Source organism: Caulobacter sp. CCUG 60055 (genome assembly GCF_022750545.1).
GTDB lineage: Bacteria > Pseudomonadota > Alphaproteobacteria > Caulobacterales > Caulobacteraceae > PUIC01.
In genome coordinates this window covers 109,572-164,938 of sequence record NZ_PUIC01000009.1, presented here as the reverse complement: position 1 = coordinate 164,938, position 55,367 = coordinate 109,572, and the positions used below count along the sequence as shown (strand labels likewise).

The 55,367-nt window shown below is 71.6% G+C and carries 56 protein-coding genes, 1 tRNA gene, 1 pseudogene and 1 riboswitch (2 of these 59 cut by a window edge); of the genes and pseudogenes, 34 read left to right on the top strand and 24 right to left on the bottom strand.

Annotated elements, in window-relative coordinates:
• Both C5708_RS14230 and C5708_RS19565 read right to left on the bottom strand, forming a co-directional pair.
• On the bottom strand, positions 1-968 hold the 5' portion of the coding sequence (locus tag C5708_RS14230; protein ID WP_242922148.1) for an endo-1,4-beta-xylanase. It extends 115 nt beyond the left edge of the window; only the first 968 of its 1,083 coding nucleotides appear in the window; it begins with the start codon at positions 966-968; its stop codon lies beyond the left edge, outside the window.
• Positions 965-1,639, bottom strand: a complete 675-nt coding sequence (locus tag C5708_RS19565) for a methyltransferase domain-containing protein (RefSeq protein WP_242922147.1) — start codon at positions 1,637-1,639, stop codon at positions 965-967. Before C5708_RS19565 ends, C5708_RS14230 begins: the two co-directional genes overlap by 4 nt.
• A gap of 263 nt (positions 1,640-1,902) precedes the next feature.
• Here C5708_RS19565 and C5708_RS14220 point away from each other — a divergent pair, with 263 nt between their 5' ends.
• From C5708_RS14220 to sugE, 7 genes are all read left to right on the top strand, one after another.
• Positions 1,903-2,457: a F0F1 ATP synthase subunit delta gene (locus C5708_RS14220; RefSeq protein WP_242922146.1), complete on the top strand. Its 555-nt coding sequence runs from the start codon at positions 1,903-1,905 to the stop codon at positions 2,455-2,457.
• Positions 2,458-2,466: 9 nt separating this feature from the next.
• Positions 2,467-3,999, top strand: a complete 1,533-nt coding sequence (gene atpA / locus C5708_RS14215; protein ID WP_242922145.1) for a F0F1 ATP synthase subunit alpha — start codon at positions 2,467-2,469, stop codon at positions 3,997-3,999.
• A 35-nt stretch (positions 4,000-4,034) separates the two neighbouring features.
• Positions 4,035-4,916, top strand: coding sequence for a F0F1 ATP synthase subunit gamma (locus C5708_RS14210; protein ID WP_242922143.1), 882 nt, complete (start codon positions 4,035-4,037; stop codon positions 4,914-4,916).
• A gap of 41 nt (positions 4,917-4,957) precedes the next feature.
• Positions 4,958-6,574 (top strand): F0F1 ATP synthase subunit beta, encoded by a 1,617-nt coding sequence (gene atpD, locus C5708_RS14205; protein ID WP_242922141.1) that lies wholly within the window; start codon positions 4,958-4,960, stop codon positions 6,572-6,574.
• 6 nt (positions 6,575-6,580) lie between these two features.
• Positions 6,581-6,841 (top strand): ATP synthase F1 subunit epsilon, encoded by a 261-nt coding sequence (locus C5708_RS14200; RefSeq protein ID WP_242922140.1) that lies wholly within the window; start codon positions 6,581-6,583, stop codon positions 6,839-6,841.
• A 173-nt stretch (positions 6,842-7,014) separates the two neighbouring features.
• Entirely contained in the window at positions 7,015-7,701 is a 687-nt protein-coding gene (locus tag C5708_RS14195) for a hypothetical protein (RefSeq protein WP_242922138.1), read from the top strand.
• Positions 7,702-7,842: 141 nt separating this feature from the next.
• Complete coding sequence (gene sugE / locus C5708_RS14190; RefSeq protein ID WP_242922136.1) at positions 7,843-8,169, top strand: quaternary ammonium compound efflux SMR transporter SugE; 327 nt, start codon at positions 7,843-7,845, stop codon at positions 8,167-8,169.
• On the opposite strand, the gene C5708_RS14185 is transcribed toward sugE, so the two are convergent.
• The 8 genes from C5708_RS14185 to C5708_RS14150 all read right to left on the bottom strand — a co-directional run bounded on the left by C5708_RS14185 (position 8,071) and on the right by C5708_RS14150 (position 13,884).
• Positions 8,071-8,577: a hypothetical protein gene (locus tag C5708_RS14185; protein ID WP_242922134.1), complete on the bottom strand. Its 507-nt coding sequence runs from the start codon at positions 8,575-8,577 to the stop codon at positions 8,071-8,073. The genes sugE and C5708_RS14185 overlap by 99 nt on opposite strands.
• A 114-nt stretch (positions 8,578-8,691) precedes the next feature.
• On the bottom strand, positions 8,692-9,447 hold the full coding sequence (locus C5708_RS14180) for an alpha/beta hydrolase (RefSeq protein ID WP_242922132.1): 756 nt from the start codon (positions 9,445-9,447) through the stop codon (positions 8,692-8,694).
• Positions 9,448-9,560: 113 nt separating this feature from the next.
• Entirely contained in the window at positions 9,561-10,349 is a 789-nt protein-coding gene (locus C5708_RS14175) for an alpha/beta hydrolase (RefSeq protein WP_242922130.1), read from the bottom strand.
• 40 nt (positions 10,350-10,389) lie between these two features.
• On the bottom strand, positions 10,390-10,866 hold the full coding sequence (locus tag C5708_RS14170) for an RNA pyrophosphohydrolase (protein ID WP_242922128.1): 477 nt from the start codon (positions 10,864-10,866) through the stop codon (positions 10,390-10,392).
• A gap of 28 nt (positions 10,867-10,894) precedes the next feature.
• On the bottom strand, positions 10,895-12,064 hold the full coding sequence (locus C5708_RS14165; RefSeq protein WP_242922126.1) for a divergent polysaccharide deacetylase family protein: 1,170 nt from the start codon (positions 12,062-12,064) through the stop codon (positions 10,895-10,897).
• Between the two features lie 100 nt (positions 12,065-12,164).
• Positions 12,165-12,722 carry a demethoxyubiquinone hydroxylase family protein gene (locus C5708_RS14160; RefSeq protein WP_242922124.1) on the bottom strand — a complete coding sequence of 186 codons (558 nt, stop codon included), beginning with the start codon at positions 12,720-12,722 and terminating at the stop codon, positions 12,165-12,167.
• Positions 12,715-13,242: a disulfide bond formation protein B gene (locus C5708_RS14155; protein ID WP_242922122.1), complete on the bottom strand. Its 528-nt coding sequence runs from the start codon at positions 13,240-13,242 to the stop codon at positions 12,715-12,717. The genes C5708_RS14160 and C5708_RS14155 overlap by 8 nt, the downstream gene beginning before the upstream one ends.
• Positions 13,243-13,305: 63 nt before the next feature.
• A complete protein-coding gene (locus C5708_RS14150; protein WP_242922210.1) occupies positions 13,306-13,884 on the bottom strand; it encodes a YqaA family protein in 579 nt (192 codons plus the stop codon).
• A gap of 187 nt (positions 13,885-14,071) precedes the next feature.
• Here C5708_RS14150 and hppD point away from each other — a divergent pair, with 187 nt between their 5' ends.
• The 6 genes from hppD to C5708_RS14120 all read left to right on the top strand — a co-directional run bounded on the left by hppD (position 14,072) and on the right by C5708_RS14120 (position 19,480).
• Complete coding sequence (gene hppD / locus C5708_RS14145; protein WP_242922120.1) at positions 14,072-15,178, top strand: 4-hydroxyphenylpyruvate dioxygenase; 1,107 nt, start codon at positions 14,072-14,074, stop codon at positions 15,176-15,178.
• Positions 15,179-15,307: 129 nt separating this feature from the next.
• A complete protein-coding gene (locus C5708_RS14140) occupies positions 15,308-16,375 on the top strand; it encodes an isoaspartyl peptidase/L-asparaginase (RefSeq protein ID WP_242922118.1) in 1,068 nt (355 codons plus the stop codon).
• A 124-nt stretch (positions 16,376-16,499) separates the two neighbouring features.
• Positions 16,500-17,636: a homogentisate 1,2-dioxygenase gene (locus C5708_RS14135; RefSeq protein WP_242922116.1), complete on the top strand. Its 1,137-nt coding sequence runs from the start codon at positions 16,500-16,502 to the stop codon at positions 17,634-17,636.
• 7 nt (positions 17,637-17,643) lie between these two features.
• Complete coding sequence (locus C5708_RS14130; protein WP_242922114.1) at positions 17,644-17,922, top strand: hypothetical protein; 279 nt, start codon at positions 17,644-17,646, stop codon at positions 17,920-17,922.
• Complete coding sequence (locus tag C5708_RS14125) at positions 17,919-18,929, top strand: fumarylacetoacetate hydrolase family protein (RefSeq protein WP_242922112.1); 1,011 nt, start codon at positions 17,919-17,921, stop codon at positions 18,927-18,929. Before C5708_RS14130 ends, C5708_RS14125 begins: the two co-directional genes overlap by 4 nt.
• A gap of 20 nt (positions 18,930-18,949) precedes the next feature.
• The gene (locus C5708_RS14120) at positions 18,950-19,480 is read left to right on the top strand and encodes a MarR family winged helix-turn-helix transcriptional regulator (protein WP_242922110.1); all 531 of its coding nucleotides are present in this window, start codon (positions 18,950-18,952) and stop codon (positions 19,478-19,480) included.
• Between the two features lie 55 nt (positions 19,481-19,535).
• Here the strand turns inward: C5708_RS14120 and C5708_RS14115 are convergent.
• Positions 19,536-19,618: transfer RNA gene (locus C5708_RS14115), tRNA-Leu, on the bottom strand.
• Between the two features lie 369 nt (positions 19,619-19,987).
• On the opposite strand from C5708_RS14115, the gene C5708_RS14110 reads away from it, so the two are divergent.
• The 4 genes from C5708_RS14110 to C5708_RS14095 all read left to right on the top strand — a co-directional run bounded on the left by C5708_RS14110 (position 19,988) and on the right by C5708_RS14095 (position 23,941).
• Entirely contained in the window at positions 19,988-21,031 is a 1,044-nt protein-coding gene (locus tag C5708_RS14110) for a pyridoxal-phosphate dependent enzyme (RefSeq protein WP_242922108.1), read from the top strand.
• Positions 21,028-21,558, top strand: coding sequence for an RNA polymerase sigma factor (locus tag C5708_RS14105; protein ID WP_242922106.1), 531 nt, complete (start codon positions 21,028-21,030; stop codon positions 21,556-21,558). The genes C5708_RS14110 and C5708_RS14105 overlap by 4 nt, the downstream gene beginning before the upstream one ends.
• 117 nt (positions 21,559-21,675) lie before the next feature.
• Positions 21,676-22,632, top strand: coding sequence for a FecR domain-containing protein (locus C5708_RS14100; RefSeq protein ID WP_242922104.1), 957 nt, complete (start codon positions 21,676-21,678; stop codon positions 22,630-22,632).
• A gap of 271 nt (positions 22,633-22,903) precedes the next feature.
• Positions 22,904-23,941, top strand: a complete 1,038-nt coding sequence (locus C5708_RS14095) for a dipeptide epimerase (RefSeq protein WP_242922101.1) — start codon at positions 22,904-22,906, stop codon at positions 23,939-23,941.
• A gap of 6 nt (positions 23,942-23,947) precedes the next feature.
• Here the strand turns inward: C5708_RS14095 and C5708_RS14090 are convergent, their stop codons facing one another.
• The 5 genes from C5708_RS14090 to C5708_RS14070 form a co-directional block, all read right to left on the bottom strand.
• Positions 23,948-25,330 carry a leucyl aminopeptidase family protein gene (locus C5708_RS14090; protein ID WP_242922099.1) on the bottom strand — a complete coding sequence of 461 codons (1,383 nt, stop codon included), beginning with the start codon at positions 25,328-25,330 and terminating at the stop codon, positions 23,948-23,950.
• Between the two features lie 11 nt (positions 25,331-25,341).
• Complete coding sequence (locus C5708_RS14085; RefSeq protein WP_242922097.1) at positions 25,342-26,430, bottom strand: PepSY-associated TM helix domain-containing protein; 1,089 nt, start codon at positions 26,428-26,430, stop codon at positions 25,342-25,344.
• Positions 26,431-26,564: 134 nt separating this feature from the next.
• Positions 26,565-26,828: a hypothetical protein gene (locus tag C5708_RS14080; protein ID WP_242922096.1), complete on the bottom strand. Its 264-nt coding sequence runs from the start codon at positions 26,826-26,828 to the stop codon at positions 26,565-26,567.
• 99 nt (positions 26,829-26,927) lie between these two features.
• The gene (locus tag C5708_RS14075) at positions 26,928-28,160 is read right to left on the bottom strand and encodes a hypothetical protein (RefSeq protein WP_242922095.1); all 1,233 of its coding nucleotides are present in this window, start codon (positions 28,158-28,160) and stop codon (positions 26,928-26,930) included.
• An 83-nt stretch (positions 28,161-28,243) separates the two neighbouring features.
• Positions 28,244-29,233 carry a WYL domain-containing protein gene (locus C5708_RS14070; protein WP_242922094.1) on the bottom strand — a complete coding sequence of 330 codons (990 nt, stop codon included), beginning with the start codon at positions 29,231-29,233 and terminating at the stop codon, positions 28,244-28,246.
• Between the two features lie 86 nt (positions 29,234-29,319).
• On the opposite strand from C5708_RS14070, the gene C5708_RS14065 reads away from it, so the two are divergent.
• On the top strand, positions 29,320-29,892 hold the full coding sequence (locus tag C5708_RS14065; RefSeq protein ID WP_242922093.1) for a DUF1579 domain-containing protein: 573 nt from the start codon (positions 29,320-29,322) through the stop codon (positions 29,890-29,892).
• 41 nt (positions 29,893-29,933) lie between these two features.
• Complete coding sequence (locus tag C5708_RS14060) at positions 29,934-30,377, top strand: nuclear transport factor 2 family protein (RefSeq protein WP_242922092.1); 444 nt, start codon at positions 29,934-29,936, stop codon at positions 30,375-30,377.
• Here the strand turns inward: C5708_RS14060 and C5708_RS14055 are convergent.
• Entirely contained in the window at positions 30,361-31,011 is a 651-nt protein-coding gene (locus C5708_RS14055; protein WP_242922091.1) for a TetR/AcrR family transcriptional regulator, read from the bottom strand. The genes C5708_RS14060 and C5708_RS14055 overlap by 17 nt on opposite strands.
• Before the next feature lie 111 nt (positions 31,012-31,122).
• Here C5708_RS14055 and C5708_RS14050 point away from each other — a divergent pair, with 111 nt between their 5' ends.
• The 4 genes from C5708_RS14050 (at position 31,123) to C5708_RS14035 (ending at position 35,487) form a co-directional block, all read left to right on the top strand.
• Complete coding sequence (locus C5708_RS14050; RefSeq protein ID WP_242922089.1) at positions 31,123-32,586, top strand: efflux transporter outer membrane subunit; 1,464 nt, start codon at positions 31,123-31,125, stop codon at positions 32,584-32,586.
• A gap of 64 nt (positions 32,587-32,650) precedes the next feature.
• A complete protein-coding gene (locus C5708_RS19560) occupies positions 32,651-33,223 on the top strand; it encodes a biotin/lipoyl-binding protein (RefSeq protein WP_242922087.1) in 573 nt (190 codons plus the stop codon).
• 74 nt (positions 33,224-33,297) lie between these two features.
• Positions 33,298-33,798: an HlyD family efflux transporter periplasmic adaptor subunit gene (locus tag C5708_RS19555; protein ID WP_347567021.1), complete on the top strand. Its 501-nt coding sequence runs from the start codon at positions 33,298-33,300 to the stop codon at positions 33,796-33,798.
• A gap of 111 nt (positions 33,799-33,909) precedes the next feature.
• Entirely contained in the window at positions 33,910-35,487 is a 1,578-nt protein-coding gene (locus C5708_RS14035) for a DHA2 family efflux MFS transporter permease subunit (protein WP_242922085.1), read from the top strand.
• A gap of 60 nt (positions 35,488-35,547) precedes the next feature.
• Here the strand turns inward: C5708_RS14035 and C5708_RS14030 are convergent, their stop codons facing one another.
• The 4 genes from C5708_RS14030 to C5708_RS14015 all read right to left on the bottom strand — a co-directional run bounded on the left by C5708_RS14030 (position 35,548) and on the right by C5708_RS14015 (position 39,309).
• Positions 35,548-35,970: an MAPEG family protein gene (locus C5708_RS14030; RefSeq protein ID WP_242922083.1), complete on the bottom strand. Its 423-nt coding sequence runs from the start codon at positions 35,968-35,970 to the stop codon at positions 35,548-35,550.
• A 34-nt stretch (positions 35,971-36,004) separates the two neighbouring features.
• On the bottom strand, positions 36,005-37,462 hold the full coding sequence (locus C5708_RS14025) for an NAD(P)/FAD-dependent oxidoreductase (protein ID WP_242922081.1): 1,458 nt from the start codon (positions 37,460-37,462) through the stop codon (positions 36,005-36,007).
• 128 nt (positions 37,463-37,590) lie between these two features.
• Complete coding sequence (locus C5708_RS14020; RefSeq protein ID WP_242922079.1) at positions 37,591-38,751, bottom strand: phosphatidylinositol-specific phospholipase C1-like protein; 1,161 nt, start codon at positions 38,749-38,751, stop codon at positions 37,591-37,593.
• A gap of 66 nt (positions 38,752-38,817) precedes the next feature.
• Positions 38,818-39,309 carry a molybdopterin-dependent oxidoreductase gene (locus C5708_RS14015; protein WP_242922077.1) on the bottom strand — a complete coding sequence of 164 codons (492 nt, stop codon included), beginning with the start codon at positions 39,307-39,309 and terminating at the stop codon, positions 38,818-38,820.
• Between the two features lie 107 nt (positions 39,310-39,416).
• Between C5708_RS14015 and C5708_RS14010 the strand changes: the two genes are divergently transcribed.
• Genes C5708_RS14010 through C5708_RS14000 form a run of 3 tightly spaced genes read left to right on the top strand, consistent with a single transcriptional unit; the run spans position 39,417 to position 42,168 of the window.
• Complete coding sequence (locus C5708_RS14010) at positions 39,417-40,358, top strand: nucleoside hydrolase (RefSeq protein WP_242922076.1); 942 nt, start codon at positions 39,417-39,419, stop codon at positions 40,356-40,358.
• Positions 40,355-41,242, top strand: coding sequence for a PfkB family carbohydrate kinase (locus tag C5708_RS14005; protein ID WP_242922074.1), 888 nt, complete (start codon positions 40,355-40,357; stop codon positions 41,240-41,242). Before C5708_RS14010 ends, C5708_RS14005 begins: the two co-directional genes overlap by 4 nt.
• Positions 41,239-42,168, top strand: coding sequence for a 2OG-Fe(II) oxygenase family protein (locus tag C5708_RS14000; RefSeq protein WP_242922072.1), 930 nt, complete (start codon positions 41,239-41,241; stop codon positions 42,166-42,168). The genes C5708_RS14005 and C5708_RS14000 overlap by 4 nt, the downstream gene beginning before the upstream one ends.
• 33 nt (positions 42,169-42,201) lie before the next feature.
• On the opposite strand, the gene C5708_RS13995 is transcribed toward C5708_RS14000, so the two are convergent.
• Together C5708_RS13995 and tauD are read right to left on the bottom strand one after the other, a co-directional pair.
• Positions 42,202-42,768, bottom strand: a complete 567-nt coding sequence (locus tag C5708_RS13995) for a hypothetical protein (protein ID WP_242922070.1) — start codon at positions 42,766-42,768, stop codon at positions 42,202-42,204.
• Between the two features lie 94 nt (positions 42,769-42,862).
• Positions 42,863-43,723, bottom strand: coding sequence for a taurine dioxygenase (tauD, locus tag C5708_RS13990; protein ID WP_242922068.1), 861 nt, complete (start codon positions 43,721-43,723; stop codon positions 42,863-42,865).
• Between the two features lie 127 nt (positions 43,724-43,850).
• On the opposite strand from tauD, the gene C5708_RS13985 reads away from it, so the two are divergent.
• From C5708_RS13985 to thiC, 8 genes and pseudogenes are all read left to right on the top strand, one after another.
• Positions 43,851-44,528 (top strand): hypothetical protein, encoded by a 678-nt coding sequence (locus tag C5708_RS13985; protein ID WP_242922066.1) that lies wholly within the window; start codon positions 43,851-43,853, stop codon positions 44,526-44,528.
• Positions 44,446-46,035 carry a DNA polymerase Y family protein gene (locus C5708_RS13980; RefSeq protein ID WP_242922064.1) on the top strand — a complete coding sequence of 530 codons (1,590 nt, stop codon included), beginning with the start codon at positions 44,446-44,448 and terminating at the stop codon, positions 46,033-46,035. Before C5708_RS13985 ends, C5708_RS13980 begins: the two co-directional genes overlap by 83 nt.
• Positions 46,032-49,571: an error-prone DNA polymerase gene (locus tag C5708_RS13975; RefSeq protein WP_242922062.1), complete on the top strand. Its 3,540-nt coding sequence runs from the start codon at positions 46,032-46,034 to the stop codon at positions 49,569-49,571. Before C5708_RS13980 ends, C5708_RS13975 begins: the two co-directional genes overlap by 4 nt.
• 68 nt (positions 49,572-49,639) lie before the next feature.
• The gene (locus C5708_RS13970) at positions 49,640-50,038 is read left to right on the top strand and encodes a hypothetical protein (protein WP_242922060.1); all 399 of its coding nucleotides are present in this window, start codon (positions 49,640-49,642) and stop codon (positions 50,036-50,038) included.
• Positions 50,039-50,115: 77 nt separating this feature from the next.
• Positions 50,116-50,988 (top strand): neutral zinc metallopeptidase, encoded by an 873-nt coding sequence (locus tag C5708_RS13965; protein ID WP_242922059.1) that lies wholly within the window; start codon positions 50,116-50,118, stop codon positions 50,986-50,988.
• Between the two features lie 134 nt (positions 50,989-51,122).
• Positions 51,123-52,001: pseudogene (fusA, locus tag C5708_RS13960) on the top strand (elongation factor G); the annotation flags it as partial.
• 143 nt (positions 52,002-52,144) lie between these two features.
• A riboswitch (TPP riboswitch) is annotated at positions 52,145-52,272 on the top strand.
• Positions 52,264-52,674 carry a hypothetical protein gene (locus C5708_RS13955; protein WP_242922057.1) on the top strand — a complete coding sequence of 137 codons (411 nt, stop codon included), beginning with the start codon at positions 52,264-52,266 and terminating at the stop codon, positions 52,672-52,674. Its footprint overlaps the riboswitch before it by 9 nt.
• An 11-nt stretch (positions 52,675-52,685) precedes the next feature.
• Positions 52,686-54,524, top strand: coding sequence for a phosphomethylpyrimidine synthase ThiC (thiC, locus tag C5708_RS13950; protein WP_242922055.1), 1,839 nt, complete (start codon positions 52,686-52,688; stop codon positions 54,522-54,524).
• A gap of 262 nt (positions 54,525-54,786) precedes the next feature.
• On the opposite strand, the gene C5708_RS13945 is transcribed toward thiC, so the two are convergent.
• On the bottom strand, positions 54,787-55,367 hold the 3' portion of the coding sequence (locus C5708_RS13945) for an endonuclease/exonuclease/phosphatase family protein (RefSeq protein WP_242922208.1). It continues 211 nt past the right edge of the window; the window shows 581 of its 792 coding nt (coding positions 212-792); its start codon lies off the right edge, out of view; the stop codon is at positions 54,787-54,789.

Genomic DNA, 55,367 nt, shown 5'->3' with positions numbered 1-55,367 from the left:
CAGGAATCCTCGTCGCGGACGCCCCAGACCGTGAAGGCGTAGCGCTGGGCGGGCGGCAGGTCCATGAACGCCTCGACCACCTCGCCGACCACCCGGGCCTGGCTGTCCAGCGCGGCCGGGCCGGACATTGGTTCGAGCGAGAACCGCGTCGGCCGGGTGGAGACGTCCAGCTCGGAGACGTGGATCGGCAGGCCGAAGCTGGCCAGGGCGCGGATGGCGCGGGCGGCGTAGCCGCGGGGCAGGTCGGCGGACAGGTGGCTCTGTATCCCGACGCCGTTCACTGGCGCGCCCCGCTTGAGCAGCCGCTCCAGCAGCCGCTGGAACGCGTCGAGCTTGGCCGGCATGGTCTCCAGATTGTAGTCGTTGAGAAAGCGGATCGCGCCGGGGTCGGCCTCCTTGGCGTGCTCGAAGGCGAGGGCGGCGTAGTCCTCGCCCAGCGCCTGGCCCCAGACGCCGGAGCGATAGCCGTCGCCGTCCTCGGCCACCGCCTCGTTGACCACGTCCCAGCCCGAGGCCAGCCCGCGATAGCGTCCGGCCACCGCCAGGATGTAGTTGCGATAGGCGTTCTCGAAGGCGCGGCGGTCGCCGGCGACGCGGCGGAAGGCGGCCGGGTCCTGGGCGTACCAGACCAGGGTGGTGCCGTGCAGCCGCCAGCCGTTGGCCCGCGCGAAATCGGCGATGCGGTCGGCGGCGTCGAACCGGAAGGTTCCGTCGTCGGCCAGCACCCGCTCCATCTTCATCTCCCACTCGGGGGTGATCTGGTTGAAGTGGGCGCGGATCAGGGCCACGAAGGCCGGGTCGGAGAGCTGCGGCGTCATCACGCACGAGCCGACCGGGCAGGGGGCCAGCGACTTCAGCGGCGGGACCGGCCCGCCGGCCATGTCGGCGCCGCGGGCGCGCGGGCCGTCGCAGGCGGACAGGGCCAGGGCGGCTGCGGCGGCGTGCAGGGCGGCGCGGCGGGTGGTCATCCGCGGACGGCCATCAGCGACTTGGTCAGGCCCAGCACCTTCTCGTCCTGGTGGCGGGCGTCGGGGAACAGGTGGCGCATCATCGCCTTGTCGAGCAGCCGGGCGTGCTGGACCGCCCGCATCGCCTCGCCCATGTCGTCGGTGCGCGCCATGAAGCCGTGGTCCTTCCGCATCAGCCGCCGCGCCCGCACGGCCTCCGGCGCCCAGTGGAAGAACGGCGACGAGAAATGCGGCTCCACCGGGAACCAGAAATAGGGCGTCTGCACATAATAGCGCGGGGCGACGCGCCGCGTCTCGGCCGCGAAACGCTCCATCTGGTCCCAGTCGCCGACATGCTCGATCACCGAGTTGGAATGGCAGAGGTCGAAGGCCCCGTCGGCGAAGTCGAGCCGGCAGGCGTCGCCGCGCACCTGTTCGAACAGCGGGTCGTCGACCGCCTCCTGGGGCTCCAGGTTGACGGTGACGATGCCGACCTTGCGGCTTTCGAGGAAATCGCGCTCGATCAGCCGCCAATAGTCGGGCCGGCCGCCCAGGTCGAGGATCCGGCAGCGGCCCAGCTCGGCGAAGGCCTCATCGATCAGCGCCTTGATCCAGCGCGCCCGCGCGCGGCGGAAGCGCGAGGCGAGCGAGTTCGGATTGTCGTAATCCTGCTGGCTACGGATGAAATTCACGCGCTCGGCTCCCCCGGGGGGCGGCCGTCGCCGCGCGCCCCTCGGGCAGCGATTTAGCCCAGGGTTTCTTTCGGGTTGGTTGAAGGCGGGCGCGCCCTCGGTTGCGACTGCGAAAAGCCCGTGCTATCAGGCGCGCGGCTTCGAGCCAGGGGGGCTTTTACGCCCCCGCTGACTCGCGTGCTTTCTCAAGCGCATTCAAGCCTTTGAGTCGCGGCGGAAGTTTCCGCAGCGGCATAGCGAAAACGCACCGGGCGGATTTTTAAGTGGCGGACGATTCCAAGGCTACGGATGTGGGCGCGCGGTACGCGCAGGCCCTGTTCGATCTGGCGAAAGACCAAGGCGCGATCGCGGCCGTCGAGGCCGATCTCAAGGCGCTGAAGGCCATGCGCGCCGACAGCGCCGACCTGCGCGCCCTGCTGGCCTCGCCGGCCTTTTCGGCCGAGGACAAGGCCAAGGGCCTGGCGGCCATCGCCGACAAGGCCAGGTTCAACGCCACCACCAAGAAGTTCCTCGGCCTGATCTCGGCCAACCGCCGGGCCGACGCCCTGCCGGCCATGATCGCGGCCTTCGAGGCGCTGTCGGCCGATCACCGCGGCGTGGTCTCGGCCGAGGTGGTCTCGGCCCTGCCGCTGACCGCCGCCCAGACCCAAGGCGTCGCCGCCGCCCTGCGCACGGCGCTTGGCAAGGACCCCGAAATCGAGACGCGCGTCGATCCCAGCCTGCTTGGCGGGATCAAGGTGCGCGTCGGCTCCCGTCTGTTCGACGCTTCGCTCCGCTCGAAGCTCGACTCCCTCAAGTTCGCCCTTAAGAGAGCGTAAGATACCGCCATGGACATTCGCGCCGCCGAGATTTCGGCCATCCTCAAGTCGCAGATCGCCAACTTCGGCCAGGACGCCGACGTCTCGGACGTCGGTCAGGTCCTGTCGGTCGGCGACGGCATCGCCCGCATCTTCGGCCTCGACAACGTCCAGGCCGGCGAAATGGTCGAGTTCCCCAAGGCCGGCGTGAAGGGCATGGCCCTGAACCTCGAGCGCGACAACGTCGGCGTCGTGATCTTCGGCGAAGACCGTGAAATCCGCGAAGGCGACGAAGTCCGCCGCCTCGGCGAAATCGTCGACGTGCCGGTCGGCCGGGGCCTGCTGGGCCGCGTCGTCAACCCGCTGGGCGAGCCGATCGACGGCAAGGGCCCGATCGTCTCGGACGAGCGCCGCCGCGTCGACGTCAAGGCGCCGGGCATCATCCCGCGCAAGTCGGTGCACGAGCCCGTGCAGACCGGCCTGAAGGCGATCGACACCCTGATCCCCGTCGGCCGCGGCCAGCGCGAGCTGATCATCGGCGACCGTCAGACCGGCAAGACCGCCGTCGCCATCGACACCATCCTGAACCAGAAGGCCGTGAACGCGGGCAAGGACGAGAAGGCCAAGCTCTACTGCGTCTACGTCGCCATCGGCCAGAAGCGCTCGACCGTCGCCCAGATCGTCAAGACGCTCGAAGAGAACGGCGCGCTCGACTACACCATCGTCGTCTCGGCCACCGCCTCCGAGCCGGCCCCGCTGCAGTACCTGGCCCCGTTCGCCGGCTGCGCCATGGGCGAATGGTTCCGCGACAACGGCCTGCACGCCCTGATCATCTATGACGACCTGTCCAAGCAGGCCGTCGCCTATCGCCAGATGTCGCTGCTGCTGCGCCGTCCGCCGGGCCGCGAAGCCTATCCGGGCGACGTCTTCTACCTGCACAGCCGCCTGCTCGAGCGCGCCGCCAAGCTCAACGAAGACAACGGCGCCGGCTCGCTGACCGCCCTGCCGGTCATCGAAACCCAGGCCAACGACGTCTCGGCCTACATCCCGACCAACGTCATCTCGATCACCGACGGCCAGATCTTCCTGGAGACCGACCTGTTCTACCAGGGCATCCGCCCGGCGGTGAACGTCGGCATCTCGGTGTCGCGCGTCGGCTCGTCGGCCCAGATCAAGGCCATGAAGCAGGTCGCCGGCCCCATCAAGTCGGAGCTGGCCCAGTATCGTGAAATGGCCGCCTTCGCGAAGTTCGGCTCGGACCTCGACGCGGCGACCCAGCGCCAGCTGGCCCGCGGCGAGCGCCTGACCGAGCTGCTCAAGCAGCCGCAATACTCGCCGCTGGCGGTCGAGGAGCAGGTCTGCGTGATCTACGCCGGCACCCGCGGCTATCTCGACCGGATCCCGACCTCGGCGGTCGGCCGCTTCGAGGCGGAGTTCCTGGCGCGCCTGCACAGCCAGCACAAGGACCTGCTGGACGGCATCCGCACCAAGAAGTCGCTGGACGATGAGCTGGAAGGCAAGCTGAAGAGCGCGCTGGAAAGCTTCTCGGCCACCTTCGCCTAAGACCCCAGACGACCGCTCGGAGAGAGTAGCGCCGGATGGCCAGTCTCAAGGAAATGCGCAATCGGATCGCCAGCGTGAAAGCCACGCAGAAGATCACGAAAGCGATGCAGATGGTGGCGGCGGCCAAGCTGCGCCGGAGCCAGGAGGCCGCGGAAAGCGCGCGCCCCTACGCCCAGCGCATGGCCGCGGTCATCGCCAACCTGGCCGCCGGCGTCTCGGGCGACGGCGCGCCGAAACTGCTGGCCGGCACCGGCCGCGACGATCGCCACCTGATCGTGGTGGCCGCCGCCGACCGCGGCCTGGCGGGCGGGTTCAACTCGTCCATCGTCCGGGCGGCGCGCGAGCGGATCGCTTCGCTCCAGGCCGCCGGCAAGGACGTGAAGATCATCTGCGTCGGCAAGAAGTCGCGCGATCAGCTGCGCCGCCTCTACGCGGACAAGATCGTCGAGACCTTCGACCTGTCGGCCGAGCGTCACCTGACGCTGGCCGTGGCCCAGCCGATCGCCGACCTGATCACCTCGCTGTACGAGGGCGGCGAGGTCGACGTGGTCACGCTGTTCTACAGCCGCTACAAGTCGGTGATCAGCCAGATCCCCACCGCCAAGCAACTGATCCCGGCCCAGGTCGACGACGCCTCCGGGCCGAAGATCGACCTGAAGGGCGCGGTCTACGAATATGAGCCGTCCGAGGAAGCGATCCTCGAGACGCTGCTGCCGCGCAACATCACGGTGCAGATCCTGTCCGCCCTGCTCGAGAACATGGCCGGCTTCTACGCCAGCCAGATGAGCGCGATGGACAACGCCACGCGCAACGCCGGCGACATGATCAACCGCTACACCCTCGAATACAACCGCTCCCGCCAGGCGCAGATCACCAAGGAGCTGATCGAGATCATCTCCGGCGCCGAAGCCATCTGACGCCCTGAAGCCGCAAGACCGTACGAAAGACAAGAACAGCCATGGCCAAGACCCCCGCTAAGGCTCCCGCCGAAAAGGCCGCCCCGAAGGCGGCCGCCGCCAAGAAGCCCGCCGCCCCCAAGGCCGCCGCTGCTGCTGCTGCGCCCGCCGCGGCCGCCGCCGCGCCGAAGAAGGCCGCTGCGCCCAAGGCTCCCGCCGCCGCCAAGGCCGCCGCGACCAAGCCCGCCGATCTCGGCGCCGCCACCGGCCGCGTCGCCCAGGTCATCGGCGCCGTCGTCGACGTCGAGTTCACCGGCGCCCTGCCGGCGATCATGAACGCGCTGGAGACGGTCAACACCGCCTCGGGCGCGCGTCTGGTCCTGGAAGTCGCCCAGCACCTCGGCGAAAACACCGTCCGCACCATCGCCATGGACGCCACCGAAGGTCTGGTCCGCGGCCAGCCGGTGCGTGACAGCGGCGGCCCGATCACCGTTCCGGTCGGCCCGGCCACCCTCGGCCGCATCATGAACGTCATCGGCGAGCCGATCGACGAAGCCGGCCCGATCGCCGACACCTTCACCAGCAGCATCCACCGCGAAGCGCCCTCGTTCGCCGAGCAGTCGAACAGCGCCGAAGTGCTGGTCACCGGCATCAAGGTCATCGACCTGCTCTGCCCCTACACCAAGGGCGGCAAGACCGGCCTGTTCGGCGGCGCCGGCGTCGGCAAGACCGTGACGATGCAGGAGCTGATCAACAACATCGCCAAGGCCTACGGCGGCTACTCGGTGCTGGCCGGCGTCGGCGAGCGCACCCGCGAAGGCAACGACCTCTATCACGAGATGATCGAGTCGGGCGTGAACAAGGCCGGCGGCGGCGGCGACAGCCGTTGCGCCCTGGTCTACGGCCAGATGAACGAGCCGCCGGGCGCCCGCGCCCGCGTCGCCCTGACCGGCCTGTCCATCGCGGAATACTTCCGCGACCAGGAAGGCAAGGACGTGCTGCTGTTCGTCGACAACATCTTCCGCTTCACCCAGGCGGGCGCCGAAGTGTCGGCCCTGCTGGGCCGCATCCCCTCGGCGGTGGGTTACCAACCGACCCTCGCCACCGAGATGGGCAATCTGCAAGAGCGCATCACCTCGACCAACAAGGGCTCGATCACCTCGGTCCAGGCCATCTACGTCCCGGCCGATGACTTGACCGACCCGGCCCCGGCCGCCTCGTTCGCCCACTTGGACGCCACCACCGTTCTGAGCCGCGACATCGCCGCCCAGGGCATCTTCCCGGCCGTGGACCCGCTCGACTCGACCTCGCGCATCCTCGATCCGCTGGTGATCGGCGAGGTGCACTACAACGTCGCCCGTCGCGTCCAGGAAATCCTGCAGGCCTACAAGGCCCTGAAGGACATCATCGCCATCCTGGGCATGGACGAGCTGTCGGAAGAGGACAAGCTGACGGTCGCCCGCGCCCGTAAGATCCAGCGCTTCCTGTCGCAGCCGTTCCACGTGGCCGAGCAGTTCACCAACACCCCCGGCATCTTCGTCTCGCTCGAAGATACCATCCGCTCGTTCAAGGCGGTGTGCGACGGCGAGTACGACCACCTGCCGGAACAGGCCTTCTACAACGTCGGCACCATCGAAGACGCTGTGGCCAAGGCCGAGAAGATCGCTGCGGAAGCCTAAGGACCGATGGCCAAGCTCCACTTCTCCCTGGTCGCGCCCGAGCGCGAACTGTTCTCCGGCGAGGTCGACCAGGTCGACGCGCCGGGGACCGAAGGCGACTTCGGCGTCCTGGCCGGCCACGCGCCGTTCATGACCACGCTGAAGGAAGGACAGGTCACCGTCTATGACGGCCAGGCCCGCCGCACGTTCTCGATCCACGGCGGCTTCGCCGACGTCACGCCGGAAGGCCTGACCATCCTGGCCGAGCACGCCGTCGAGGCGGTCTGACGCCGCCTATCGATATCGTCGATCGCTGAAAGGCCGGCTTCACGCCGGCCTTTTTGCGTTTGCGCGCCCACATTCCGGCTTCGCGAACGCCAAACACTTGCAGCAGGCGGGTGTTTGCGTAGAACACGGGGGATGCGGCCTCTCCGCGCCGCCCAGCATCTCGGGGAACCTTCATGCGTCTCGCCCTGGCCGTCGCCGCCGTTTCCGCCATCGCCACGACCTCGGCGTTCGCCCAGGCGCCGGCTTCCGCCCCGGCGCCGACCGCCCAGCCGAGCCCGGCGCCGGCTCCGGCTCCCGTCCCGGCCGCCCCGGCGGCGGCCTCCGCCGCGCAACCCGCCGCTCCGGCCCAGCCGGCCGCCGCGCCGGCCCCGGCCCCGGTCGAGCTGCCGCCGCTGCCGACCTCGGGCGACGGCCAGCAGATCAACGGCCTGCTCGATCAGGTCTGCACGCCGCTCGCCGGCGGCAAGAAGCTCGACGACCTCGCCAAGGGCCTCGGCCTCAAGAAGACCAAGGGCAAGTACACGGTGCTGCTGGGGGCCAAGCCCTACACTGTGGTCATCGAGGAGCCGAACCCCGGCGTCTGCCAGCTGACCATCGACTACGCCATCGGCCAGACCCAGCCGATCGTCGACGGCCTCAACGCCTGGGCGGCCCACCGCACGCCGCTGATGACGCTGTATCGCAACGACGAATATCCGGGCGCGGACGGCATCAAGCGCCGCACCTTCTCGTGGGAGAGCAATCTCGACGGCGCCCGCGCCGGCTTGGTGTTCGTCAGCCTGCACAAGACCGACGGTTCGTCGATCCGCCGCGACGCCGACGAAGCCACGCTGCTCTACAGCGTCGTCAAGACCCAGTAGGCGCCGCGGGGCGAAGGGGGCTGCCGTTTCCTCGGCGGCTCCCTATATAGGCCCTGGCGCTTGACGCCTCCGCCGGGACGACCCGGCCGGTTCTCCTGAATTGAGGCGGGGACGACCCTGCCGCAGCCCATGAGGAAAATCATGGCTTGGGTCGTCCTGTTCGTCGCTGGCCTGTTCGAGGTCGGTTGGGCCGTGGGCCTCAAATACACCGAAGGCTTCACCCGCATCGGGCCGACGGTGTTCACCGGCGTCAGCCTGCTGCTGTCGATGGCCCTGCTCGGCTGGTCGATCAAGACCCTGCCGCTCGGCACCGCCTATGCGGTCTGGACCGGCATCGGCGCCGTCGGCACCGTGGCGCTGGGGATCTTCCTATTCCGCGAGCCGGCGACCGTCGCGCGGCTGGTCTGCGTGGGCCTGATCGTCACCGGCATCCTCGGCCTCAAGCTGTTCACGCCGCCGCACGCCTGACAGGGCCGCCCGCCAGCCGAAACCCTCGCCGGGGCCCGCCTCCGCCGGCGCGATAATCCAGTTGGGCTGGGCCGCCGCCGGCGCCGGTCGTCCACGCCGCCGCCGCGCCCGCACGCGCTCGCCGAGGGCCGCACACAGCACCGGCGCCATCCCGGCCAGCACCGCCGTCGCCGGGATGGTCCAGGCGCCCAACGCGACAAGGCGGGAGGCGGCGCGACCGGCCCAGTCCAGGGCGGCCTGCATCCCCGCGTTCAGACCGGCGACGGCGGGCGAGGCGGTCCACAGGGTCTCGGCCGCCTCCAGGGCGACGGCGGCGATCAGCAGGCCGGCGGCGACCGCCAGCGCGGCCTGACGCGGATGCGGCTCCGACCGGCCGGCGCCGGGCGGGCGGATGTCCTGGGCCGCCATCGGTTCCCCTCGTGCAGCGGCGTTTCGCGTGATGCGGTGGTTATGCGCCCCCTTGGCGAGTCGTCCAAGGGCGCGGTCCGGGGCGCGGGCGATACATTCCGCCGCAGCCGGCGGTCAGGCGGCGGCCCTGGCCTCGGCCGGCAGCCAGGCCAGGCAGGCCGCCGCCACGGCGTCCCAACCCGGTTCGCCCGGCAGCCAGTGCGACATCTCGGCGAACACCTGGCAGTCGCCGTCCAGCCGGGCGGCGGTCTGGCGCACGGTGGCGGGCGGGTGCACGGCGTCGCGTCCGCCGGCCAGCGCCAGGGCGGGGGCGGCGACCTTGTGGGCCGGAACCAGGGTGGTCATGAACGGGTCCAGCCACCAGTTCAGCGTCTCCCACAGCGCCCGGCCGCTCTCGGCGGTCATGCGCGAGAAGATCCGCCGCCGCTCGGGGCTGGCGATGCGGTCGAGGCTGTAGAGCTTGGCGAGGGCGTAGTCGGGTTCGACGGCCTGGGCCCAGAACGGCCCCAGCGCATAGAGGCTGAAGGCCGAGGCGGCCTCCTCGACCGTCGAGCCGGCCACGCCCCAGGGGGCCGAAGGCGCCAGCAGCACCAGGCCGGCGACCGGGCGCCGGGCGGCGGCCATCTGGGCCACCAGTCCGCCCATCGAATGGCCGACCAGGATCGGCGGCGCGGCGCAGGCGTCGACGGCGTCGGCGATCTGGGCGGCGTAGTCGCCCATCGACACCCCCGCCACCGGCCGGCCGTCGCCGTGGCCGCGCAGGTCGGGAGCGAGCACGGCGTGTCCCGCCGCCTCGAATGGCCGCCTGAAACGGTCGAACACCCAGCCGCCGCAGAACGCGCCATGCACCATGATGATCGGCGCCGGCATGACCCCTCGCTTGCTCGATGACGTCGCGGGTCTTACGCCCGTTTGATTCCAGTCTAGGGCGCCCGCCGGCCCGCGAAAGCGAAATCTGCCGGCCGGGCCGGGTCAGGCCGCCGCTACAGGCCCTTCCGCGCCAGCCAGGCGTCGATGTCGGCGATCACCGCCTCGGCGTTCGGTTCGTCGACGATCCAATGGGCGTTGTCGGGATATTCGCGATAGTCGCCGCCGATACGGCGGTACTTGTCGCCGACGCGGCGAAGGTCGCCGATCGGCGTGGTGCGGTCGTGCGCCCCGGCGCAGACCAGCACCGGGACGGAGATGCGGCTCTCGTCGACATAGGCCGTGCGGTTGGGATCGCGGGCGGGATAGGCGAGGTCGGACAGCACCCGCCCCGAATCGTGGACGGCCTCGGCGTAGAGGGCCGCGTGCCGGGCCGGCGGGACGCGGTTGAGCACGCCCCAGCCGAAGCCGGTCCGCCAGATCTTGAACGACTTGGTCTCCGGCCGGGCCGCGACCAGGACGTTGAGGAAGGTGAGGGCCGGGGCCAGGGCGGGTTTGCCGCGGGCGTCGGCCGGCGAGGCGGGCGCCATCAGCACGGCCGCCTTGCCCAGGCCCCGCTCGACCAGCTTCTGGCAGATCAGGCCGCCCATCGAATGGCCGAACAGGATCGGCTGTTCGCCGTTGGCGGCGGCCAGGGTCTCGACCTCGGCGGCCATGTCCTCGACATAGTCCTGCAGCGTCCGCGTCGCCAGCGAGGCGGGCGGGGGGCCGGCCAGGCGCTCCAGCGGGCGGATGGTCGGGGTCTCCACCGCGCGGCCGCGCGCGCGAAAGCCCTCGGCGAACCGGCTCCAGGCCGCGCCGGTGCAGCCGTAGCCGTGGATCATGAAGATGGCCGTGCTGGTCATGGTCTCCCCCCGGGGCGCCGGCGTCGCCGCAGGGGCGCGGCTAGCCTTGGCCCGCGAACCGCCGGAAGGCTCTGACGACCTCCTGATAGGCGGGCTTCTTGAAGGGTATGACCAGATCGGGGCCCTCGTCGAGGTCCCCCCAGCGCCAGGCGTCGAACTCGATCTGGGGGTGGGCGTCCAGGCGCACCTCGTCGTCGTCGCCGACGAAGCGCAGGGCGAACCAGACCTGGCGCTGGCCCCGCCAACCCCGCGCGGCCTTGCTGCCGCGATAGTCGGCGGGGAAATCGTAGGTGATCCAGCCGTCGGTGCGGCCCAGGAGCCGGACGGAGGTCACGCCGGTCTCTTCGGCCAGCTCGCGCAGGGCCGCGTGCTCCAGGTCCTCGCCGTCGTCGACGCCGCCCTGCGGGAACTGCCAGTTGAACGGGCCGGGCGTGGCGGCGCGGCGGCCGTACCACACCCGGCCCGCGGCGTTGAACAGCACCACGCCGACATTGGGGCGGTAGGATGAAAGGTCCATGCGGCGTCGCCCGGCGTCTCTGCTTCGGCTATCGCTTTATCATCAGGGCCGAGGCCGGGGCGAGCTGGTATCCGCGCTGTTGCAGGCCGGCCGCCCAGGCCGAGACCTGGGACAGGGTCAGCGGCCAGGCGAAGGCCGAGCCCATCGCCTGGCCGTGCTGCAGGGCGGCGGCCTCCAGGCCGAGCAGCCGCTTGTCGATGGCCGCGGCGTCCAGCTGGTCGTCGATGATGGCGTCGGCCGAGGCGCGGGGCACGCCGCCGCCCCGGCGGACCGCCGAGCCGTCGTCGACGAAGGCCAGGCCGCGCTGGCGCAGGCCCGTCGAGAAGGCGGCCATGCCCTGGTCGGAGGCGACGAACCGCGAGCCGAGATAGTTGGTCACGCCGAAATAGCCGGTGGCGCGGGTCAGCAGCCATTCCAGCTTCTTGATGGTCTCCTGCGGCGCGGCGTTGGCCATCAGGGTGTAGGGGCCCGGGTCGCTCTCGGGATAGTCCAGCGGCTCCATCGGCGCCTCGAGCAGGACCTCGTGGCCGTTGGCCCGCGCCAGGTCGATCCAGCCCTGCAGGCCGTCGGCCGAGGGCACGAACGACAGGGTGATCTCGGGCGGCAGCTGCTCGATGGCCTGGCGGGTGGTGGCGGCCTTGAGGCCCAGGCCGCCGACGACGATGGCCACCTTGGGCTTGCCGTTCGAGCGGAACGGCCGGGCGTAGACCTGCGCCGCCGTGCGGCCGTCGGAAGCGATGATCGGCAGCGGGCCGCCGGGGCCGGGCTCGGTCAGGCCGGCGGCGGGGGCCGGGGGCAGGGCCTGCGGATTGGCGGCGGCGCCCATGCCGGCGGCCGGCGCGGCGCCCGGCAGGGTGATGATCGCCTCGCCCGGCGGCGCGCCGGCGTCGAGCGGCGTGTTGAACAGCTCCAGCGTGTCGGTGGTCACCGGGGCGTCGCCCGGCTTGTCGGGCGTCAGCGCCTCGCGCCAGCCGGGCGGGGCGGTCGGGGCGTCCTGGCCGCTGAGGGCGATGCGCACCGAGGGCACGCCCGCGCGGGGGTCGCCGGCCACGGCGATCAGGCTGACCGCGGCGCCGAGGAACAACACCGCCGCGGCGCTGGCGCCGACATAGGGATTGATGGGCAGGGCCGCCGCCGCGGCGTCGGACGGGGGGGCGGAGGCGCGAACGGCGCTGGCTGCTGTCTTCTTGCCGAACATGACGATCCGTCGGCGCCGGGATTCGTGCGTCGGCGCCTGAGCGGAAGGTCGGCGGTTATGGTTAACAAAGCGCAACCGGCCGGCGGGTCCCCGCGGGCGCTCAGACCTTTTCGGAGATCTTGATCGCCGCGCGGCAGCCGGCGCGGATCACCGCCGACAGCAGGGGATAGGCCGGGGCCTGGCGGGCGCCTTCCTCGACGGCCTGGTCGCGGTGGGCCAGTTCGTCGTCGCGGAACTTGGTCAGCTTGGCGGCCAGGTCGGGCTCGGTCTCCTCCAGCTCGGCGATCTGGCCGGCGTAGTGCTGCTCGATCACCGATTCGACCGCCTCGGTGCAGGCGTGGGCGGCCTTCTCGCCGAGCAGGGCGGTGCCGGCGCCGAGGGCGAAGCCGGCGGCGCGCCATAGCGGCGTCATCAGGGTCGGCCGGACGCGGCGCGCGGTCAGCAGGTCGTCGAAGGCGGCCAGGTGCTCGGCCTCGTGCGCCTCCATCTCCTGCAGCTGGAAGGCGATGCGGTCCTTGCCCGGCGCGCGGTTCAGCACCGCCCGCTGGCCGCGATAGATGTGCACGGCGCCCAGTTCGCCGGCGTGGTCGACGCGCAGGATCTCGGCGAGGCGGGCCTCGGGGGCGCCGAGGCCGGGGCGGGGCGGCGGGTTAGACACGTTTCGGCTCCCATCCCAGGCCGGCCAGGACGCTCCAGACCGCCATCTTCAGCGAGATCAGCACGTTCCATCCGGCCATGGACAGGCCGAGGAACCGCCAGGCGGCCTCGTCGCAGCGCGGGGCGGCCAGCCTGGCGCCGTTGAGCAGGTCCTGCATCGCCGCGGCGGTGACCTTGCCGCCGCCGCCCGAACAGGTGGCCGGGCCGGGCCAGAACTTCCATTCGGCCCCGGCGTGCCAGACGGCGACGCCCATGCCGAACAGGAAGACCGCCGCCAGCGCCCAGCCGGCGGCCCGGTCGCCCAGGGGCCGCCAGCGGGTGTAGCTGATCAGCACGCCGAGCGCCGCCACGCTGGCGGCCGCCCAATAGACCTCGCGCTGGCGCAGGCACAGGGTGCAGGGCGCCAGCCCGCCGAAGGTCTCGAAGGCGTGGGCGATCGCCAGCATGGCCAGGGCGGTGATCAGCGCGACCAGCGGCCATTGCTTGAGGACGGGGCGGGCGATGCCGGCGATGAGGTTCATGACGTTCCCGTTGCGGCGCGGCGCCGAAGCGGCGCGGCTGGTCCTCGATCTAACCTGGGCAGTCTAGTGTAGGAAATGGGCCAGGGCGAAGCCCCCGACAAGCAGCGCCAGGACGGCGGCGGCGAACAGGGCCAGCCTGCGCTCGATCACCGGCAGCAATTGCGGGCCGAAGCGCTTGATCACCGCGGCGACGAGGAAGTAGCGCGCCCCGCGCGTGACCACGGAGGCGGCGATGAACATCGGGAAGCTGAAGGCGGCCAGGCCCGAGGCGATGGTCACCAGCTTGTAGGGAATGGGGGTCAGCCCCTTGATCAGGATCACCCAGACGCCGAACTGGTCGTACCAGGCGCGATACTGCGCCAGGCCGCCGGCGTGGCCGGTGAGGACCAGCAGCTTCTGGCCCAGGGGCGCGGCGAAGTAGCCGATGGCGTAGCCGAGCGCCCCGCCCAGCACCGAGCCCAGGGTGCAGATGGCGGCGTAGCGATAGCCGCGCTCGGGCCGGGCCAGCACCATCGGCGCCAGCATGGCGTCGGGCGGCGCCGGGAAGACCGAGCTTTCGGCGAAGGCGATCGCCGCCAGCCACCAGGGCGCCTTGGGGCTGGCCGCCAGCGACATCACCCAGTCGTAGAGGCCGCGCAGCAGCCCCTTGCGCGCCGCCGGGGCGGCGTCCTGGCCGAGGGATTGTTGGGCGTCGGCGGGATCGGTCGGCATGGCGGGAACTCGAACGGGGTCGGCCGGTTGCTAACAGACATCGGCGCGGCTGTCTCGGTTCGCCGTTGCGCAGATAGTTTCATATGATACTATGCCGCAAATCGATGAGGAGGCCGCGATGAGCGCGCAGGAAACCTTGGCCAAGCCGGTCGAACGCGACCTGTTCGACAACCCGCTGGGCACCGACGGCTTCGAGTTCGTCGAATTCACCAGCCCCGAGCCGGAAGCGCTGGCCCGGCAGTTCGAGTCGATGGGCTTCACCGCCTTTTCCCGCCACCGCTCCAAGAACGTGGTGCGCTACAAGCAGGGCGACATCAACTTCCTGCTCAACATGGAGCCGACCGGCCAGGTCGCCGATTTCCGCGAGGCCCACGGCCCCTCGGCCAACGCCATGGCCTTCCGCGTGCGCGACGCCGCCAAGGCCCTGAAGCTCGCCGTCGAGCGCGGGGCCAAGGAAGTGAAGGGCCCGGTCGGGCCGATGGAGCTGAACATCCCGGCCATCGAAGGCATCGGCGGCAGCTACCTCTATCTGGTCGATCGCTACGGCGCCCAGGAGATCTACGACGTCGATTTCATCGCCATCGAGGGCGCGGCCGAGGCCGAGAAGAAGAACAGCGTCGGCCTGACCTATCTCGACCACCTGACCCACAACGTCTTCCGCGGCAACATGGCCAAGTGGGCGGGCTTCTACGAGCGCATCTTCAATTTCCGCGAAATCCGCTACTTCGACATCGAAGGCAAGCAGACCGGCCTGTTCTCCAAGGCCATGACCAGCCCCGACGGCAAGATCCGCATCCCGCTCAACGAGAGCCAGGACGACAAGAGCCAGATCGAGGAGTTCCTGCACACCTATAAGGGCGAGGGCATCCAGCACCTGGCCCTGGGCACGGACGACATCTACGAGACGGTCGAGACCATGCGCGCCCGCGGCGTGGCGTTCCAGGACACCACCCAGACCTATTACGAAGGCGTCGAAAAGCGCGTCCCCGGCCATGGCGAGGACCTGCAGCGCATGCAGGCCAACCGCATCCTGGTCGACGGCGCCCCGACCGAGGGCCAGGGCCTGCTGCTGCAGATCTTCACCGAGAACGCCTGCGGCCCGATCTTCTTCGAGATCATCCAGCGCAAGGGCAACGAGGGCTTCGGCGAGGGCAACTTCAAGGCCCTGTTCGAAAGCCTGGAGCTCGACCAGATCCGTCGCGGCGTGCTGAAGGCCGAGGGCTGAGTCTCCTCCGCTCGTTCCGCCTCGGCGGAGGTTCAGGACCGTTTTAAGGGGTGCGCGACCCGCCCCCGGTGCGGCAAGAACAAGCCTGGATCCCCGCCGTCGCGGGGACGAGCGGGGTAGGGGAACGCGATGAGGAAGGTTCTGGCGGCTTTGGCCCTGGCGGGCGTGACGGCGGCGACGGCTCAGGCCGCGCCGGCGTTCGCCGCCGATCATCCGAAATGGGCGATCGTCGTCCACGGCGGGGCCGGGATCATCGACCGCAAGGACATGGACCCCAAGACCGAGGCCGCCTATCGCGCGGCGATGTCGGCGGCGCTGGAGCGCGGGACCAGGGTGCTGAAGGCCGGCGGCTCGTCGCTCGACGCCATCGAGGCGGTGATCCAGGGCCTTGAGGACGACCCGCTGTTCAACGCCGGCCGTGGCGCGGTGTTCACCGCCGAGGGCCGTAACGAGCTCGATGCGGCGATCATGGACGGCGCGAACCTCAAGGCCGGCGCCGTGGCCGGGGTGACCCGCACGCGCCACCCCATCAGCCTGGCCCGCGCGGTGATGGACAAGTCGCCGCACGTCATGCTGATCGGCCAGGGCGCCGACGTCTTCGCCGGCAAGGAGGGCCTGGAACAGGTCGATCCCAGCTTCTTCTTCACCGAGCGCCGCTGGCAGGGGCTGGTCAAGGAATTGAAGGCCAAGGGCCTGCCGATCCCGCCGCGCCCGGCCGGCGCGCCGCCCGAACCGGCCAAGCCCTCGGCCGCGCTGCTGGTGCCCGACGACCACAGGTTCGGCACGGTCGGCGTCGTCGCCCTCGACAGCCGCGGGAACATCGCCGCCGGCACCTCGACGGGCGGCACCACGGCCAAGCAATGGGGCCGGGTCGGCGACAGCCCGATCATCGGCGCCGGCACCTACGCCGCCAACGCCTCCTGCGCGGTGTCGGGCACCGGCACGGGCGAATACTTCATCCGTCTGACCGTGGCGCGCGAGATCTGCGCCCTGGTGCAATACGAGCACAAGCCGCTGCAGGCCGCCGCCGACGAGGTGATCCAAAAGCGCCTGACCGCGCTGGGCGGCGACGGCGGGATCATCGCCGTCGACCCCAAGGGCGACGTGGCCTGGAGCTTCAACACCTCGGGCATGTACCGCGCCCGCCAGGTCGAGGGCGGCGCGCCGGTGGTGCAGATTTTCAGCGACGAGAAATGATGAACGCCTTCCTCCGCTCATTCCCGCGCAAGCGGGAATCCAGAGATCTGCTTCGGCCATCGGAGGCTGGACTGGATCCCCGCTTGCGCGGGGATGAGCGGAAGTTGGACTAGCGGAGGACCTCATGGCCAAAGGCAACTGGATTCCCGTCCGCGGCGGGCAGGGACAGCATTCGCGCCAGGCGCACGCCGACATGCCGGACGGCACCTATGAGCGCGAGATCTCGAAGGAGGGCTTCTTCGGCCCCGCCGCCTTCCTGCACCACAGGCGCCCGCCCACCGGCTGGGCGTCGTTCGAGGGGCCGCTGCGGCCGCGCGCCTTCGACCTCAACGGCCTGAACCAGGCGCACGGCTCGCCCTGGGCCGCGCCCAGGGTGCTGCATAACAACGCCGTCGACATGCGGTTCTGGAAGCTGGCCGAGGCCATGCCGGCCCTGGCCCGCAACGCCGACGGCGACCAGCTGTTGTTCGTCCACGCCGGCGCCGGCGACCTGTTCTGCGACTACGGCCGCATCGCCTACGAGGCCGGCGACTACATCGTGCTGCCGCGCGGCACCATGTGGCGGCTGCGCCCTTCGGCGCCGACCGCCGTGCTGATGATCGAGGCGACCAACAGCCACTACACCCTGCCCGACAAGGGCCTGCTCGGCGGCCACGCCGTGTTCGACCCGGCCGTGCTCGACACCCCGGCGATGGACGAGGCCTTCCGCGCCCACCAGGCCGAGGAGGGCATGTTCCCGGTCGAGATCAAGAAGCGCGGCCAGGTGTCGGTGGCCACCTATCCCTACAACCCGCTGGACGCGGTCGGCTGGCACGGCGACCTGGCGCCCGTGCGGCTGAACGTGCGCGACATCCGGCCGGTGGCCAGCCACCGCTACCACCTGCCGCCCAGCGCCCACACGACGTTCCTCAGCGACCGCTTCGTGGTCTGCACCTTCGCCCCGCGGCCGTTCGAGACCGACCCGGGGGCGCTGAAGGTGCCGTTCTTCCACAATAATGACGATTTCGACGAAGTGCTATTCTACCATGCCGGCGACTTCTTCAGCCGCGACAACATCGACGCCGGCATGATGACCTTCCACCCGTCGGGCTTCACCCACGGCCCGCACCCCAAGGCGCTGAAGAACATGCTGGTGCAGACCAAGCCCGCGACCGACGAATACGCCGTGATGATCGACACCCGCGACCCGCTGGAGATCGGCGAGGGCGCGGCGGCGGTCGAGAACGCGGCCTATGTCGACAGCTGGAAGACCGGCGCCTGAGCCCGGCATGAGCGGCGATCCCGAACTGCAGGCCATGGCCGACGAGGAGCTGAAGGCGGCGACCACCCTGTCGTGGGCCGAGCTTTCCAGGCTGACCCCTTGGGGCGACAGTTTCGACGGGATCGGCCCGGCCGGTGGAAACGTCACGGTCGAGCGCAACTACATCTGGAAGGATGAGCCGGACGGCGACATCCTGTGCGAGGTGATCGTCCATCGCGGACCCTCGCGGTACGAGCATGGCGTGCGCGCAAGCCGCGTCATCAGCAAAAAAGGAAAGCGCGCGTGAAGCTGGCGTCATTGAAGTCGGGGCGTGACGGGCGCCTGGTGGTGGTCTCCAACGACCTGGCCTGGTGCGCCGACGCCGGCGCGATCGCGCCGACCCTGCAGGCGGCCCTGGACGACTGGGAGCGGTGCGAGCCGCTGCTGCGCGCCCTGGCCGCCAGCGTCGAGACCGGCGGGGTGCCGCTGGAGCGCTTCCACGAGCACGAGGCCGCCTCGCCCCTGCCGCGCGCCTATCAGTGGGCGGACGGCTCGGCCTATGTGAACCACGTGCAGCTGGTGCGGAAGGCGCGGGGCGCCGAGATGCCGGACAGCTTCTGGACCGATCCGCTGATGTACCAGGGCGGGTCGGACGGCTTCCTGGGGCCGCGCGATCCCATTCCGTTGGCGGACGAAGCGTGGGGCTGCGACCTGGAGGGCGAGGTGGCGGTGGTCGTCGGCGACGTGCCGCTGGGCGCCGGCCGCGACGAGGCCCTGGCCGCGATCCGCCTGGTGATGCTGGTCAACGACGTGTCGCTGCGCAACCTGATCCCGAACGAGCTGGCCAAGGGCTTCGGCTTCTTCCAGTCCAAGCCGGCCTCGGCCTTCTCGCCCGTCGCCGTCACGCCCGACGCGCTGGGCGAGGCGTGGAAGGACGGCAAGCTGCACGGGGCCCTGGAGGTCGAGCTGAACGGCGAGGCCTTCGGCCAGGCCGACGCCGGGATCGACATGACCTTCGACTTCGGCGCCCTGGTCGCCCACGCGGCCAAGACCCGCGCCCTGGCGGCGGGCACGATCATCGGCTCGGGCACGGTGTCCAACCGCGGTCCGGACGGCGGCCCGGGCAAGCCGGTCGCCGAGGGCGGCGTCGGCTATTCCTGCATCGCCGAGGTGCGGACGGTCGAGACCCTGCTCGCGGGGGCGGCGAAGACGCCGTTCCTTCGCCGCGGGGACGCGGTGCGCATCGAGATGCGCGACAGCAAGCGGCACTCGATCTTCGGCGCCATCGAACAGACGGTCGCGGCGCCGGCCTGAAACCAGCAAGGGAGGTCGCGATGGGCGCGGACATCACCCCCTTTCCCGACCGCAAGGGACGCCCGGCCGGCGACAAGGCCGGCGTTCCCGAGGCGGAGCTGAAGCTCGACGAATACCTGCCCTACAGGCTGTCGGTGTCCTCCAACGCCGTCAGCCGCCTGATCGCCCGCGCCTATGAGGACCGCTTCGGCCTGCCGATTCCGCAATGGCGGCTGATCTGCGTGCTGGCCGAGGACGGGGCGCTGACCCAGCAGGCCATCGTCACCCGCACGGCCATGGACAAGGTGACGGTCAGCCGCGCCGCCCAGGGCCTGTTCAGGCGCCACCTGATCGCCCGGGCCGCGCACGAGGCCGACGGCCGCTCGCACCACCTGACCCTGACCGCCGAGGGGCGGCGCCTGCACAGCGACGTCTCGCCCCTGGCCCTGGCCTACGAAGCGGCCCTGCTGACCGGTCTCGACCCGTCCGAGGTCGCCATCCTCAAGCGCCTGCTGCTGCGCCTGGAGGCGGCGGCGATGAAGCTGTCCGGCGAAGAGCCGTCCGCGGATTGAACAGGCGCCGCCCGATCGACGCGGGCCGCATCCGAGGCTGAAGGATTTTTTGGATTGGTGCCCCCTCCCGGACTCGAACCGGGATGCTTTCGCGCGGCATTTTGAGTGCCGTGTGTCTACCAATTCCACCAAAGGGGCGCAGCACCCGTTTACGACAAGGTCGCGCGGCGATCAACGCGGCTTTCGCTGTCGCCCCAGGGCGGCGTCGGGAGCCGCCTCACGCGCTCGGGGGGCGGGACATAGGGATACGCCGGGCTGGGACGTCCTAGTCTAGAGGTCCTTTTCATCCCGACGGGCGAGCGGGGCCTGGTCCGACGCGGGGCCAAGCAGGATTGAACCCGCGTTCCTTTTCGAACAGCGCCGGGGAACGGCGCGACAGGGGGAAGCAACGGTGCGCGTCCAGAACCCGAAGGCCGGGCGAGGGCCCGGCGAATCCAAGAATTTCGGCGGCCGCGGCCGGTCCGCACGTCCCGGCGCAAAGGCGTCCCAGGCTTCGGCGGCGCCGCTATGAGCCAGCCCGCTCCGAAGGTCGAGCCGTCAGCGGCGTCGCTGACCCTGGCCGACATCCGCGCCACCGCGACGCTGATCGCGCCCCACGTCCTGCCCACCCCCGTCCACCGCTGGCGCGGGCCGGAGATCGAGGCCCTGCTCGGCCCCGAGACCGAGGTGGTGGTGAAGCTGGAGCTGTTCCAGCGGGCCGGTTCGTTCAAGGCGCGGGGCGCCGTCGCGACCATGCTGCGCCTGTCCGACGAGGCGCGGGCGCGGGGGGTGACGGCGGTCAGCGCCGGCAACCACGCCATCGCCGTGGCCTACGCCGCCGCCGTGCTCGGCGTCAGCGCCAAGGTGGTCATGCTGGCGACGGCCAGCCCGGCCAGGATCGCCGCCGCGCGGGCCTACGGCGCCGAGGTGCTGATCGTCGAGGGCGGTCCGGCGGCCTTCGCCCGCGTCGACCAGATCGTCCAGGACGAGGGCCGGGCCTTCGTCCATCCGTTCGAGGGGGTGAACACGTCCCTGGGCGCGGCCACGCTGGGCCTGGAGTTCGCCGAGCAGGTCGGTCCGCTCGACGCGGTGATCCTGGCGGTCGGCGGCGGCGGGCTGGCCTCCGGCGCGGCCTCGGCCTTCAAGCTGGTCCAGCCCGGCTGCCGGGTGTTCGGGGTGGAGCCGGAAGGCGCCGACAGCATGCACCGCAGCTTCGCCGCCGGCGCGCCCCAGCGGCTGGAATCGGTGTCCACCATCGCCGACAGCCTCGCCCCGCCGATGGCGCTGCCCTACAGCTTCGAACTGTGCCGGCGGACCCTCGACGAGCTGGTCAGGGTCGACGACGACCAGCTTCGCGCCGCCATGGCACTGTTGTTCCGCGAGATGAAGCTGGCGGTCGAGCCGGCGGCGGCGGCGGGCCTGGCGGCCTTGGTCGGGCCGCTGCGCGAGGTTCTGCGCGGGCGCCGGGTCGGCTTGGTGGCCTGCGGGGCCAACATCGATCTGGACGGTTTCGCCGCCCATGTCCGCCAGGGCGGGGCGGCGGTCGGGCCCGATGGGCGAGCCCTCCGGTGACAGCCCGGGACAAGTCCGCGGCGCTGGCCGAGCGGCTGGACGACGTCTACCGGACGCGCGGCGCGTGGCTGCGGGAGGTGGCGGCCCGGGGCGGCCGCGACGAGGCGGCGGACGTGGTCCACGACGCGGTGGTCAAGACGCTCGAGGCCAGCCAGAGGACCGAGATCCTCGAACCGGTGCGGTTCCTGTTCCAGGTGACGCGAAACGCGTTGCTGGACCGGCTGCGCACCCGGGCGCGGCGCGGGCGGGTGCTGGAGTACGGCCTGGAGACCGCCGACGCGGTCGACGAGGCGGTGCCCGCCGAGCGGGTGGTCATCGCCTCCCAGCGCCTGCGGCGGGCGATGGCGATCATCGAGCGGATGCCCCCGCGCCGGCGCGAGGCGTTCCTGCTCTGCCGCATCGAGGACCTCACCTACGCCCAGGCCGGCCGTCGCATGGGGGTGACGGTGCACGCCATCGAGAAGCACATGTCGGCGGCCATGGCCCAGCTCGCCGCCGAGTTCGACGACGAGGGCGACGGCGGCTGAGCCGGCGCAAAAATCGGTGCTGGCGGTTATGCAACCTGTAGGTGAAAATGGGGGTCGGCGCACTAGGGGGCGGGGCGACGCCGGACGTCTATCCAACTGAGTTTGAGCGCGAGCCCGATGACACGATCCGATGAAAGACGCGAGGCGGCGGACTGGTTCGCCAAGCAGAAGCGCGCCGTGATGTCGGTCGAGGAGCGCGGCGACTTCGACGCGTGGCGGCAGAACCCCCGCAACCTCGCCGCCCTCAACGCCATGCACGAGCTCTGGGGCGAGATGGCGGCCCTCAAGGGGGCCGAGCCGGCCCTGGAGGCGCGCCCGCTCCGCCGCCGGGTCCTCGGCGGCGCGGCGGTCGCCGCGTCGATCGCCATCGGCGGGCTGGCGGCGTTCGCGACCTTCCAGCCCCTGGCCTTCGCCCAGACCGAACAGACCGCCATCGGCGAGCAGCGCGCCCGCACCCTTCCCGACGGCAGCGTGGCCAGCCTCAACGTCGTCACCCGCATCGACTACAGGATGCACGGCGACCGGCGCGACGTCAGGCTCCGCGAAGGGCAGGCGCTGTTCGTGGTCCGCGACGACAAGAACCGCCCCTTCCTCGTCCATAGCGGCGACTACGAGATCCGCGCGGCCGGCGGCGGTGCCTTCGACGTGCGCCTTCGCGACGGCGCGGCCGAGGTGTCCGTGCAGGACGGGGCGGTCCAGGTCATCCCGACCCGGGGCAAGGACGCGGGCCATGTCATCGCCACCCTCGCCGCCGGACGGCGGCTGCGGCTGGCGGCGGACGCCCTCGACGCCACCCCGCCGAAGACGGAGATCGTGTCGCCGCAGAGCGTGGCCGAATGGCGGCTGCGCACCGTGACCTATCGGGACGTAACGGTCGCCGAGGCGGTCGAGGACCTGAACCGGTTCTTCCCGAGGGCCATCGAGGTCGCCGACCCGGCCCTGGCCTGGCGGCGGGTGACCCTGCGGCTGCAGGCCGCCGACCGCGAGGAGGTCCTGCGGACCCTCAGCGCCCTCCTGGGCGCCCAAGTCGAGCGACGGGAGCGGGCCGACGTCCTGACCGTTTCGGCTTCCTGACGCCGGCCCCCTTTCGAGGGCGCCTCCTCTGAAGGCGCCTGTTCCGAAAGCGGACGATCGGCCGCCGGGTCCGTCCGAGGGGTAGGGTCGGGCGGACCCGGAACGTCATCCTGGGCATGGCCCTTCCGGCGAACGCCCCTCGCATCGCAGCCAGACCCCCGAGCCTCGCGCCCGCCGCGCCGGCCTCGCGGGCGGCCGCGTTCGACGTCGCGCCGCCGGCCTGGGCCTGACCGCTTCCCCCGACCCGCCGTCCTCAGCAGGAGCCGCCGTCTTGAGCCATTCCCAGGGTTTCCCCGTGTCCCTCGCCGTCGCCGTCGAGAAGCTGCCGTTCAAATCGCCGTTCCGGATATCGGGCTACAGCTTCGCCGATCTCGACGTCGTGGTGGTCACCGTCTCGGACGGCGTGCACGCGGGGCGGGGCGAGGCGGCCGGCGTCTACTACCATTCCGGCGACGACCCGGCCGGCATGGTCGCCCAGCTGGAGGCCCTGCGTCCCCGGATCGAGGCGGGGATCGACCGGGAAAGCCTGCGCGGGCTGCTCCCCGCCGGCGGGGCGCGCAACGCCCTCGACTGCGCCCTGTGGGACCTGGAGGCCAAGCGCGCCGGCCGCCCGGTCTGGGACCTCGCCGGCTTGCCGGCCCCCAGGCCGCTGCTCACCACCTACACCCTTGGCGCCGACGATCCCGAGGCCATGGCCCGGGGCGCGCTGGACTATGTCGGGGCCCGGGCGATCAAGCTGAAACTGATCGGCGACGCCGACGACCTGGAGCGGGTGCGGCGGGTGCGGGCGGTCCGTCCCGACGTCTGGCTCGGCGTCGACGCCAACCAGGGCCTGGACCGCGACAGCTTCGCGCGGCTGGCGCCGGTGCTGACCGAGGCCCGCGTCGACCTACTCGAACAGCCCTTCCCGCTGGACCGCGACGACTGGCTCGACGGCCTGGCCTCGCCGATCCCGATCGCCGCCGACGAGAGCGTCCAGGACATGGCCGACATCGCCGGGCTGACGGGCCGGGTGCAGGTGATCAACATCAAGCTCGACAAGTGCGGCGGGCTCACCGAGGCGCTGGACATGGCCCGCGAGTCCCGCCGCCTGGGCCTCAAGGTCATGGTCGGCAACATGTGCGGCACCGTGCTGGCCATGGCCCCGGCCTTCGTGGTCGGCCAGCTCTGCGACATCGTCGACCTGGACGGGCCGTTCCCGCTGGTCGCCGACCGCGATCCGCCCACCGTCTACAGCGACGGGAAGGTCTGGTGCCCGCCGCAGGCGTGGGGCGCGCCGGCCGAGGCTCCGGCGGCCTGCCCGGCCTGAGCCCGGTCAGCCGTAGCGGGCGCGGAGGAAGGCGTAGAGGGCGCGCAGCCCCGTCGCCTCCCCGCCTTCGGGCCGCCCCGGACGGGCGTCGGCGTTGGCCGCGTTGATGTCCAGATGGATCCAGGGCGTTCCGGCCGGAACGAACTCGGCCAGGAACACGGCGGCGGCGATCGCCCCGCCGAGCAGCGTCGAGGCCATGTTCTGGAGGTCGGCGACCTTGCTGTCGAGCAGCTTGCGATAGGGCCGCCAGAGCGGCAGCCGCCATAACGGGTCGTCGACCGCCTCGCCGGCGGCGACCAGTCCGGCGGCCAGGCCGTCGTCCTCGCAGAACACGGCCTGGATCTCGGTTCCCAGCGCCATCCGCGCGGCGCCGGTCAAGGTGGCGCAGTCGACCAGCAGGTCGGGCGCCTCGTCCAAGGCTTCGCTGATCGCCTCGCACAGGATCAGCCGTCCCTCGGCGTCGGTGTCGCTGATCTCGACCGTGCGGCCCGAGCGGGTGCGGACCACGTCGAGCGGTCGGATGGCGTCGCCGGACACGGCGTTGTCCACCGCCGGGATCAGCACGCGCAGGCGCACCGGCGTCGCCGCCGCCACCAGGGCGCGGGCCAGGGCGAGGACGACGGCGGCTCCGCCCATGTCCCGCTTCATGCCCCGCATGGCCTCCTCGGACTTGATGTCCAGCCCGCCGGTGTCGAAGCACACGCCCTTGCCGACCAGGGTCAGCCGGGGCGCGGCGGGGTCGCCCCAGCGCAGGTCGATCAGGCGCGGCGCGCGAGGACTGGCGCGGCCGACGGCGTGGATCATCGGATAGCCCTGGCCCAGCAGCTCGTCGCCGACGACGAGGCGGCCTTCCCCGCCCGTCTCGGCCGCGAGCGCCAGGGCGGCGGCGGCCAGCTCGGCCGGGCCCATGTCCTCGGCCGGCGTGTTGATCAGGTCGCGGGCCATGAACGTCGCGCCGGCGATCCGCTCGACCTCGGCGCGGTCGGCGCCGGACGGCCAGACCAGCCGTGCGGCGGCCCGGACCGAGCCGGCCGGGCGGTATCGGTCGAAGCGATAGGCGGCCAGCGCCCAGCCCAGGGCCAGCCGCGTGGCGACGGCGGGCGGCCATGCCTCGGTCATGGCGTAGACGCCCGGCGGCAGGGTCGCGGCCAGGGCCGCCGTCGCCCAGCCGGGCGTCCCGCCGCCGTCGAGGACGCCGAGCACGCGCGGGTCGCCGTCCGCGTCTTCCGGCAGGAAGGCGAAGGCGCCGGGGACGGGGTCGACGAAACCGGTCCTGGTCAGCCACCGGCGCGCAGTCTCCGGCGCGGCGTCGAGCCAGCGGGGATAGTCGTCCGCCGCGACCGTCACGAGCGGCGTCGCGTCGGCGCGCGGGTCGACCAGATTGTACATCGCAGGTTCCGTCATCGCGCCGGACGGGCCGTCAGCCGTCGGCGGAGGCTCCAGTTGGACAGGCCGGTCACGACCATCAGGATCAGGGTCAGGCCGAGCGCCGTCGCCGCCACGGGGCGCAACGGGCCGAAGATCGCGCCCTCGTGCACCGGCGTCAGCCAGGCGATGGCGACGTCGCCGGGCGGGTTGCGGGCGGCGTCGACGAACACCGTCAGCTCGCCGGTCATCCTGTCCAACCCGACCATGCTGTAGGCGCGGGGGTTGAGCGGGCGGCGGTCGAGGAAGACCCCCAGCACCATGCGGTCGCCGGGGCCCAGGGTGCGGACCTTGACCAGCCGGCCGACAGGGTAGCGCGCGCGCAGGGCGTCCAGCGCCTGCTCGGCCGTGCGCGGCGCGGCGCCTGGCGGGACCGGGGCGAGGGCGGGGCGGACGTCGGCCCCGACCGGCGCGAAGCGCGACACCAGGGCGGCGGTCAGGGGCTCGGCGGCCATCAGCGCGCCGGTCAGGCCGGTGACCAGCAGGAAGCCCGCCGCCAGGGCGCCGGGCGCGAGGTGCAGCTCGCGCACCAGCCGGCGGATGGGGCCCCTGGGGCGCACGGTCAGCGCCCGGCCCAGGCGGGCCAGGCCGGGCCACCAGACGATCAGCCCGCTGACCGCCATCAGCATCAGGACCAGCCCCTCGGCGAACAGCAGCCAGCGGCCGGTCTCGCCCAGGAACAACGAGCCGTGCAGCCGTTCGGCGAACTGTTCCGGATAGGCCCAGAGCGGTCCCGACGACAGCACGCGGCCGGCGCCGGGATCGAGCTGCAGGACCTGGGTTCCCTGGCCCGGCAGGTCGACGCGGACGGCCGCCGCGCCGGGGCCGTAGACGGGAAGCGCGATCCGGTCGAGTTTTCCTCGGGGGTTCCAGGCGTGGATCGACGCCAGCATCTGGTCGAGCGAGGCGGGGCTGGCCGGGGCGGCGAGCCTCAGCTCCGGATGGAAGACGGGGGCCAGCCGTTCCTGGTTGGCCCACAGGACGCCGCTGACGGCCTGGACCAGGAACAGGGCGGCGACGACCAGGCCGCACCAGCGGTGGACCGTTCTCAACAGGCCGCGCACGGGATCAGGCCCCGCCGTCGGCGTCGAGAGGGATCGGGGGGCGGGGAAGGGGAACGATAAGCGCCGGCGTCATGCCTAAATGACGCTCGGCGACGGCCTCCCCCTACCTTGCGCGGGCTTGCGGACGCAGCGGCTCAGCCGGCGGGCGCGGCCTGCCGCCGCTCGAAGCGGATGCGTTCGGCGCCCTTGACCAGGAAGGCGTGGAAGCCGGCCGCCAGCCAGGCGCGGCATTGGACATGGCGGGGGTCCGGCGCCTGTTCGTTGGCCCACCATTCGGGGCGCTGGGCGCCGCGCGGGAGCAGGGCGCCGATGATCCGCTCGACGTCCCTGAAGCTCATTTCGTAGCTGGCCGTCTGCTGGCGCAGCAGGTGGCGGTGCAGCGGGTCGTACTTTCCCAACGCAAGGCCTCCTTCATCCGGCCGTCTCGCGCCCCCAAGCCTCATTAACACACAAGCTTGACGTTCGCGCGCCGGCTGGCGCGGGAATTGGGGGCGGGCTCAGATCGCCCCTTCGGCGCGCAGGGCCTGGATCGCCGTGGCGACCGCGTCGGGGCCGCCCTTGACGTTCAGCGCCTGGATGGCGTCGGCGCCCAGCCGGGCCAGGACCACGTTGCGGAACCGCGTGCGGTAGCGGGCGCGATCGCCGGGGTCGTAGCCGAACCGGCCCGCGACGGCCTTCAGCGCCGCGTCGGCGGCCTGGGCCGCCGGGACCGAGAACGCCCAGTTGCCGTCCGACAGGTGATGGATCAGCCGTTCCGGCGCCCAGGGCGTGCCGCCGTCGGCGCTGACGGCGTCGGCGGCCCCGGGGAGCGCCAGCCTCAGGGTCCCGGCGGCGTCGCGGCGCAGATAGCCGCGCGCCACCGGATCGACGCGGGCGATGATCGCCGCCGTCCGCAGCCAGTTGACCAGCTTGTACTCGCCGCCGCCGGTCGGCGCGGCGTGGGCGCTGGCCTGGACGATCACCTGCTCGGGCGACAGGCCGCGGCTCATGGCCTCGGCCAGGCTGAGGATATGGTGCGCGCCGGTGCGGCTGTCGCCCGGGCGGCCGGCGTCGTCGGTCTGGCCGCGGCCGCCCAGGCGCAGCTCGACGAACTCGCCGCCGTCGGCGGTCCATTGGAACACCAGGGTCTTGGCCCAGTCGTGCCACAGGGCGGCGGCGACGACGCGGTCCTTGTCGATGGTCCCGCCCGTCGGGGCCAGCTCGTCGCCGTAGCGGCCGGCGAGGTCGAGCCCGCTGCGGGCGTTGAACAGGGTGTGGCCCGGCAGGCCGCCCGGCCAGCCGTGGTGGCCGCCCTCGTCGCCGCCCGGCGCGGCGTAGAACGGCTGGGGCAGGTGCGGGCAGGCGCCGCCGTCGTCCACGACCGGCGGAAACAGCCCGGCGGCCAGCCCGCCGGGAACGCGCGCGCCCTCCTGGGCGTCGATCAGGCCCTGACGCTCCAGTTCGGCGACGACGGCGGCCTTGCCGGCGGCGGTCAGGCCGGCGCGATGGGCGATGCAGGTCGCCTCGTTCGACACCGCGTCGACCGTGGCGGCGCGCAGGCGGGGATCGGCGAGGCCCTGGGCCAGGGCGGCCACGGCCGCCTGTTCGCGCCGGACCAGGGGCGAGGCCTTGGCCGCGGCGATGGCGGCGGCGTCGCCGGCGCCCAGGTGGGTCTGGTCGTCGGCATGGGCGCTTCCGGTCTGGGCGGTCAGCAGGACAAGGGCGATGGCGGCGGCGCGGAGGGCGGTCATGGCGGCTTTCTAGAGGCGACGGGAGCCCGGCTCCATCCCCGCGCGGCGGGCGCGGCCGAAAATGGGCGGCGGGACGACGGGGCCTAGCCGCCGTCGGCGACGGTTTCGTGATCCCCCGCGTGGCCGCCCGCCAGCCGCAGGGCCAGCTCGCGCACGCGCGCCCGCAGCGCCGGCGGGGCCAGGGCCTCGACCTCGCCGCCCAGCCGCAGGATGTCGCGGGCGGCCTGGTCGACGGTCTCGATCGGAATGGTCAGGACCGACCAGCCCCCGGCGTCCGGCGGCGGGGCCGCGCGGGCCGCCGCGCCGAGGGCGGCGTTGATCTCGCGCAGCCGGGAAAGCCCGCGCGCCGTCGACCGCACCTGGGCGACGTCCTTGTAGATGTCGGCCTCGTAGCGGGCCGTCCACCGCGTCCAGAAGGCGGCGAGGTCGAACGCGGCGGGCCGGACGAACCGCTCGTCGAGCACCGTCATGGCCAGGATGTTCGAGGCGCGATAGGCGCGCGGGGCGCCGTCGACCTGGGCGACCAGGTACCAGACCCCGGCCTTGAGCACGAGGCCGAGGGGTTCGAGCAGCCGCTCGACCTCGCCGCTCCAGCGCTCGTAGCGCACGAAGAGCCGCTGCTCGTTCCAGACGGTGCGGGCGATCTCGGGCAGGCGGCCGACGCTGTCGCCGTCGCGGAACCAGTTGACGGGGTCGAGATGGAAGCGCGCGCCGATCCGTTCGGCGCCCAGGCGGCGGTCGTCCGGCAGGGCGGCCAGCAGTTTCAGCCGCGCCGCCGACATCGCTTCGGCCAGGCCCAGTTCGGCTGCGGCGCCCGGCAGGCCGGCCAGGAACAGGGTCTCGGCCTCGCCGGGAGTCATGCCGGTCAGGCGGGTGCGGTAGCCGTCGAGCAGCTGGAAGCCGCCGCTCGGGCCGCGGTCGGCGTAGACCGGCACGCCCGAGGCCGAAAGGGCGTCGATGTCGCGGTAGATGGTCCTGACCGACACCTCGAAGGTCGCCGCCAGGGCCTGGGCGGTCATCCGTCCCCGGGTCTGCAGGAGGATCAGGATGGACAGGAGCCGGCTCGATCGCATCGCCCGACCCTAGCAGATAATCCTGACGCCGGATGTCAGCTTATGGGGTCTACACCTCGGCGACCGGAAACCGAGGAGGCTCTGTTATGTCCGAGATCGAGGGCGGCGCCGGCCGCCGCGAACTGATCGCCGCCGGCCTGGCTCTGGCGGTGGGCGCTCCGACCGCCGCCGAGGCCGCCGCGACGGAAGGGCCCGGCGGGGCGGGCGATTTCGCCTTCCTCATGGGGCGGTGGCGGGTGGACCACGAACGGCTGAAGCGCCGGCTGGCCGGCGACACGCAATGGGAGCGGTTCGGCGGAACCTGCGAGGCTCTTCCGTTGATGGGCGGCCAGGTCAATGTCGACGACAACGTCATCGACCTGCCGGCCGGCCGTTACCGGGCGGCGACGATGCGGGTGTTCGACCCGGGGTCGCGTCGGTGGGCGATCTACTGGATCGACGGGCGGGCGGGGCGGCTCGATGCGCCGGTCTTCGGCCGCTTCGAGGCCGGGAACGGCCTGTTCTTCGGCGACGACCTGTTCGAGGGACGCCCGATCAAGGTGCGGTTCGCCTGGTCGACCGCGGACGCCGCCGCGCCGCGGTGGGAGCAGGCCTTTTCGGCCGACGGCGGCCGGACCTGGGAGACCAACTGGCGCATGACCTTCACGCGCGCGGCCTGAACACGGGGCCGAACCTGCGGCTCGAACCAAGGAGAAACGACATGACGAGGATCAACGCGGCCCTGTCCCTGGCCCTGGCGGCCGCGCTGGCCGCCGCCGTAGCGGGCGGGGCCGAGGCCGCGGTTCCGCCCGACCTGGCGCGGGCGGTGCGCGACTACGACCGGGCCCAGGTCGCCGGCGACCGCGCCGAGCTGGAGCGGCTGCTGGCCGACGACTACCGCCTGGTCAACAGCGCCGGCGAGGTGGAGACCAAGGCCCAGCTGATCGCCGACTTCACCGCGCCCGCCTACAGGCTGGACCCGTTCGTCGTGCGCGAGCCGATCGAGACGGCGTGGCGCGACGGCGCGGTGATGGGCGGGCTGGTGCGGGCCACCGGGGTCGACGGCGGCAAGCGCTTCGACGTCGTCTTCCGCTTCGCCGACGTATGGGCGCGGCGGAACGGCGTCTGGCGGGTGGTCTATACCGGGGTCACGCGGCCGAAGTAGCGGCGGCCGGGCGGGGGCCGAAGGCCGCGAGGAAGGTCTCGACGGCCGCGATCACCTCGACGTCGATCTCCTCGGGCGTCGGCTCGGGCATGAAGTTGCAGAGCCGCGCCTTCATCAGGCGGTTCTGGCACAGGCCGATGAACTGATGGGCGGCGCGCAGCGGGTCGGGGACGCGTAGCTGTCCCTTGGCCGCGGCCTGCTCCAGGAAGTCGGCCAGCAGGCGCGAGCCGCGCTGGGGGCCGCTCTCGTAGAAGGCGCGGCCGATGGCGGGCGAACGCTGCGCCTCGGCGACGATCACCCGGAAATTGCGCAGGCTGAAGTCGGACAGCACGATCGACAGATAGGTGCGGCCGAGCTCGGTCAGCGCCCGGTGGACGTCCTCGTCCTCGGCCAGCATCGCGAACATCGCCTCCGACTGCCAAGCGCAGTGCCTGACCACATAGGCGGCGAACAACTCCTCCTTGTTCTTGAAGTAGTTGTAGAGCGTGCCTTTCGAACCGCCCAGGCGGGCGGCGATCGTCGACATCGAGGCGCTGGCGTAGCCTTCCTCCAGGAAGACGTCGCGGGCGACGTCCAGAATGGCTTCGCGGCGGGTGTCGCGGTCGAGTTTGGGTTTGTTGGCGATGTCCAGCATGTGAAATTTTTCTGACCGTACCGTACGGTCGTCTTGACGCTCCAGGGATCGGCATCCATATGGCCGAAATATGACCGTACAGTACGGTCAATTCAAGACCACGAGCCGCTCATGTCCGATCTCGACGCCGCATCTCCTCCCCCCAGCCGCGGCGGCCGCAGGTCCCGGCTCGCGGTCTTGTTCGCGGCGGCCGGCGCTTCGGCGCTGGCCGCTTGCGCCAGCCTGCCTGCGCCGACGCCGGCGCGGCAGGCCAAGGCGCCCCAGGCCTATGCTTCGACGCAGTCCTTCGCCGCCCCGGCCGCCGAATGGCCGGGCGATTCCTGGTGGAAGGCCTATGGCGACGCCCAGCTCGACGGCCTGGTCGGCGAGGCGCTGACCGGCTCGCCCACCCTGGCCCAGGCGGAAGCCCGGGTGCGCAAGGCGGTCGCCGCCGCCGCCCAGACCAAGGCCGCCGACCTGCCTTCGGTGTCGCTGAACGGCGGCGTCCAGCAGATGAAGCAGAGCTACAACCTGGGCATCCCGGCGCAGTTCGTGCCGCAGGGCTACAACGACTACGGCAAGCTGACGCTGGACTTCTCCTGGGAGCTGGACTTCTGGGGCAAGAACCGCGCCGCCGTCGCCGCCGCTACTTCCGAGATCCAGGCCGCCAAGGCCGACGCCGCCGCGGCGCGGCTGATGCTGTCGACGGCGGTGGCCTCGACCTACGCCGACCTCGCCCGCCTCTACGCCGAGCGCGACGTCGCCGAGCAGGCGGTGCGCGTGCGCGAGGAGACGCAAGGCCTGGTGCAGCGGCGGGTGACCAACGGGCTCGACACCCAGGCCGAGCTGAAGCAGGCCGAGGCCGGCCCGCCGGCCGCCCGCGCCGACCTCGCCGCCCTGGACGAGGCGATCGCCCAGACCCGTAACCAGATCGCCGCCCTGCTGGGCGCCGGGCCCGACCGGGGCCTCGCCATCGCCCGCCCGGGCGCATCGACCCTGAAGCCGTTCGGCCTGCCGGCCAACCTCGCCGCCGACCTGATCGGCCGCCGGCCCGACGTCACCGCCGCCCGCTGGCGGGCCCAGGCGGCCGACAGCCGCATCCGCCAGGCCAAGGCGGCCTTCTATCCCAACATCAACCTCGCCGGCTTCGTCGGAGCCCAGTCGCTGTTTCTGAACAAGCTGTTCGAGAGCGGGTCGGACATCGGCAGCATCGGGCCGGCGCTCAGCCTGCCGATCTTCGAGGGCGGCCGCCTGCGCGCCGACCTGCGCGGAACCCAGGCCGACCGCGACGCCGCCGTCGCCGCCTATGACGCGACGGTGACCGAGGCGCTGCGCAACGTCGCCGACGTCACGGCCAGCGAGCGCGCGCTCAGCAAGCGCCTGTCGGAATCCCGCGCCGCCCTGGCCGCCGACGAGGACGCCTACCGCATCGCCAAGCTTCGCTACGAGGGCGGCCTGGCCAACTACCAGTCGGTGCTGCTCGCCGAGCTGACCCTGCTGGCCCAGCGGCGCGCCGTCGCCGACCTCGAAAGCCGCGCCTTCGCCCTCGACGTCGCCCTCGTCCGCGCCCTGGGCGGCGGCTTCACCAGTTCGTAAGGCGCGCTTCCCAGCCGCGCCCCGCTCCCCACATCTCGCAATACGCGCCTTCAGGACCTCCCCCATGGCCGACTCCGCTCCCACCCTCGCCGCCGCCCAGACCGGCGCCGCGTCCGATCCCAAAGCCCGCCGCAACCGGCTGCTCACCCTGCTGGGCGGCGGCGTCGCCGCCGGCGTCGTGGTCTATGGCCTCTATTGGCTGCTGGTCGCCTCGCACTACGTCTCGACCGACAACGCCTATGTCGGCGCCGACACCGCCCAGGTGACGCCGCTGGTCGGCGGCCCGGTCGCCAAGGTGCTGGTCGCCGAGACCCAGACGGTGAAGGCGGGCCAGCCGCTGGTCGTGCTCGACGATTCCGACGCCAGGATCGCCGTGGCCGAGGCCCAGGCCGACCTGGGCCGGGCCGAACGGCGGGTGAAGGGCTACTTCGCCAGCGACTCGGCCCTGGCCGGCCAGGTCGAGGCGCGTGACGCCGACATCGCCCGGGCCGACGCCAACATCGTCGCCGCCCAGGCCGACCTGGAGCGCGCCCGCACCGACCTGACCCGCCGCCAGAACCTGGCCGCCTCGGGCGCGGTGTCCGGCGACGAACTGACCACGGCCCAGACCGCTTTTCGACCGCCCAGGCCGCGCTGACCGCCGCCCGCGCCGCCAAGGTCCAGGCCGTCGCCAACCGCGGCGCCGCCGTCGGCTCGCGCGAGGTCAACACCGTGCTGATCGCCGGGACCCCGGCCGAGCAGAACCCCGAGGTCGCCGCCGCCCGCGCCCGGCTGGACGCGGCCCAGCTGGCGCTGTCGCGCACGGTGATCCGCGCCCCGATCGACGGGGTGGTGTCGAAGAAGTCGGTGCAGGTCGGCCAGCAGGTCCAGGTCGGAGCGCCGCTGATGGCCGTCGTCCCGACCAGCGACGCCTATGTCGACGCCAACTTCAAGGAAGTTCAGCTGAAGAAGGTGGCCATCGGCCAGCCCGTGACCCTGACCTCCGACCTCTATGGCGGCGGCGTCAAGTTCCACGGCGTGGTCAAGGGCCTGTCGGGCGGCACCGGTTCGGCGTTCTCGCTGATCCCGGCCCAGAACGCCTCGGGCAACTGGATCAAGGTCGTGCAGCGCCTGCCGGTGCGGATCCAGCTCGACCCCAAGGAGCTGCAGCAGCATCCGCTGCGGGTCGGCCTGTCCATGAAGGCGAGCATCGACGTCGCCAAGGCGGGTTGATCAGCGCCCCGGCCAAGTTCGGCCGGGGCTTTTCGGTTCGGACCCGCGCCGCCGTCCTGGCGGACCGGGGCGGGTCCGGGTTTCATGTCGCACAAGCTTAGGAGCGCCGTCATGGCCGCCCGCGACGCCTCATCCGATCCCGCTCCGGCCGCGCAGGCCGGGCCGCCGCCGCTGACCGGCTCCGCCCTGGCGATCACCTCGATCGCCCTGGCGCTCGGCACCTTCATGCAGGTGCTCGACGGCACCATCGCCAACGTCTCGCTGCCGACCATCTCGGGCAACCTGGGGGTCAGCACCAGCCAGGGCACCTGGGTCATCACCTCCTTCGCCGTGGCCAACGGCGTGTCCGTGCCGCTGACCGGCTGGCTGATGGGCCGCTACGGGGTGGTCAAGACCTTCGTCGGTTCGGTGATCCTGTTCACCATCGCCTCGTTCCTGTGCGGCATCTCGTGGAACCTGCCGTCGCTGATCGCCTTCCGCATCCTGCAGGGCGCGGTGTCGGGGCCGATGATCCCCGGCTCGCAGGCGCTGCTGATCATGATCTTCCCGCCGCACAAGCGCGGCACGGCCCTGGCCATATGGTCGATGACCACCCTGGTCGCGCCGATCTGCGGCCCGATCCTGGGCGGCTACATATCCGACAACTATTCCTGGCCGTGGATCTTCCTGATCAACCTGCCGGTCGGGGCGCTGTGCGCCTTCCTGTGCTGGCGCGGCCTGGCCTCGCGCGAGACGCCGACCCGCAAGCTGCCGATCGACCGCACCGGCTTCATGCTGCTGCTGGTCTGGGTCGGGGCGCTGCAGGTCATGCTCGACACCGGCAAGGACGTCGACTGGTTCTCCTCGCCGGCCATCGTGGTCGAGGCGATCATCGCCGCCGTCGGCTTCGTGGCCTGGGTGATCTGGGAGCTGCACGAGAAGCACCCGATCGTCGACCTGTCGCTGTTCAAGTCGCCGAACTTCGTCCTGGCCACCCTGGCCTTCTGCGTCGGTTACGCGGTGTTCTTCGGCAACAACCTCCTGCTGCCGCTGTGGCTGCAGACCCGCATGGGCTACATCGCCACCTGGGCCGGACTGGTGGCCGCGCCCAGCGGCGTGGTGGCGGTGTTCCTGACGCCGTTCGCGGCGCGGATCATGAACAGGATCGACGCCCGCTGGGCGGCGACGGTGGCCCTGCTGGCCTTCGCCCTGTCGTTCTTCATGCGCTCGGGCTATACGCCCGACGCCGACTTCCGCGCCTTCGTCATGCCGATGCTGGTGCAGGGCGTGGCGATGAGCACCTTCTTCATCTCGATGGTGACGCTGTGCCTGAACGGCGTGCCCCAGCACCAGGTGCCGGCGGCCTCGGGCCTGACCAACTTCGCCCGCATCACCGCCGGCAGCTTCGCGGCCTCGATCGCCACCACGGTGTGGGACCGCAGCGAGGCGCTGCACCAGACCCGGCTGTCGGAGACCGTGGCCTCGACCGACCCGGCCTGGCTGGCGGCGATCGGCAAGCTGCACGCGGCCGGCCTCAGCCTGCCGCAGGCGGCGGGGGCGGTGACCAACCAGTTCGTCAACCAGGCCTACCTGCTGGCCTCGGTCGACTTCTTCCGGGTGTCGGCCTGGCTGATCGTGGCGATGATCCCGCTGATCTGGTTGACCCGCAAGGCGATGAGCGGCGGCGGCGCCCACGCCGCGGCGGACTGAGCCCGCCGCGAACCGGAAATGAGGCGGCGCGTCCCCGCGGGCGCGCCGCTGGCTTCTCTCCTAGCGCGCGGCCAGCAGCGTCAGGACCTCGCGCACGACCATGGCGGCCAAGGTCAGGGTGCCCAGCGAGAACACCGCGAACCGCACCGTCACCCGGTTCACCGTCGCCTGCACCAGGCTGTGGACCACGCGCAGGACGACATAGGCCCAGGCCAGCTTGACGTTCAGGTCGTCGGCGCGGCCGGCCAGATAGAGATAGAACACCAACGCGTAGAAGATCGTCGGCTGCTCCATCAGGTGGTTGTAGTTGTCGGCCGCCTGGCGCGTCCCGTCCGGCAGCTTGTCCAGCGAGCCCGGAAAGCGGGCGTCCTGCGGCGAGATTCCGGCCTTGCTCATCGCCGGCAGGCGGGTGGCGTACATCCACACCCACATCACCAGCGACCAGCCGATCAGGGCCAGGACCGGCGTCAGCATAGCGTTCATCTTCGTTCCCCCGAAACGTGGTCGGTCCAAAAGCTCAAAGCGGGATGAGGGCGTAGTCGTCCAGGTTCACCCGCGCGGTGGCGCGGCGATAGGCCGTGGTCGGGCCCGACCAGTTGTTGGTGATCCGCCCGTCGGCGGTCTTGTACCAACTGGCGCAGCCGGCGGCGAAGGCGGTGCCCTTGAGGTCGCGTTGGAGCTCCTCGTTGAAGCGGGCCATGGCGTCGGCCCGCACGTCCAGCGCCCGAGCGCCCTTGGCCTTCACCAGGGCCATGGCCTGCAGGACGTAGTCGATCTGCCGCTCCAGCATGAAGATGATCGAGTTGTGGCCGAGATTGGTGTTGGGCCCGTACAGCATGAAGAAGTTGGGGAAGCCCGCCACCGTCACGCCCAGATAGGCGTGCGCCCCGTCGGCCCAGGCCTCGCTCAGCGTCAGGCCGTTGCGGCCGGTCACCTCGTGGACGCCCATGAACGAGTTGGTCTCGAAGCCGGTGGCGTAGATCAGCACGTCGGCCTCGCGCCGCGTCCCGTCGGCCGTGACCACGGCGTCCGCCTCGATGTGGGCGATGGGGTCGGCGACCACCTCGACATTGGGCCGCACCAGGGCCTGGTAGAAGTCGTCGGCCACCAGGATGCGCTTGCAGCCGATCGGATAGTCCGGAGTCAGCTTGGCCCGCAGGACCGGGTCCTTCACGTGGGCCTCCAGATAGGCGAGGGCCCCCTGGCGGAACTTCTCGCTCATCTTGCTGCCCGGCTCGAAGGCCTTCCAGCCGTACTCCTTGATCCAGTATTTGAACGCCCGGCTGCCGCCCAGGACCCAGGGCGCGACCTTGAACAACAGCCGCTCCAGCGGGTGGTAGCCGCGGTCGCCGCGCGGCACGACCCAGTTGGGCGTGCGCTGGAACACCGTCAGCGTCCCGACCTCAGGCGCGATGCGCGGGATGAACTGCAGGGCGCTGGCGCCGCAGCCGATCACCGCCACGCGCTTGCCGGCGAGGTCGACCGAGTGGTCCCAGCGGGCGGAGTGGAAGCTGGGCCCGCCGAAATCGCCCGCGCCCTCGATCGTCGGCCAGGCTGGGCGGTTGAGCTGTCCCCAGGCGGCGACGAAGTTCTCGGCGGTCAGGGTCTCGCCGCCGGCCAGGGCGATGCGCCAAAGGCCGTCGGCGTCGTCCCAGCGGGCGCTCTCGACCTCGGCGTGGAAGCGGATGTGCGGGCCAAGGCCTCGCTTGCCGGCCACGCGCTCCATGTAGGCCTGGATCTCGGGCTGGAGGGAGTATTTCCGCGTCCAGCCGGGATTGGTCTCGAACGAATAGGAATAGAGGTGGCTGGGCACGTCGCAGCCCGAGCCGGGATAGGTGTTGTCGCGCCAGGTGCCGCCGATGCGGTCGGCCTTCTCCAGGATGACGAAGCTGTCCTCGCCCCGCTCCTTGAGCCTGGCGGCCATGCCCAGCCCGCCGAAGCCCGCGCCCAGGATCGCGACCTTGTAGTCCGCCATGTGCTTCTTCCCATGCGCGCCGCGTTTTTTGTGATGCATGCGGCGTCATGGGCATCTTGGCCGAACGGCGCGGGATGTCCACGCCTAACTGATCGCCGTTCAGGGATCGCTCCCGGCGGCGGCGGGCGTCAGGGCTCGACCGGCAGGCCGGCGCAGCGTTCCGGGCGGCGCACGGGATTGCACACGACCGTCGCCCCGCCGGGCAGCCGCGCCTGATACGGGCCGAACGCCGGGTCCGGCCGGCGGTAGTCGGTCGAGACGTACTGCGCGCCCGAGGCCAGGGCGGCGTCGCGGCGGCGGCCGTCGCCGGCCCGCGCCTCGACCGTGTCGGCGTCGGCGCGGGTGCGCACCACCATGCCGGCCAGCACCGCCGCCCGGATCGCGGCGGCGTCGGCCACGGGATCGTTCAGGGTGGCGTAGGCGGCGTCGGCGGCCGACGGGTCGGCGTTGACGAAGACCAGCCGGCCTTCCAGCGTCCTGCGGCCGCCCCGGTAGGCGTCGGTCTTGGCCGGCCCCTCGTCGAGGGCGAACAGCACCTTGCCCCGCGCCGCGCCCAGGGTGGGCCAGCCGTCGGCCGCGACCGCCTCGCGCAGGGCGGCGCGGGCGCCGCGCACCTGGTCGGGCGTGACCATCTCGTTCGGGGCGAACGCCTGGGCGATCTCGGCGTCGAGGGCGTCGAAGGCGCGGGTGTCGAAGGGCAGGGCGGCGGTCCCGCCCGGAACCGACGAGGGACCATCCTTGGCGTTCATCATGATCAGGATCGGCGCATGGTCCGGATGAGCCTTCGACCAGGCGCGGATCTCGCCCAGGCAGGCGACGAAGGTCGCGCAGCGGCTGCGGAAGTCGACGTCCTGCATGTGCATGACCTTGAACCCCGGCCGCGCCATCGCCCCGGCGTAGCCTTCGGGCGGGACGCCGCCCAGCAGGCGGGGGCCGAGCGGGGCGGCGTAGCGGCCGCCCTGCGGGTCGTAATAGACGTCGAGCTCCAGCTGGCGGGCGCCGTCGTCGAGCTGCTCGGTCAGCGGGGGATGGCCGTACTCCAGGCCCTTGACCTCGTCCCCGGCCACGGCCCGGAGGCGGGCGAACTCGGCCTCGGGAATGCGGGTCTTGTAGCTGTTGTGGGTGCCGACGGTGAGGATGTCGTTGAGGCGAAGGTTGGCGTCCATCCAGGCCCGCGCGCAGCCCGGGCCGGCGGCGCGGGCGTCCGGCGCGCGAAGGTCGCAGTCCGGCGCGGCGCAGGCGGCGCTGGAAAGCAGGGTCGCGCCGAGGGCGATGAGCCAGGTCCGCATGAAGGCCTCCCGAGGGTTCGGGCCGGCTTTAGACGGCGCGTATGACGATCCGGCGAAGGCGAGGGATCAGTCCAGCTTGCGCACGGCGATCTCGGCGACCATGCGCACCGAGCGCGCGGCCTTGAGGTCGCCGCCGACGATCAGGCGGAACGGGGCCTCCTCCTTGGCCAGCGGCGCGCCGTCGACGGTGTCGGCCAGGATGGTCGGCGTTCCGCGAAAGCCCGCCGAGGTCTCGGCGATCGACAAGGGAATCCAGAACCCGTCGGTTCCCTTGACCGTCACCACCTGGCGCAGGGCTGGGCCGTGCAGCCGCACCTCGGACGGGGCGCCGACCTCGGCCAGCAGGTCGGTCAGCGAAACGCCCTCGTAGGTCTTGTGGTCGCCGAAGCCGGCCTTGACCGTGGTGCGGCGCATGGCCTTCAGCTCGGCGGCGCCGATCGTCTTGCTCTGGCCGTCCGGTCCCTTGAGGACGAGGCTCTGCGCCTGGGACGGCGCCGGCGCGGCGCCCGCGGCGGCGAAGGCGAGGACGGCCGCCAGGGCCAGGGCTTTCAAGGTCACGATCGGGCTCTCCGCGATTCCGCTCCGGCCCATAAGGCGCCCGACCCGCGCCTCGCGGTCAAGCGGCGCCCCTTGCGGCGCCGGGGGGTGATCTTTCACTATGGGGGGTGTCCAGAACCCCCCTCATCATCGATTGCGATCCCGGCGTCGACGACGCCGTCGCCCTGTTCCTCGCCTTCGCCGCCCCCGACGTCTTCGACCTGATCGGGATCACCACGGTGGCCGGCAACGTCAACGCCGAGCTGACGGCCCGCAACGCCCGCATCCTGCGCCAGATCGCCGGCCGCGAGGACGTGCCGGTCTACGCCGGTTGCCAAAGGCCGCTGGTGCGCCGCCCCGTCGAGGCCGACGCGTTCCACGGCGCCTCGGGCCTGGGCGACATGGCGGTGTTCGAGCCGGCCGCCCCGGCCGCCGCCGGCCATGCGGTCGACTTCCTGGTCCAGGCGGTGATGAGCCGGCCGGCGGGCAGCGTCGCCCTGGCCGTCACCGGTCCGATGACCAACCTGGCCGCCGCCCTGGCGCTGGAGCCGCGGCTGGCCTCGCATCTCGGCCAGGTGGTGGCGATGGGCGGCGCGCGCAGCGAGGGCGGCAACATCACCGCCTCGGCCGAATACAACATCTACGCCGACCCCCACGCCGCCCAGGTGGTGTTCGAGGCCTGCCGCGACGTGGTGGTGCTGGGGCTCGACGCCACCCATCAGGTGCGCGCGACCGACGACCGCCTCGCCGCCATCGCCGCCATCCCGCGCCCCGCCGCCAAGGCCGCGGCCGAGCTGCTGGTGTTCGCCAACCGCGTCGAGCGCGAACTGGTCGGCGGGACGGCCAGCCCGCTGCACGATCCCTGCACCATCGCCTATCTGCTGGCGCCGCAGCTGTTCACCACCCGGCCCTGCCGCCTGTCGGTCGAGACCGCCTCGCCCCTGACGCTCGGCCACACCGCCGTCGAGTTCCGCCTGAAGTCGCCGGACGAGGCCAACGCCCTGTGGGTGAGCGCGGTCGACGCCCAGGGCGTGTTCGACCTCCTGACCGAAAGGCTGGCGCGGCTGTGAGCGGTCCCGCGATCACCGTCGTCGGCTCGATCAATCTCGACATGACGGCGACGGCGGCGAGCCTGCCGGCCCCCGGCGAGACCGTCACCGGGGCGACATTGGGCCGCCATCCGGGCGGCAAGGGCGCCAACCAGGCCCTGGCGGCGCGGCGGCTGGGCGCGGCGGTGCGCATGGTCGGCCGCGTCGGGCGCGACGGCCTGGCCGACGAGGCCCTGGCCCTGTTGCGGGCCGAGGGCGTCGACCTGTCGGCCTGCGCGGTCGACGAGACCGCCGCCACCGGCGTCGCCCTGATCGCCGTCGCGGCGGGAGGCGAGAACCAGATCGTCGTCGCGCCCGGCGCCAACGCCGCCCTGACGCCGGACCGGCTGGCCGCGCCGCCGCAAGGGGCTTTGATCTGCCAGCTCGAACTGCCGGTGCAGACGGTGGCGCGGGCGGTGGAGATGGCGGACGGCTTCGTCTGCCTGAACCTGGCCCCCGCCGCCGAGGTTCCCCAGGCTCTGTTCGACCGCGCCGACCTGATCGTCGTCAACGAGACCGAGGCCGCCTTCTACGGCGCGCCGTTGCACCGCGCCGCCGGCCTGGTGGCGGTCACCCTGGGCGGCAAGGGCGCGCGCCTGTTCCGCGCCGGCGAGGTGGTGGCCCAGGCCGCCCCGCCGCCGGTCGCCGCCGTCGACACCACGGGGGCGGGCGACGCCTTCGTCGCCGCCCTGACCGTCGCCCTGCTGGAGAAGCAGCCGCCGGCCGACGCCCTGGCCTTCGCCTGCGCCGCCGGGGCCGTGGCCGCCACCCGCGCCGGCGCCCAGCCGTCCCTGCCGACGCGGGCCGAGGTCGAGGCGCGCCTGGCGTCCCTCGCCGCCGCCGGCCGAGCTATGGAAGCGCCATGACCCGCCACGTTCCCGAACTCAGCCTGAAGGCCTTCACCCAGGGCGACGCCGCCGCGCGCGGGGCTTTCTCCGACGCCCTGATGGCGGGGCTGCAGGACTACGGCTTCGTCATCCTCAAGGACCACGACGTTCCCGTCGCCCTGCTCGACGCGGCCTACGGCATGGCCGAGCGGGTGTTCGCCCTGGACGAGGCCGAAAAGCGCCGCCACGCCGCCGGCCTTCGCGGCTACACGCCGTTCGGGACCGAGCACGCCAAGGACCACGCCCTGCCGGACCTCAAGGAGTTCTGGCAGATCGGCCGCGAGGTCCCCGAGGGCGTGGTTCTGGACGAGGACTTTCCGCCCAACGTCTGGCCCGAGGGCGTCGCCGGCTTCCGCCAGACCTTCCTGTCGCTGTTCGACGGGCTGGACGAGACCGGCCGCCAGCTGCTGCGGGCCCTGGCGCCCAAGCTGGACCTGGACGAGGCCTATTTCGACCCGCTGGTCCGCCATGGGACCTCGATCCTGCGCGTGCTGCACTATCCGCCGGTGCCGGACGACGCCGCGCCCGGCGCGGTGCGTTCGGCCGCGCACGAGGACATCAACTTCATCACCATCCTGGTCGCCGCAAAGGGGGCGGGGCTGCAACTGCTCGACCGCGACGGGACCTGGCTGCCGGTCGAGACCGATCCCTCGAACCTGATCGTCGATTCCGGCGACATGCTGCAACGCCTGACCAACGGCGTGATCCCGTCGACCACCCACCGCGTGGTCAATCCCGAAGGGCCGAACGTCAGCCGCTATTCGATGCCGTTCTTCATGCACCCCAGCTCGGCGACGCCGTTGAACTGCCTGCCGTCCTGCGTCGGCGAGGGGGCGAAATATCCCGACATCACCGCCGGCGACTTCCTGGCCGAGCGGCTGAGGGCCATCGGCCTGGCGAAATAGTCCGCCGCCGCTCATTCCCCGCAGGGCACGGCGTCACCCGTTCGGCCGCGTCACCGTGAAGCGCAGCAGCTCCTGCTGCGGCGCGGGCCAATCGGGCTTCAGCTCCACCGCCTTGCGGTAGTCGAAATAGGCGCTCTTCTCGTCGTCCAGGCCCTCGTGGGCCAGGGCGCGGTTGAAATAGGCCTTTTCCGGCTCCTCGGGGCCGAGGGCCAGGCCTCGGTCGATCTCGACGATGCCGGCGGCGTAGCGGCGCTGACCGATCAGGGCCGCGCCGCGATTGACATAGGCCTCGCCCAGGGTCGGCTCGATGCGGACGGCGATGTCGAAATCCCGGCGCGCGGCGTCGAAGTCGCGGCGGCGCAGCTGGATCACGCCGCGATTGACATAGGTGCCGGCCAGGGCGTGCGGGTCGAGGGGCTCGCCCTCGATGGCGTCGGTGCAGGCCTCCAGGGCGTGGGCGTCGGCCTCGCCCGCCAGGGCGGCGGTCGAGCAGACGTGGGCCAGGCCGCCGCCGAGGACGCTGACGGCCGCGCGGGCGGCGGCGGGATGAAGCAGGACGGCGGCGGCGACAACCGCGACGGCCGGCAGGCTCGCACGCATGGGGCTCTCCCATGACCAGGGCTTGACGGCCCATTGTGCGCTTGCGGCCGGATTAAGACCAGCGTTCGTTGAGCGGTCGCCGCGTCGCAGCCGTTCAGGCGGCGGCGCGGAACGCCGGCTTGTCCCCGAGGATGGTGGCGCGGTGCATCACCCGCCGGTGCGGCAGGAAGTCGTCGACCGCCCGGTGCTGGGTGCAGCGATTGTCCCAGAACGCCACCGCGCCCGGCGTCCAGCGCCAGCGCACGACGAACTCCGGCTTCTGCACATGGGCGTTGAGGAAGGTCATCAGCGCCCGGCTCTCCTCGCCGCGCAGGCCCTTGATGCGGCTGGTGAACACCGAATTGACGAACAGGGCCGGCTCGCCGGTCTCGGGGTGGGTGCGGATCACCGGATGGAGCACCGGCGGGTGCTCGCGGCGGGCCTTCTCGTATTGCTCGGCCCCGGCCTGGGACCCGGCCAGGCCTTGCGGCGTGAAGGCGTAGGCGAAGTCGTGCACCGCCTCCAGGCCTTCGAGGAACGTCTGCATCGGCCGCGACAGCGCCTTGTAGGCGGCGGTCATGCTCGACCACATGGTGTCGCCGCCCACCGGCGGCAGCTGGCGCGCGTGCAGCACCGCCCCCATCGGCGGCGTCTCGATGAAGGTAACGTCGGTGTGCCAGAAGTTGTTGTCGGTCGGATTGTCGACGTGGTTGTCGATGACCATGATCTCGGGATTGCCGTCGACCTTGCCGTAGAGCGGGTGGACGTGCAGGTCGCCGAACCGCGCGGCGAAGGCGCTCTGGGCCTTGGGCGACAGGTCCTGGTTCTCGAAGAAGATCACCTGGTGCTTGAGCAGCGCCTGGCGGATGTCGCCGATCAGGTCGTCCGACAGGTCGTCGGCGAGGTTGATCCCGCTGAGCAGCGCCCCGATGGCCGAGGTGAGGGGGGTGACTTCCAGCACATTGGAACGCGCCACGGCGATCCTCCCGATCTTGCTTGCGTGAACAACGATCACCGGGGGCGGCCGATTGTCAAACGCTCCGTGAAACTTGACTCCCGGCGTCAAGGATGGAACAAAATAAGAACATAAGAAGCTCCCAAGCATGACCCGAACGCCCCCGCAACCGCTGACCCTCGGCCAGGCCGAAATCTTCCCGGCGGACGTCTGTCCGCTGGAGGAGGTGGCGGCGGCCGCCCCGGCCGACCTGGCCGCGGCCCTGGGTTTCGCCCTGGACCGGCTGGCCGTCGGCGACGGTCGGCCGCTGGCCTTCGTCGCGCCGGCCGCCTGGCGGCGGGAACGGGGCCGCCCGTTCGCGCGAGGCCTGGTCCAGGTCGTCGGGGCGGCGGCCTCGCGCCTGATCTGGATCGCGGCCGACAAGGAGGCCCAGGCCCTGTGGGCGCTGGAGGAGGCCTTGAAGTCCGGCGCCGTGGCCGGGGCGATCGGGGCCGCCCTGGCCCCGTCCTTCGTCGCCACCCGGCGCATCGACTTCGCCGCCCGCGCCGGCGGGGCCCTGGCCGTTCTGCTGCGCGCCCAGCCAGGGGGCGATCTCAGCGCGGCCCGGCGGCGCTGGCGGATCGCTAGCCTTCCGTCCGCCGCCCATCCCTTCGACCCTCAGGCCCCGGGCGCGCCGCGCCTGACGGCCGAACTGACCCGCCGGCGCGACGGACCGCCCGGCGCCTGGACCCTGGAAAAGGACGATGAATCGGGTCGTTTCCGTGTGGCTGCCGGACTGGCCGGTGACGGCGTTCCGGCGCGCCGAACCCGCCGCCGCGCCGCCTGAAGGCCAGCCCTTCGCCCTGATCGGCCGCGAGGGCCAAAGGCAGGTGCTGACCGCGCTCAATCCGGCCGCGCGGGCGCTCGGCCTGCGCATGGGTCAGGCCCACGCCGACGCCCGCGCCATGGTTCCCGACCTGATCGGCCTGCCGGCCCGGCCGGACCAGGACCGCGACGCCCTGCGCCGCCTGGCCCTGTGGGCCGAACGCTACGCCCCCACCGTGGCCACCTGCGCCCTGTTCCCCGGCCAGGAGGGCCTGTTCCTCGACATGACCGGCGGGGCGCACCTGTTCGGCGGCGAGGCGGCCCTGCTGGCCGAGATGCGCGCGCGCCTGGCGGCGGCGGGCGTCCCCGCCCGCGTGGCCATGGCCGACACCCTGGGCGCGGCCTGGGCCCTGGCCCGGTTCGCGCCTGAGCCCGAGACCATCGCGCCGCCGGGGGGAACGCGCGAGGCCCTGGCCGACCTGCCGGTCGCCGCCCTGCGCCTGCAGCCCGCCGCCGTGACCCTGCTCGGCCGCTTCGGCCTGCGCCGGATCGGCGACCTCTACGCCCTGCCGCGCGCCGGCCTCGCCCGGCGGTTTCGCGGCGAGGCAGGCCTGGCGGTGGTCGAGCGCCTGGACCAGGCCCTGGGCGCGGCCGGCGAGGCGGTGGACCCGGTGCGCCCGCCGCCGGTCTATCGCGCCTGGATGGTGTTCGCCGAGCCGCTGCTCGACACGGCCGGCGTCGACCATCGCCTGGACGACCTCGCCCGCGAGCTGGCTCGCCAGCTCGACCGCGACGGCCAGGGCGCGCGGCGGCTGACCCTGACCGCCTTCCGCGTCGACGGTCGCGCCGTCGGCCTGTCGGCGGGCCTTTCCGCCCCGGCCGCCCGGCCGGCCCACCTGACGCGGCTGCTGCGCGAGAAGGGGCTGGAGCATCTCGATCTCGGCTTCGGGGCCGACGCCTTGATGCTCAGCGCCGACCGCGCCGAGCCGCTGGCCGCGCGGCAGGGCGAGATGACCGGCGAACGCGCCGTCGTCGCCGCCGACGCCCTGGCCGCCCTGATCGACCGCCTGCAGGCCAAGCTCGGCGAGGACGCGGTGCGCCAGCCGGTCCTGGCCGAGAGCTGGACGCCCGAACGCAGCGAACGCTGGATCAGGGCCTCGCCCGAGGCGGCGGCGGTCTCGGTCGCGGACGACGACCCGGCGCGGCCCCTGATGCTGTTCGACCCGCCCGAGCCGGTCCAGACCATGGCCGAGCTGCCAGACGGCTTGCCGGCCCAGTTCGTCTGGCGGCGGGTCGCCCGCAAGGTGGCCCGGGCCGAGGGGCCCGAACGGCTGTCGGCCGAATGGTGGCGGCCGGCCGCGCGGCCCGAACGCGCCCCGCGCACCCGCGACTATTACCGCGTCGAGGACCAGGACGGCCGCCGCTACTGGCTGTTCCGCGAAGGGCTCTACGGCCGCGAGGACGCGCCGCCGGCCGAGGGCGAGCCGCCGCGCGAGCCGACCTGGTGGCTGCACGGGGTGTTCGCATGACCCTGGCCTACGCCGAGCTGGACGCCCGCTCGAACTTCAGTTTCCTGGAGGGCGGTTCGCACCCGGCCGAACTGGTCATGCAGGCCAAGACCCTGGGCCACGCCGCCTTCGGGATCGCCGACCGCAACACCCTGGCCGGCGTGGTCCGCGCTCACGCCGAGGCCAAGAAACAGGGCGTAAGGCTGCTGGTCGGCTGCCGGCTGGTCTTTCGCGACGGGGCCGAGCTGATCGTCTATCCGCGCGACCGCGCCGCCTATGGCCGTCTGTGCCGCCTGCTGTCGATCGGCAAGAGCGCGGTGGCCGAGCCGGAGGGCGACGCTCCTTCCCGTCCTCCCCCATGCGAATGGGGGAGGGGGACCACGCGCAGCGTGGTGGAGGGGGCGGGACTGGGCTCGGAGCTGGCGGACGCCCCCTCCGCCGCTTCGCGGTCCCCCTCCCCCGTGAACGGGGGAGGACAGGTTGGTATGGCCGCCGCCGAACCCCGCATCCCCAAGGGCGAGTGCTGGCTCGACTTCGAGCAGGCCGTCGCCCTGGGCGAGGGCATGATCGCGCTGGTTCCGGCGCCGGCGGCGATCGACGCCGCCTTCGAGGCGCGGCTGGCGGCCTGGCGGCGGGCCTGGCCCGACCGGCTCTATCTGGCGGCCAGCCCCCTGCACCGGGGCGACGATCGCGCCCGGATGAACCGGCTGGCCGCGATCGCCCGCCGCACGGGCGCGCGGCTGGTCGCGGCCAACGCCGTGCTCTACCACCAGCACGAACGCCGCCGGCTGCAGGACGTGCTGACCTGCATCCGCGAGGGCGTGACCATCGACCGGGCCGGGTTCCGGCTGCAGGCCAACGCCGAACGCTTCCTCAAGTCCGCCGCCGAGATGCGGCGCCTGTTCAAGGGACACGAGGACGCGGTGGCCCGCACGGCCGAGATCGTCGAGGCCTGCCGGTTCAATCTGGACCACCTGAAATACGAATATCCCGACGAGCCGATGCCGCCCGGCTGGACGCCGCAACGCTGGCTGATGCACCTGGCCTTTCGCGGGGCGAAGACGCGCTATCCCTGCGGAGTTCCGATCCAGGTCGTCACGACCCTGCGCAAGGAACTGAAGCTGATTAAGACGCTGGGATACGCGCCCTATTTCCTCACCGTGCACGACATCGTCGCCTGGGCGCGCCACAAGAAGAACATCCTGTGCCAGGGGCGCGGCTCGGCGGCCAATTCGGTGGTTTGCTATTGCCTGGGCGTCACCGCCGTCGATCCCGTCGAGCAGGATCTGCTGATCGAGCGGTTCATCTCCGACAAGCGCAAGGAGCCGCCGGACATCGACGTCGACTTCGAGCACGAGCGGCGCGAGGAGGTGATGCAGTATGTCTATGAGCGTTACGGCCGGCATCGGGCGGCGATCTGCGCCACGGTCATCCACTATCGCCCCCGTTCGGCGATCCGCGACGTCGGCAAGGCGCTGGGCCTGACCGAGGACGTCACCGCCGTCATGGCCAACACGGTGTGGGGCTCCTATGGCGCCAAGGTCGAGGACGACCACGTCGACCGAGCGGGCCTGCGGCGCGACGACCCGCGCCTGCGCCTGGCGCTGGAGATCACCGCCGAACTGATCAATTTCCCCCGCCACCTGTCCCAGCACGTCGGCGGCTTCGTCCTGACCCAGGGGCCTCTGGTCGAGACCGTGCCGGTCGGCAACGCCGCCATGGAGGACCGCACCTTCATCGAGTGGGACAAGGACGACATCGACGAGCTGGGCCTGATGAAGGTCGACGTGCTGGCGCTGGGCATGCTGACCGCCATCCGCCGGGCGTTCGAGATGATCGCCGCGCATTACGGACGGGTGCTGGATCTGGCCACGGTTCCGGCCGAGCGGCCGCAAGTCTACGACATGCTGTGCCAGGCCGACTCGCTGGGCGTGTTCCAGGTCGAGAGCCGGGCGCAGATGGCCATGCTGCCCCGGCTGCAGCCGCGGCGGTTCTACGATCTGGTCATCGAGGTCGCCATCGTCCGCCCCGGCCCGATCCAGGGCGGCATGGTCCATCCCTATCTCAACCGCCGCGCCGAACAGCGGCGCGATCCGGACAAGGCGTTCGACTATCCTGCTCCGGCGGCGGAGCACGGCTCGCCGGACGAGTTGAAGAACGTGCTGCACAAGACCCTGGGCGTGCCGCTGTTCCAGGAGCAGGCCATGCGCATCGCCATGGTCGCAGCCTGCTTCACCGGCGACGAGGCCAACGGCCTGCGCCGGGCCATGGCCACCTTCCGCAACGCCGGCACCATCGGCCAGTACGAGGAGATGATGGTCGGGCGGATGATCGGGCGCGGCTACGATCCCGAATTCGCCCGCAACTGCTTCGAGCAGATCAAGGGCTTCGGCGAATACGGCTTTCCCGAAAGCCACGCCGCCTCGTTCGCCCTCCTGGTCTATGTCTCGTCCTGGCTGAAATGCTTCTATCCGGAGGTGTTCGCCGCCGCCCTGCTCAACAGCCAGCCGATGGGCTTCTACGCCCCGGCCCAGATCATCCGCGACGCCCGCGAGCACGGGGTCATGGTCGCCCCTCCCGACGTCAACGCCAGCGACTGGGACAGCACGTTGGAAGCCCCGAGCGAAGGGGTTTCGACGGCCGCCCCGATCCCGTCGCGCTGGCGGCGGCCGGGCCGCAGCGTCCCGGGAGAGGCTCCCCGCGCCCTGCGCCTGGGGCTGCGCCAGATCGACGGTTTCTCCAAGGCTTGGGCCGAGGCGATCTCCGAGGCGCGGGAAAAGGGCGGGCCGTTCGCCTCGCTGGACGACCTGCGGCATCGCGCCGGCGTTCCGGCGGCGGCGCTGGACGCCCTGGCCGCCGCCGACGCCCTGGGCTCGCTCGACCTGACGCGGCGGGGCGGGCTGTGGGCGGCGCGGGGGCTGCCGCGCGCCAGGCCCGCGCCGCTGTTCGCCTTCGCCGGCCTGGACGAGGCCGACGGGACGCCGCCCGCCGCCCTGCCGACGCCGCCGCCGTCGGAGGAGGTGGTCTGCGACTACGAGACCATCCGCCTGTCGCTGAAGGATCATCCGGTGCGGTTCCTGCGGCCGCGGCTGGAGCGGGCCGGCGCTTCGCCGGCGGCCGCGATCGCCGACCTTCCCGACGGCCGGCGCGTGGCCGTCGCCGGCGTGGTGCTGGTGCGCCAGAGGCCCGGCTCGGCCAAGGGCGTGTGCTTCATCACCCTGGAGGACGAGACGGGCGTGGCCAATCTGGTGCTGTGGCCCAAGACCTTCGAGGCCTTCCGCCCGGTGGTGATGGGCGCGCGCATGGTGCTGGCGCGCGGCCGCATCCAGCGCGCCACGGACGACGAGGGCTCCGTCGTCCACCTGGTGGTCGACGCCGTCGAGGACCGCACCGGCGACCTCGACCTGCTGTCGGAGGCCGCCGCCCATCCGCCCCTGTCCCAGCCCATGGCCCACGCCGACGGGCCGCGCCACGCCGCCCCCGAACGCGGCGAGCTGCTCCGGCATCGTCACCCCCGCGACGTCAGGGTGCTGCCGAAGTCGCGCGATTTCCATTGAACGCCTGGAACCCGCCGCCCCGCGCCGCCATTTCCGCAGAAGCTCCTGGCCAGCATGAGGAGACCGCCATGCGCCCGGCCGTCATCGCCCTCGGCGTCGTCGCCGCCTTCGCCGTCGTCCGGCCCGTCGCCGCTCAACCGTCCGCGCAGCAGCTCATGTCGCAACAGAACGCCGCGTGGCAGCAGCAGGACATCGCCCGCCGCCAGCTGGGCGAGACCCAGCGCGCGGCGGACGCCGCCCGCGCCCGCCTGCAGACCACGGCCGCCGTCAAGGACCTGGAGGCCCAGCGCGCCGCCAACCTCGCCGGGGCGGCGGCCCTCGACCGCGAGTTCGACGCCCAGATGCAGGTGCAGGACGACCTGAACCGCCAGATGGAGGCCGACGCCCGCCGCCTGGAGCAGCTGCAACAGGCCGACCTCGCCGCCGGCAACGCGCTGATCCTGGCCGTCAGGCCGGCGGCGAAGTGAGCTTGATCGGCCCGGCCGGGGCGTGCTGAAGAAGACGGGTCGGCCGCCGCGCGCGGCCTGGTCCAATGGAGCGATCCATGCGCCTCGACGACGAACAGGAAGACTCCAACTTCGAAGATCGCCGCGGCCAGGGGTTCGGCGGCGGCCCGATGATGATCGGCGGCGGCGGGCTGGGCCTGGTGGCCGTGGTGGTCATCGGCCTGCTGCTGGGCGTCGATCCGCGCACCCTGCTCGGTTCGCTCGAACAGGCCCAGCCGCCCGGCCAGACGCAGCCGGCGGCGCCGGCCGGAGCCGCCGGCCCGTCCGGCGCCCAGGACGCCGAGGTGGTGTTCTCGCGCAAGGTCCTCAACACCACCCGCAAGGTGTGGACCGACATCTTCGCCGCGCGGGGCCAGACCTACGCCCCGCCGGTCCTGGTGGTCTATGACGGCCAGACCCAGACCGGCGGCTGCGGCGCCGGCCAGGCGGCGATGGGGCCGTTCTATTGTCCCGGCGACCGCAAGGTCTATCTCGACCTGTCGTTCTTCAACGAGCTGTCGACCCGCTTCGGCGCCGGCGGCGACTTCGCCCGCGGCTATGTCATCGCCCACGAGGTCGGCCACCACGTCCAGAACCTGCTCGGCGTGTCGGACCAGGCCCAGGCCCTGGAGGTGCGCTCCAGCAAGGTCGCGGCCAACCGCGTGTCGGTGCGGGTCGAGCTGCAGGCCGACTGCTACGCCGGCGTCTGGGCCAACCACATCCAGGCCAGGCTCGATCCGGGCGACATCGAGGAAGGCCTGCGCGCCGCCAGCGCCGTCGGCGACGACACCCTGCAAAAGCAGGCGCAAGGCCGCGTCGTGCCCGACGCCTTCACCCACGGAACCAGCGCCCAGCGGGTGAAGTGGTTCAAGACCGGCTACAGCCGCGGCGACATGGACGACTGCGACACCTTCGGCGCCAGGGATTTGTAAGTATCGAGATCCTTAGCGGACCCCGTTGACCCGCAGGGCTCCTTCTACGAGCCTCGCCTCGCCTCGGCCGGAGTGGAGGTTTACTTGCTCGAAGACGTCGCAGACTGGGAGGCTCGGTCGGAATGAGCAGCATCCCGTGGCCATTGGTCGAGATCGCCATAGAGCCGAAGTCAAAGGCTGATCAGGAGAAGCTCGGCGTCGCATTGAAGGCGCTGGCGGCCGATGATCCGATCATCCGACTTTCCATCGGCGAGGAAAACGGCCTGACCATCCTGGGCGGCGCCGATGATCTTCAGCTCGGCGACAAGATCAGCGTCCTGCAAGGTGTTTACAACTTGGAGGTCAATGTCGGCGCGCCGCAGGTGGCCTACCGCGAGACGCTCGGGCGAAAGGCGGAGATCGACTTCACCCACAAGAAGCTAGATGACCGAGGGTGCGAGTTCGCCAGGGTGAGGATCCTGTTCGAGCCTTGTCAGCCGGGAAAGGGCTACAGTTTCGAAAGCAGGATCGGCGGCGGGAGAGTGTTGGAAGAATACCTGCCCGGGGTCAGGAGAGGTTTGGACTCCGCCAAGGACGCAGGTCTTCTGGCCGGTTTCCCGGTGATCGACTTTACGGCGACACTGATCGACGGCGCCTATCACGACCTAGATTCGAGCGCGGCGGCGTTCGAGATCGCGGCGCGAGAGGCGTTCCGCAAGCTGAGCGACCAAGCTGAACCTAAGCTGCTTGAACCCGTGATGCAGGTGGAGATCGTATCTCCGGAAGAGTACGTCGCCGACGTGATCGGCGACTTGAACCGCCGCAGGGCCCGGATCGTCGGCTCAAATCCGCGAGGCCAAGATTCGGTTGTCACGGCCGTGGTCCCGCTCGCCGACATGTTCGGGTACGCCGACGCTCTGCGGTCCACGACCGAAGGCCGCGCCACCTTCCGCATGGCTTACGATCGCTACGAACCAGCTCCGCAGCCGCCGCCGGACGGTTTTCTCCCGCCCGCCGTGGGAATGCGCGCCTAAGGACGGCTCCCTATCCTTCGCGCACAATGCGGGCGACCGTTTCCCCTGGGCGAGACCGCCCGACCTCAAGCCGCAGCGGCCGCACCTGCTTGCATGCGTGGCCGTCGCGCCATTGTCGCCGCCGGGCGTCTCGTCTAATCTGCGGCCGTTCTCCGGGGTGTCCCGTCAAGGGGCTGAGATACGGCTGACCTCCTGCCTCGCATGAGGAGCGTCGTGACCCGCCGAACCTGATCCGGGTCATGCCGGCGAAGGGAGGAACGCCATGGCGCAACAGGACGCCACCCGCCTGCTGGCCCGTGTTTTCGGGCCTTACCTGCTTTTGTCCGGAGCGGCGGTCGCCGTTCGGCGCGGCGACTTGCCCGCCGTGCTGGCCGCCTATGAACGCGACGTCGGCCTGTCGATGACGGCCGGCTTCCTGGTGCTGCTGTTCGGGCTGGTCGTGGTGGCGGTCCACAACCGCTGGCGCTCGCCGGCCCAGATCGCCGTCAGCCTGGTCGGCTGGCTGTTCGCCCTGAAGGGACTGCTGCTGCTGGTCGGCTTCACGCCCTTCGCCCAGGCGACCGCCGGCCTGGTCGCCGCCCCCGCCGCCATGCTCGGCTTCGGCCTGGTCTTCATCGCCCTCGGCGCCTGGCTCTCCTGGGCCGGCTTCCGGGGCGCTTCCGCTTCCAGTTAAGGATTTTCCAGATGAACAAGCACGTCGCGCCCGCCGGTGTGGGCGACAACGCCATTCCCACCGGCGAGCGCCCCGGTTCGCGCAAGGTCTATGAGCCGGGCGCGCTGTTCCCGGACATCCGCGTGCCGTTCCGCGAGGTTGCGGTGCACCCGTCGGCCAACGAGCCGCCGGTGACCATCTACGATCCGTCGGGCCCCTATACCGACCCGAACGCCAGCATCGACATCCACAAGGGCCTGGCCCGGCCGCGCGACGCCTGGGTCCTGGCCCGCGGCGACGTCGAGGCGGTGGCCGACCCCCGCCAGGTCAAGCCGGAAGACAACGGCCACGCCCAGGGCAAGCACCTGGCCCCGCAGTTCAACGACGTGCGCACCGTCTATCGCGCCAAGGGGAACGCCTGCGTCACCCAGCTCGAATACGCCCGGCGCGGGATCATCACGCCGGAGATGGAATACGTCTCCATCCGCGAGAACCTGCGCCGCGACGCGGCGGCCGCTTTCATCCGCGACGGCGAGAGCTTCGGCGCCGACATCCCTGATTTCGTGACGCCCGAGTTCGTCCGCGACGAGGTCGCCCGCGGCCGCGCCATCATCCCGGCCAACATCAACCACGGCGAACTGGAGCCGATGGCGATCGGCCGCAACTTCCTGGTCAAGATCAACGCCAACATCGGCAATTCGGCGGTGCTGTCCTCGGTCGAGGACGAGGTCGACAAGATGGTCTGGGCGATCCGCTGGGGCGGCGACACCATCATGGACCTGTCGACCGGCCGCAACATCCACAACATCCGCGACTGGATCATCCGCAACTGCCCGACCCCGGTCGGCACCGTGCCGATCTACCAGGCGCTGGAGAAGGTCGGCGGGATCGCCGAGGACCTGAACTGGGAGGTGTTCCGCGACACCCTGATCGAACAGGCAGAGCAGGGCGTGGACTATTTCACCATCCACGCCGGGGTGCGCTTGCCCTATGTGCCGCTGACCGCCAAGCGCGTCACCGGCATCGTCTCGCGCGGCGGCTCGATCATGGCCAAGTGGTGCCTGGCGCACCACAAGGAGAACTTCCTCTACGACCACTTCGAAGACATCTGCGAGATCATGCGCGCCTACGACGTGTCGTTCTCGCTGGGCGACGGCCTGCGTCCGGGCTCGATCGCCGACGCCAACGACGCGGCCCAGTTCGCCGAGCTGGAGACCCTGGGCGAGTTGACCAAGGTCGCCTGGAAGCACGGCGTGCAGGTGATGATCGAAGGCCCCGGCCACGTGCCGATGCACAAGATCAAGGCCAATATGGACAAGCAGCTGGCCGTCTGCGGCGAGGCGCCGTTCTACACCCTCGGGCCGCTCACCACCGACGTCGCCCCCGGCTACGACCACATCACCTCGGCCATCGGCGCGGCGATGATCGGCTGGTTCGGCACCGCCATGCTCTGCTACGTCACGCCCAAGGAGCACCTGGGCCTGCCGGACCGCGAGGACGTCAAGCAGGGCGTGATCGCCTACAAGATCGCCGCCCACGCCGCCGACCTGGCCAAGGGCCATCCCTCGGCGCGCGCCTGGGACGACGCCCTGTCGCGCGCCCGCTTCGAGTTCCGCTGGGAGGATCAGTTCAACCTGGGCCTCGATCCGGAGACGGCGCGGGAATACCACGACGAGACCCTGCCAAAGGAGGCGCACAAGGTGGCGCACTTCTGCTCGATGTGCGGGCCGAAGTTCTGCTCGATGAAGATCAGCCAGGAAATCCGCGACGAGGCGGCGAAACAGAACGACGTCGCCGAGGCCGGCATGGCCGAGATGGCCAAGAAATTCCACGAGGCCGGCGGCGAGATCTATATCGGCCAGAAGAGCTGAGGCTTCACGGCCTCAACGGAGCCATGACGAGGAGCGTCGGTCCGGCCGGCGCTCCTTTTTTCTGGAGCGGGCGTGGTCCGAAGCCGACAATGGCTTACGGCGGCGATCCAAGCAGACCTGCGCGGCGTCCGCGAAGGGGGAAGGCGCGTATTGGCGCCAGCGCCGATTGCAGCCGGATCGAAGAGCGGCTTGGCGGCCAGGTCCGAATGACCCACCCAGACCGGAAGTGTGGGCCACCTCTCAAGGGGCCTCTGCCGTGAGCCTACAGCTCAAGGACCAGCGGGCAGTGGTCCGAAACTTCGGGCTCCTTCACAACCTTGAAGTCGGCGATCTCAACGCGCTCGTTGACCAGGAGGTAGTCGGCGAACCTTCCGGGCTTGGCGTAGTGGGAGGTCCGTGTGCTCTCGAAGCCTCGCGTGGTGACAAGATCGATCAAGCCGAGCCGGCCGAGGATTTCGAACGTGCGGCTTTCCGGCTCCACGTTGAAGTCGCCACAAACAATCAGCGCGTCATCGGGGGACGCGGTCCTGCGCACCAGTTCCACCAGTTTCTCGGCCTGCGCCACACGCTCCGGCGTGTCGCCCTTTCCGCCGAGATCGCGCAGCCCGTGCATGTGCGCGACGCAGACGAACCGCGCCTTCTCGTAATCAAAAACCCGCACCGCATGGGCGTTGCGGGACCTCGGGTGCTCGCCGTATCCGAACGGCGAGAACGTCTTGTGCACAAAGCCCTGCGCCTGCTCAGCGATGGGTAAGGCGCGGCGCACGAATGTCGCTAACCCCCACTGCGATGCGACAGGCCGGTCCTCATCCCAGAGGACGCCCTGAGCCGCCGGACAGAACA

Bases quoted from the DNA above. Each gene is read 5' to 3' on its own strand.
- atpA (WP_242922145.1), top strand. From the start codon at position 2,467: ATGGACATTCGCGCCGCCGAGATTTCGGCCATCCTCAAGTCGCAGATC.
- C5708_RS14210 (WP_242922143.1), top strand. From the start codon at position 4,035: ATGGCCAGTCTCAAGGAAATGCGCAATCGGATCGCCAGCGTGAAAGCC.
- atpD (WP_242922141.1), top strand. From the start codon at position 4,958: ATGGCCAAGACCCCCGCTAAGGCTCCCGCCGAAAAGGCCGCCCCGAAG.
- C5708_RS14200 (WP_242922140.1), top strand. From the start codon at position 6,581: ATGGCCAAGCTCCACTTCTCCCTGGTCGCGCCCGAGCGCGAACTGTTC.
- C5708_RS14195 (WP_242922138.1), top strand. From the start codon at position 7,015: ATGCGTCTCGCCCTGGCCGTCGCCGCCGTTTCCGCCATCGCCACGACC.
- sugE (WP_242922136.1), top strand. From the start codon at position 7,843: ATGGCTTGGGTCGTCCTGTTCGTCGCTGGCCTGTTCGAGGTCGGTTGG.
- C5708_RS14185 (WP_242922134.1), bottom strand. From the start codon at position 8,577: ATGGCGGCCCAGGACATCCGCCCGCCCGGCGCCGGCCGGTCGGAGCCG.
- C5708_RS14180 (WP_242922132.1), bottom strand. From the start codon at position 9,447: ATGCCGGCGCCGATCATCATGGTGCATGGCGCGTTCTGCGGCGGCTGG.
- C5708_RS14175 (WP_242922130.1), bottom strand. From the start codon at position 10,349: ATGACCAGCACGGCCATCTTCATGATCCACGGCTACGGCTGCACCGGC.
- C5708_RS14170 (WP_242922128.1), bottom strand. From the start codon at position 10,866: ATGGACCTTTCATCCTACCGCCCCAATGTCGGCGTGGTGCTGTTCAAC.
- C5708_RS14165 (WP_242922126.1), bottom strand. From the start codon at position 12,064: ATGTTCGGCAAGAAGACAGCAGCCAGCGCCGTTCGCGCCTCCGCCCCC.
- C5708_RS14155 (WP_242922122.1), bottom strand. From the start codon at position 13,242: ATGAACCTCATCGCCGGCATCGCCCGCCCCGTCCTCAAGCAATGGCCG.
- hppD (WP_242922120.1), top strand. From the start codon at position 14,072: ATGAGCGCGCAGGAAACCTTGGCCAAGCCGGTCGAACGCGACCTGTTC.
- C5708_RS14140 (WP_242922118.1), top strand. From the start codon at position 15,308: ATGAGGAAGGTTCTGGCGGCTTTGGCCCTGGCGGGCGTGACGGCGGCG.
- C5708_RS14135 (WP_242922116.1), top strand. From the start codon at position 16,500: ATGGCCAAAGGCAACTGGATTCCCGTCCGCGGCGGGCAGGGACAGCAT.
- C5708_RS14130 (WP_242922114.1), top strand. From the start codon at position 17,644: ATGAGCGGCGATCCCGAACTGCAGGCCATGGCCGACGAGGAGCTGAAG.
- C5708_RS14120 (WP_242922110.1), top strand. From the start codon at position 18,950: ATGGGCGCGGACATCACCCCCTTTCCCGACCGCAAGGGACGCCCGGCC.
- C5708_RS14110 (WP_242922108.1), top strand. From the start codon at position 19,988: ATGAGCCAGCCCGCTCCGAAGGTCGAGCCGTCAGCGGCGTCGCTGACC.
- C5708_RS14100 (WP_242922104.1), top strand. From the start codon at position 21,676: ATGACACGATCCGATGAAAGACGCGAGGCGGCGGACTGGTTCGCCAAG.
- C5708_RS14090 (WP_242922099.1), bottom strand. From the start codon at position 25,330: ATGTACAATCTGGTCGACCCGCGCGCCGACGCGACGCCGCTCGTGACG.
- C5708_RS14075 (WP_242922095.1), bottom strand. From the start codon at position 28,160: ATGACCGCCCTCCGCGCCGCCGCCATCGCCCTTGTCCTGCTGACCGCC.
- C5708_RS14070 (WP_242922094.1), bottom strand. From the start codon at position 29,233: ATGCGATCGAGCCGGCTCCTGTCCATCCTGATCCTCCTGCAGACCCGG.
- C5708_RS14065 (WP_242922093.1), top strand. From the start codon at position 29,320: ATGTCCGAGATCGAGGGCGGCGCCGGCCGCCGCGAACTGATCGCCGCC.
- C5708_RS14060 (WP_242922092.1), top strand. From the start codon at position 29,934: ATGACGAGGATCAACGCGGCCCTGTCCCTGGCCCTGGCGGCCGCGCTG.
- C5708_RS14055 (WP_242922091.1), bottom strand. From the start codon at position 31,011: ATGCTGGACATCGCCAACAAACCCAAACTCGACCGCGACACCCGCCGC.
- C5708_RS14050 (WP_242922089.1), top strand. From the start codon at position 31,123: ATGTCCGATCTCGACGCCGCATCTCCTCCCCCCAGCCGCGGCGGCCGC.
- C5708_RS19560 (WP_242922087.1), top strand. From the start codon at position 32,651: ATGGCCGACTCCGCTCCCACCCTCGCCGCCGCCCAGACCGGCGCCGCG.
- C5708_RS14035 (WP_242922085.1), top strand. From the start codon at position 33,910: ATGGCCGCCCGCGACGCCTCATCCGATCCCGCTCCGGCCGCGCAGGCC.
- C5708_RS14030 (WP_242922083.1), bottom strand. From the start codon at position 35,970: ATGAACGCTATGCTGACGCCGGTCCTGGCCCTGATCGGCTGGTCGCTG.
- C5708_RS14025 (WP_242922081.1), bottom strand. From the start codon at position 37,462: ATGGCGGACTACAAGGTCGCGATCCTGGGCGCGGGCTTCGGCGGGCTG.
- C5708_RS14020 (WP_242922079.1), bottom strand. From the start codon at position 38,751: ATGCGGACCTGGCTCATCGCCCTCGGCGCGACCCTGCTTTCCAGCGCC.
- C5708_RS14000 (WP_242922072.1), top strand. From the start codon at position 41,239: ATGACCCGCCACGTTCCCGAACTCAGCCTGAAGGCCTTCACCCAGGGC.
- C5708_RS13995 (WP_242922070.1), bottom strand. From the start codon at position 42,768: ATGCGTGCGAGCCTGCCGGCCGTCGCGGTTGTCGCCGCCGCCGTCCTG.
- C5708_RS13985 (WP_242922066.1), top strand. From the start codon at position 43,851: ATGACCCGAACGCCCCCGCAACCGCTGACCCTCGGCCAGGCCGAAATC.
- C5708_RS13980 (WP_242922064.1), top strand. From the start codon at position 44,446: ATGAATCGGGTCGTTTCCGTGTGGCTGCCGGACTGGCCGGTGACGGCG.
- C5708_RS13975 (WP_242922062.1), top strand. From the start codon at position 46,032: ATGACCCTGGCCTACGCCGAGCTGGACGCCCGCTCGAACTTCAGTTTC.
- C5708_RS13970 (WP_242922060.1), top strand. From the start codon at position 49,640: ATGCGCCCGGCCGTCATCGCCCTCGGCGTCGTCGCCGCCTTCGCCGTC.
- C5708_RS13965 (WP_242922059.1), top strand. From the start codon at position 50,116: ATGCGCCTCGACGACGAACAGGAAGACTCCAACTTCGAAGATCGCCGC.
- C5708_RS13955 (WP_242922057.1), top strand. From the start codon at position 52,264: ATGGCGCAACAGGACGCCACCCGCCTGCTGGCCCGTGTTTTCGGGCCT.
- thiC (WP_242922055.1), top strand. From the start codon at position 52,686: ATGAACAAGCACGTCGCGCCCGCCGGTGTGGGCGACAACGCCATTCCC.